Annotated in this window: 51 protein-coding genes and 1 pseudogene (2 of these 52 only partly in view); 37 read left to right on the top strand and 15 right to left on the bottom strand. The window is 65.3% G+C overall.

Features of this window, described 5'->3' with window-relative positions:
* Positions 1 to 221: the beginning of a lipocalin family protein gene (locus AC2CGW_RS09675; RefSeq protein WP_186711615.1), read on the bottom strand. The gene continues 328 nt to the left of window position 1, outside the view; 221 of the gene's 549 nt are visible here — the first part of the coding sequence; its start codon is at positions 219 to 221; the stop codon falls past the left edge of the window.
* 343 nt (positions 222 to 564) lie between these two features.
* Entirely contained in the window at positions 565 to 1305 is a 741-nt protein-coding gene (locus AC2CGW_RS09670; RefSeq protein ID WP_186665266.1) for an enoyl-CoA hydratase-related protein, read from the bottom strand.
* A 97-nt stretch (positions 1306 to 1402) separates the two neighbouring features.
* Between AC2CGW_RS09670 and AC2CGW_RS09665 the strand changes: the two genes are divergently transcribed.
* The 10 genes from AC2CGW_RS09665 (at position 1403) to AC2CGW_RS09620 (ending at position 14593) form a co-directional block, all read left to right on the top strand.
* Positions 1403 to 2047 carry a TetR family transcriptional regulator C-terminal domain-containing protein gene (locus AC2CGW_RS09665; protein WP_484573945.1) on the top strand — a complete coding sequence of 215 codons (645 nt, stop codon included), beginning with the start codon at positions 1403 to 1405 and terminating at the stop codon, positions 2045 to 2047.
* Positions 2048 to 2117: 70 nt separating this feature from the next.
* On the top strand, positions 2118 to 2834 hold the full coding sequence (locus tag AC2CGW_RS09660; RefSeq protein ID WP_288376836.1) for a response regulator: 717 nt from the start codon (positions 2118 to 2120) through the stop codon (positions 2832 to 2834).
* Positions 2835 to 2838: 4 nt separating this feature from the next.
* On the top strand, positions 2839 to 3612 hold the full coding sequence (locus tag AC2CGW_RS09655; RefSeq protein ID WP_186665260.1) for a substrate-binding periplasmic protein: 774 nt from the start codon (positions 2839 to 2841) through the stop codon (positions 3610 to 3612).
* A complete protein-coding gene (locus AC2CGW_RS09650) occupies positions 3609 to 5867 on the top strand; it encodes an ATP-binding protein (protein WP_484573944.1) in 2259 nt (752 codons plus the stop codon). Before AC2CGW_RS09655 ends, AC2CGW_RS09650 begins: the two co-directional genes overlap by 4 nt.
* A 166-nt stretch (positions 5868 to 6033) precedes the next feature.
* Positions 6034 to 7446 (top strand): amino acid permease, encoded by a 1413-nt coding sequence (locus tag AC2CGW_RS09645; RefSeq protein ID WP_186665258.1) that lies wholly within the window; start codon positions 6034 to 6036, stop codon positions 7444 to 7446.
* A 219-nt stretch (positions 7447 to 7665) separates the two neighbouring features.
* Positions 7666 to 8448 (top strand): enoyl-CoA hydratase/isomerase family protein, encoded by a 783-nt coding sequence (locus tag AC2CGW_RS09640; RefSeq protein ID WP_186665257.1) that lies wholly within the window; start codon positions 7666 to 7668, stop codon positions 8446 to 8448.
* Positions 8449 to 8490: 42 nt separating this feature from the next.
* Positions 8491 to 9651, top strand: coding sequence for an acyl-CoA dehydrogenase family protein (locus tag AC2CGW_RS09635; protein ID WP_065863505.1), 1161 nt, complete (start codon positions 8491 to 8493; stop codon positions 9649 to 9651).
* A gap of 18 nt (positions 9652 to 9669) precedes the next feature.
* On the top strand, positions 9670 to 11787 hold the full coding sequence (locus AC2CGW_RS09630) for an acetate--CoA ligase family protein (RefSeq protein ID WP_484573943.1): 2118 nt from the start codon (positions 9670 to 9672) through the stop codon (positions 11785 to 11787).
* A complete protein-coding gene (locus tag AC2CGW_RS09625) occupies positions 11780 to 13387 on the top strand; it encodes a 5-guanidino-2-oxopentanoate decarboxylase (RefSeq protein ID WP_484573942.1) in 1608 nt (535 codons plus the stop codon). The genes AC2CGW_RS09630 and AC2CGW_RS09625 overlap by 8 nt, the downstream gene beginning before the upstream one ends.
* A 12-nt stretch (positions 13388 to 13399) precedes the next feature.
* Entirely contained in the window at positions 13400 to 14593 is a 1194-nt protein-coding gene (locus AC2CGW_RS09620) for a pyridoxal phosphate-dependent aminotransferase (protein ID WP_484573941.1), read from the top strand.
* A gap of 112 nt (positions 14594 to 14705) precedes the next feature.
* Here the strand turns inward: AC2CGW_RS09620 and AC2CGW_RS09615 are convergent, their stop codons facing one another.
* Complete coding sequence (locus AC2CGW_RS09615; protein WP_063544552.1) at positions 14706 to 15146, bottom strand: RrF2 family transcriptional regulator; 441 nt, start codon at positions 15144 to 15146, stop codon at positions 14706 to 14708.
* 163 nt (positions 15147 to 15309) lie between these two features.
* On the opposite strand from AC2CGW_RS09615, the gene AC2CGW_RS09610 reads away from it, so the two are divergent.
* The 5 genes from AC2CGW_RS09610 to AC2CGW_RS09590 are packed head-to-tail and all read left to right on the top strand — an operon-like array spanning position 15310 to position 21073.
* Positions 15310 to 16911, top strand: a complete 1602-nt coding sequence (locus AC2CGW_RS09610) for an ABC transporter substrate-binding protein (protein ID WP_186665252.1) — start codon at positions 15310 to 15312, stop codon at positions 16909 to 16911.
* Positions 16912 to 16938: 27 nt separating this feature from the next.
* Complete coding sequence (locus tag AC2CGW_RS09605; protein ID WP_186719112.1) at positions 16939 to 17898, top strand: ABC transporter permease; 960 nt, start codon at positions 16939 to 16941, stop codon at positions 17896 to 17898.
* A 3-nt stretch (positions 17899 to 17901) separates the two neighbouring features.
* Positions 17902 to 18729 carry an ABC transporter permease gene (locus AC2CGW_RS09600; RefSeq protein WP_054894145.1) on the top strand — a complete coding sequence of 276 codons (828 nt, stop codon included), beginning with the start codon at positions 17902 to 17904 and terminating at the stop codon, positions 18727 to 18729.
* Positions 18730 to 18731: 2 nt separating this feature from the next.
* Complete coding sequence (locus AC2CGW_RS09595; RefSeq protein ID WP_484573940.1) at positions 18732 to 20375, top strand: ABC transporter ATP-binding protein; 1644 nt, start codon at positions 18732 to 18734, stop codon at positions 20373 to 20375.
* The gene (locus AC2CGW_RS09590; RefSeq protein WP_186665248.1) at positions 20372 to 21073 is read left to right on the top strand and encodes an NAD(P)H-dependent oxidoreductase; all 702 of its coding nucleotides are present in this window, start codon (positions 20372 to 20374) and stop codon (positions 21071 to 21073) included. Before AC2CGW_RS09595 ends, AC2CGW_RS09590 begins: the two co-directional genes overlap by 4 nt.
* 48 nt (positions 21074 to 21121) lie before the next feature.
* On the opposite strand, the gene mrdA is transcribed toward AC2CGW_RS09590, so the two are convergent.
* Positions 21122 to 23017, bottom strand: coding sequence for a penicillin-binding protein 2 (gene mrdA, locus AC2CGW_RS09585; protein ID WP_186665246.1), 1896 nt, complete (start codon positions 23015 to 23017; stop codon positions 21122 to 21124).
* A 298-nt stretch (positions 23018 to 23315) separates the two neighbouring features.
* Between mrdA and AC2CGW_RS09580 the strand changes: the two genes are divergently transcribed.
* The 11 genes from AC2CGW_RS09580 (at position 23316) to AC2CGW_RS09530 (ending at position 32956) form a co-directional block, all read left to right on the top strand.
* Entirely contained in the window at positions 23316 to 25169 is a 1854-nt protein-coding gene (locus tag AC2CGW_RS09580; protein ID WP_426352424.1) for an ABC transporter ATP-binding protein, read from the top strand.
* Between the two features lie 119 nt (positions 25170 to 25288).
* Complete coding sequence (locus tag AC2CGW_RS09575; RefSeq protein WP_186708586.1) at positions 25289 to 25810, top strand: DUF3455 domain-containing protein; 522 nt, start codon at positions 25289 to 25291, stop codon at positions 25808 to 25810.
* Positions 25811 to 25910: 100 nt separating this feature from the next.
* Positions 25911 to 26450: a sigma-70 family RNA polymerase sigma factor gene (locus AC2CGW_RS09570; RefSeq protein ID WP_186708588.1), complete on the top strand. Its 540-nt coding sequence runs from the start codon at positions 25911 to 25913 to the stop codon at positions 26448 to 26450.
* On the top strand, positions 26447 to 27154 hold the full coding sequence (locus tag AC2CGW_RS09565; RefSeq protein WP_186665238.1) for an anti-sigma factor: 708 nt from the start codon (positions 26447 to 26449) through the stop codon (positions 27152 to 27154). Before AC2CGW_RS09570 ends, AC2CGW_RS09565 begins: the two co-directional genes overlap by 4 nt.
* Before the next feature lie 179 nt (positions 27155 to 27333).
* A complete protein-coding gene (gene pstS, locus AC2CGW_RS09560) occupies positions 27334 to 28362 on the top strand; it encodes a phosphate ABC transporter substrate-binding protein PstS (RefSeq protein WP_186665237.1) in 1029 nt (342 codons plus the stop codon).
* A gap of 73 nt (positions 28363 to 28435) precedes the next feature.
* Positions 28436 to 29401, top strand: coding sequence for a phosphate ABC transporter permease subunit PstC (pstC, locus tag AC2CGW_RS09555; RefSeq protein ID WP_288376817.1), 966 nt, complete (start codon positions 28436 to 28438; stop codon positions 29399 to 29401).
* On the top strand, positions 29401 to 30294 hold the full coding sequence (gene pstA, locus AC2CGW_RS09550) for a phosphate ABC transporter permease PstA (protein WP_186665233.1): 894 nt from the start codon (positions 29401 to 29403) through the stop codon (positions 30292 to 30294). The genes pstC and pstA overlap by 1 nt, the downstream gene beginning before the upstream one ends.
* Before the next feature lie 74 nt (positions 30295 to 30368).
* Positions 30369 to 31130 (top strand): phosphate ABC transporter ATP-binding protein PstB, encoded by a 762-nt coding sequence (pstB, locus tag AC2CGW_RS09545; protein WP_238343281.1) that lies wholly within the window; start codon positions 30369 to 30371, stop codon positions 31128 to 31130.
* Between the two features lie 97 nt (positions 31131 to 31227).
* Complete coding sequence (locus AC2CGW_RS09540) at positions 31228 to 31926, top strand: hypothetical protein (protein ID WP_186665229.1); 699 nt, start codon at positions 31228 to 31230, stop codon at positions 31924 to 31926.
* A complete protein-coding gene (locus AC2CGW_RS09535; protein ID WP_186665227.1) occupies positions 31926 to 32507 on the top strand; it encodes a hypothetical protein in 582 nt (193 codons plus the stop codon). The genes AC2CGW_RS09540 and AC2CGW_RS09535 overlap by 1 nt, the downstream gene beginning before the upstream one ends.
* A 161-nt stretch (positions 32508 to 32668) precedes the next feature.
* Complete coding sequence (locus AC2CGW_RS09530) at positions 32669 to 32956, top strand: hypothetical protein (protein WP_484573939.1); 288 nt, start codon at positions 32669 to 32671, stop codon at positions 32954 to 32956.
* Here AC2CGW_RS09530 and AC2CGW_RS09525 read toward each other — a convergent pair.
* Positions 32945 to 33412, bottom strand: a complete 468-nt coding sequence (locus AC2CGW_RS09525) for a GNAT family N-acetyltransferase (RefSeq protein WP_484573938.1) — start codon at positions 33410 to 33412, stop codon at positions 32945 to 32947. The genes AC2CGW_RS09530 and AC2CGW_RS09525 overlap by 12 nt on opposite strands.
* A gap of 190 nt (positions 33413 to 33602) precedes the next feature.
* Here AC2CGW_RS09525 and AC2CGW_RS09520 point away from each other — a divergent pair, with 190 nt between their 5' ends.
* Positions 33603 to 34406: a helix-turn-helix domain-containing protein gene (locus AC2CGW_RS09520; RefSeq protein ID WP_186719546.1), complete on the top strand. Its 804-nt coding sequence runs from the start codon at positions 33603 to 33605 to the stop codon at positions 34404 to 34406.
* A 47-nt stretch (positions 34407 to 34453) separates the two neighbouring features.
* Here AC2CGW_RS09520 and AC2CGW_RS09515 read toward each other — a convergent pair whose 3' ends face one another.
* Entirely contained in the window at positions 34454 to 35821 is a 1368-nt protein-coding gene (locus AC2CGW_RS09515) for an APC family permease (protein ID WP_186665221.1), read from the bottom strand.
* 373 nt (positions 35822 to 36194) lie between these two features.
* Between AC2CGW_RS09515 and AC2CGW_RS09510 the strand changes: the two genes are divergently transcribed.
* A complete protein-coding gene (locus tag AC2CGW_RS09510; RefSeq protein ID WP_186708597.1) occupies positions 36195 to 37577 on the top strand; it encodes an aspartate aminotransferase family protein in 1383 nt (460 codons plus the stop codon).
* A 105-nt stretch (positions 37578 to 37682) separates the two neighbouring features.
* Positions 37683 to 39113 carry an aldehyde dehydrogenase gene (locus tag AC2CGW_RS09505; protein WP_484574018.1) on the top strand — a complete coding sequence of 477 codons (1431 nt, stop codon included), beginning with the start codon at positions 37683 to 37685 and terminating at the stop codon, positions 39111 to 39113.
* Positions 39114 to 39129: 16 nt separating this feature from the next.
* Here AC2CGW_RS09505 and AC2CGW_RS09500 read toward each other — a convergent pair whose 3' ends face one another.
* Entirely contained in the window at positions 39130 to 40266 is a 1137-nt protein-coding gene (locus tag AC2CGW_RS09500; RefSeq protein ID WP_186665215.1) for an MFS transporter, read from the bottom strand.
* 192 nt (positions 40267 to 40458) lie between these two features.
* Between AC2CGW_RS09500 and AC2CGW_RS09495 the strand changes: the two genes are divergently transcribed.
* The 7 genes and pseudogenes from AC2CGW_RS09495 to ku all read left to right on the top strand — a co-directional run bounded on the left by AC2CGW_RS09495 (position 40459) and on the right by ku (position 46125).
* Positions 40459 to 40644, top strand: a complete 186-nt coding sequence (locus tag AC2CGW_RS09495) for a hypothetical protein (protein WP_426352421.1) — start codon at positions 40459 to 40461, stop codon at positions 40642 to 40644.
* A 14-nt stretch (positions 40645 to 40658) separates the two neighbouring features.
* Positions 40659 to 41984 (top strand): iron-containing redox enzyme family protein, encoded by a 1326-nt coding sequence (locus AC2CGW_RS09490; protein WP_484574017.1) that lies wholly within the window; start codon positions 40659 to 40661, stop codon positions 41982 to 41984.
* A complete protein-coding gene (locus AC2CGW_RS09485) occupies positions 41984 to 42937 on the top strand; it encodes a methyltransferase (RefSeq protein ID WP_484573937.1) in 954 nt (317 codons plus the stop codon). Before AC2CGW_RS09490 ends, AC2CGW_RS09485 begins: the two co-directional genes overlap by 1 nt.
* Positions 42938 to 42944: 7 nt before the next feature.
* Positions 42945 to 44069, top strand: a pseudogene (locus AC2CGW_RS09480) (carboxylate-amine ligase).
* Between the two features lie 85 nt (positions 44070 to 44154).
* Entirely contained in the window at positions 44155 to 45060 is a 906-nt protein-coding gene (locus AC2CGW_RS09475) for an SDR family oxidoreductase (protein ID WP_484573936.1), read from the top strand.
* An 81-nt stretch (positions 45061 to 45141) separates the two neighbouring features.
* Entirely contained in the window at positions 45142 to 45279 is a 138-nt protein-coding gene (locus AC2CGW_RS09470) for a PSPA7_2676 family Cys-rich small protein (protein WP_186665207.1), read from the top strand.
* A 9-nt stretch (positions 45280 to 45288) separates the two neighbouring features.
* Complete coding sequence (gene ku / locus AC2CGW_RS09465; protein WP_484573935.1) at positions 45289 to 46125, top strand: non-homologous end joining protein Ku; 837 nt, start codon at positions 45289 to 45291, stop codon at positions 46123 to 46125.
* 14 nt (positions 46126 to 46139) lie between these two features.
* On the opposite strand, the gene AC2CGW_RS09460 is transcribed toward ku, so the two are convergent.
* From AC2CGW_RS09460 to ligD, 4 genes are all read right to left on the bottom strand, one after another.
* Positions 46140 to 46802: a glycosyltransferase family 2 protein gene (locus tag AC2CGW_RS09460; protein ID WP_484573934.1), complete on the bottom strand. Its 663-nt coding sequence runs from the start codon at positions 46800 to 46802 to the stop codon at positions 46140 to 46142.
* Positions 46799 to 47398, bottom strand: a complete 600-nt coding sequence (locus AC2CGW_RS09455; protein WP_186708610.1) for a class I SAM-dependent methyltransferase — start codon at positions 47396 to 47398, stop codon at positions 46799 to 46801. The genes AC2CGW_RS09460 and AC2CGW_RS09455 overlap by 4 nt, the downstream gene beginning before the upstream one ends.
* Before the next feature lie 69 nt (positions 47399 to 47467).
* A complete protein-coding gene (locus AC2CGW_RS09450; RefSeq protein WP_484573933.1) occupies positions 47468 to 48508 on the bottom strand; it encodes an acyl-CoA dehydrogenase family protein in 1041 nt (346 codons plus the stop codon).
* A 15-nt stretch (positions 48509 to 48523) separates the two neighbouring features.
* Positions 48524 to 50995 carry a DNA ligase D gene (gene ligD / locus AC2CGW_RS09445; RefSeq protein WP_484573932.1) on the bottom strand — a complete coding sequence of 824 codons (2472 nt, stop codon included), beginning with the start codon at positions 50993 to 50995 and terminating at the stop codon, positions 48524 to 48526.
* Between the two features lie 154 nt (positions 50996 to 51149).
* On the opposite strand from ligD, the gene AC2CGW_RS09440 reads away from it, so the two are divergent.
* Positions 51150 to 51611: a phosphotransferase system, HPr-related protein gene (locus AC2CGW_RS09440; RefSeq protein WP_484573931.1), complete on the top strand. Its 462-nt coding sequence runs from the start codon at positions 51150 to 51152 to the stop codon at positions 51609 to 51611.
* A 124-nt stretch (positions 51612 to 51735) separates the two neighbouring features.
* On the opposite strand, the gene AC2CGW_RS09435 is transcribed toward AC2CGW_RS09440, so the two are convergent.
* The 4 genes from AC2CGW_RS09435 to fae all read right to left on the bottom strand — a co-directional run.
* A complete protein-coding gene (locus tag AC2CGW_RS09435; RefSeq protein ID WP_186665192.1) occupies positions 51736 to 53085 on the bottom strand; it encodes an MFS transporter in 1350 nt (449 codons plus the stop codon).
* A gap of 189 nt (positions 53086 to 53274) precedes the next feature.
* A complete protein-coding gene (locus tag AC2CGW_RS09430) occupies positions 53275 to 54714 on the bottom strand; it encodes an NAD-dependent succinate-semialdehyde dehydrogenase (RefSeq protein WP_484573930.1) in 1440 nt (479 codons plus the stop codon).
* Positions 54711 to 55745 carry an aldo/keto reductase gene (locus tag AC2CGW_RS09425; RefSeq protein WP_153773847.1) on the bottom strand — a complete coding sequence of 345 codons (1035 nt, stop codon included), beginning with the start codon at positions 55743 to 55745 and terminating at the stop codon, positions 54711 to 54713. The genes AC2CGW_RS09430 and AC2CGW_RS09425 overlap by 4 nt, the downstream gene beginning before the upstream one ends.
* A 9-nt stretch (positions 55746 to 55754) precedes the next feature.
* Positions 55755 to 55929, bottom strand: the final stretch of a protein-coding gene (gene fae, locus AC2CGW_RS09420) for a formaldehyde-activating enzyme (RefSeq protein ID WP_484573929.1). It continues 338 nt past the right edge of the window; 175 of the gene's 513 nt are visible here — the last part of the coding sequence; the start codon falls outside the window, past its right edge; it ends in the stop codon at positions 55755 to 55757.

Below are 55929 nucleotides of genomic sequence, written 5' to 3'. Positions count from 1 at the left end.
ACATCGACCTGGCCATCTTCGCGCAGTTGGTAATTGGCCTCGGACTGCACGCAGTCACGCTGGAAGAACATCGGCAGGCGTGCCAGTTCGTACCATTTGCCCTGGTACTGCTCGAGATTGACGGGCATGGTCTTGGGTGGCGGTTTATCTGGCGAAGCGCCGACACAGGCGCCCAGGGTCAAGGCCAGGCAGGGAATCAGCAAGGTGGCGCGAATCGCCATGAATAACCTCCGAAATGACTGTGTTGTCACTGCTTGGACACCGGACGTTGGTGAAAGTTGAATCTTTCAGCGTGGCTCCAGTGCCGCGTTCATCATTCGCTCTAGCCCGGCGTACTCGGCGTGGCTGGCCAGGTAGGCGTCGGCGCGCGCTGGCGACGAAGGCGGCATCGACGCGCCCGTCCTGCAAGGCCTGCAACGCCATGTGATGGGTGCCGACGTACACCAGCGCGCCGAAGTAGCGTTGCAAGGGCGTGGTCACCTGGGCGGCGAACTCGACGCTCGGCACCCGGCTGCCGGAGGTGCTGACTGGTGGTGAAATGCTTCTATCGGGTGCAGCCTGCTCCTACACCAACGCCTGCAACGCCGCGCGGGCTTGCTCGCTGGCCAGGCGCTCGATGAACAATGCCGCCTCCCGTTTTACGGTCTCCTCCAGTTCCCGGCGCTGTCCATCCTTGAGCAGGCGTTTGCTGATCCGCAGGGCCTGCTGGGGCATGGCTTGCAAGCGCCTGGCGAGCGCTACCGCGGCCGCCAGGCACTGTTCGCCGTCGTCATGCAGCTCGTTGGCCAGGCCCCAGGCCAGTGCCTGTTCGCCGCTGAGCAACTCGTTGGCCAGCAGCAGCCGCGCCGCCCTTTGATGCCCGAGCAGACGTGGCAGCAGCAGGCTCGAGCCGAATTCCGGGCATACACCCAGGGGGGCGAAGGGCATGCGCAGTTTCGCCGAGCGGCTGACCAGCACCTGGTCGCAGTGCAGCAGCAGGGTGCAGCCGATGCCGATGGCGGGCCCGTTGACGGCGGCGAGCAGCGGCTTGTCCAGTGCCAGCACGGTGCGCATCATGCGAAACACCGGGCTGTCCAGATCACGTGGAGGGTTGTCGAGAAAGTCGCGCAGGTCATTGCCGGCGCTGAAGCAGGTCGCACCGCCGGTCAGCAGGATCACCTCGACGGCCGGGTCTTCGCTGGCCGCCTGCAGATGGCGGTCCAGTTCGCTGTACATCGCGTTGTTGAGCGCGTTGAGCTTGTCGAGGCGGTTGAAGGTCAGGGTCAGCAAACCCTGGTCGAGGGCGCAGGTGATCAGGTCGGACATGGCAGGCATTCTTGTTATTGGCCGGAGCACAGGGTTTATCACGCGCTGCGCCTTGTTGTACAGTCGTTCAGTCCAACCCGCCGCGACGAGAATCCGCATGACCCAGGAAGCCCGCTACAACCGCATGGCGCCCGAAGAACGCAAGGCCATCCTGGTCCAGGCGACCCTGGCCTGCCTCAAGCGCGATGGCTTCCAGGGCGCGTCGATCCGCAAGATTTCCGCCGAGGCGGGCGTGTCGGTGGGGCTGATCAGCCATCACTACTCGGGCAAGGACGAACTGGTCGCCGAGGCCTACCGGGCCGTGACCGGGCGGGTCATGGGCCTGCTGCGCGAGGCCATGGCCCAGGCCGCACCCAATGCCCGCGAGCGCCTGTCGGCGTTCTTTCGCGGATCGTTCTGCGCCGAGTTGCTCGACCCGCAGTTGCTCGACGCCTGGCTGGCCTTCTGGGGGGCGGTGAAGACCGCCGAAGCGATCAACCAGGCGCACGACCATTCCTATTCCGAATACCGCAACGAACTGGCCACGCTGCTGGCGGCGCTGGCAGCGGAGGAGGGCTGGCAGGCCTTCGACGCGGACCTCGCCGCGATCAGCCTGAGCGCCTTGCTCGATGGCCTGTGGCTTGAGTCGGGGCTCAACCCCAACACCTTCACCCCGGAGCAGGGCGTGCAGATCTGCGAGGCCTGGGTCGATGGCCTGCAGGCGGGTGGGCGTCGACGCTTCAGCCTGCCGGGAGGCTGTTGATCGGTCGTTCAGTACCGGGTAGGCTGCTGGCGCGGGTTTCAGAACAACATCAAAGAAGAGACCACACGCAATGACACCTCGGGTACTGGTCGTCGACGACGATCCGCTCATTCGTGACCTGTTGCAGGCCTATCTCTCGCGGGAAGGCTACGACGTACGCTGCGCCGACACTGCCGAAGAGGCCGAGCGCTGCCTGGCCAGCCAGCCGGTGGATCTGGTCATGCTCGACATCCGCCTGCCGGGCAAGGACGGCCTGACCCTGACCCGCGAGCTGCGGGTGCGCTCGGAAGTCGGCATCATCCTGATCACCGGACGCAACGATGATATCGACCGGATCGTCGGCCTTGAATGCGGCGCCGACGACTACGTGATCAAGCCGCTCAACCCGCGCGAACTGGTGTCGCGGGCCAAGAACCTGATCCGCCGTGTGCGCCACGCCCAGGCAAGCCGTTCTGGCGCCATCGCCAGCCCTTGCCTCAAGCAGTTCGCCGACTGGGCGCTGGACAGCGACCGGCGCCGGTTGATCGACCCGCAGGGCGGTGAAACCCTGCTGACCCATGGCGAGTTCCAACTCCTCAGCGTGTTCCTGCGCAACAGCGGCCATACCCTCAGCCGCGACCAGTTGATGGACCAGATCCGCAACCGCGAATGGGTGCCCAACGACCGTTCCATCGACGTGCTGGTCGGCCGTCTGCGGCGCAAGTTGCACGACGACCCGGCCGAACCGCAACTGATCATCACCATCCACGGCACCGGCTATCTGTTCACCGCCAGCGTGGCGGCCTGAGATCATGCGCGGCCTGTGCTGCCTGGGCCTGTGGCTGTTGAGCCTGCCGGCGTTCGCCGGGCAGCCGGTGCGCTATTGCGACTACCCGGTGTACCCGCCGGTGTCCTGGAGTGATGGCAAGCAGGTGCGGGGGCTGGCGCCGACCGTGGTGCGCGAGTTGTTCGCACGCCTGGGGCTGGAGGTGCAGATCGTGGTGCTGGGCAACTGGAAGCGCTGCCTGCTGGACGCGGCCGAAGGGCGGGTGGATGTGGTGCTGGCCTACAGCAGCGAGCAACGTGACCAAGGCATGCGCTTCTCCCGTGTGCCGGTGCTGCGCGAGGAGGTCGCGGTGTTCGTCAACCGCAAGCGGCCGGTACGTTTCGAGCGGCTCGACGATCTTGCCCGCTATCGCGGCGGGCTGCTGTTCGGCGAAAGCTACGGCCCGGCCTTCGACCGTTTCGTTGCCCGTCACCAGAACATCGAATGGGTGTCGTCCAGCCAGCAGAATTTTGGCAAGTTGATTCGCGGGCGCATCGATTTCGTGATCCAGGAGCGGCGCACGGGCGAGCTGTTCGTCGAGCACCTGCCCGGTGCGGGCGATATCCAGGCCCTGCCTGCGGCGCTGAGTGTCGACTACCTGCGTGTCGCAGTCTCGCGCCATAGCCCCTTGAGCCTGCGCATGGACGAGATCGACGCGCAGTTGCAGCAAATGACCGAGCGCGGCGAGATCGACAACTGGCTGCATCAGAGCGAAGTGACCTACCGCGACATGATCGCGCAACCGGCAGCTGCACGATGATCCGCCTGCGTGCCGATGGCCTGCTGCGCCGCCTGCTGCTGTTCATCCTGCTGTTCAGCCTGTGCTTCACCGTGCTGGCCAGCGCCGTGCAGCTGTATTTCGAGTACCGCCGCGAGATGCGCGATATCGACGCGCGCATGGAACTGATCCGCGCCGGTTACCTGGCGAGCCTGGAGCGCAGCCTGTGGGACCTGGACCAGGAGCAGCTCAACGTGCAGTTGCGCGGGTTGGTGGACTTCTCCGATGTGGCACGGGTGCGGCTGGACAGCAGCGACTTCCAGCTGCTGCAAGGCCAGGCAGAACCTGCGGGGCCGCTGCGCATCGAGCGCTTCGCCCTGGATTTCCAGCCGCCCACCGGGCCGACGAGGCACCTTGGCACGCTGGAGGTGAGCATCGACCTGGGCGCGGTGCACCAGCGCCTGTTCGCCACCGGGCTGACCAGCCTGCTGTGGATGAGCGTGTTTCTCTGCGGTTTGGCCGTGGCGCTGTCGGGGTTGTTCTATCGCCTGGTCACGCGCCATCTGCAGGTGATGGCCGAGTTCGCCCGGCGTGTCGCTGCAGGCCACTGGCAGGAGCCGCTGCGCCTGGACAAGCGCCGCTCGGCCCGGGTGGACGAGATCGATACCGTGGCCCATGCCCTGGACGACATGCGCCGGTCGATCCTGAGCGATATCGAGCGTCGCGAGCAGGACCGCCTGGCCTTGCAGGGCAAACGTGACGAGTTGCAAGCCATGGTCGAGCGGCGCACCGAAAGCCTGGCGCGTGCCAAGGATGAGGCGGAGGCGGCGAACCTGGCCAAGTCGCGCTTCCTGGCGACCATGAGCCATGAGTTGCGCACCCCGCTCAACGGTATTCTCGGCATGGCCGAGTTGCTGCGTGGCAGCAGCCTCGACCCCCAGGCAAGCAGGCGTCTGGAGGCGCTGTACAAGGCGGGCGAGGGCTTGTCGGCGATCCTCAACGAGGTGTTGTTCTTTGCCCGCCTTGAAGAGGGTGAAAGCCACCCGGAGCCCGTGGACTTCTCCTTGCGCCGGCTCTGCGACGAGGTGCTGACGCTGCTCGAACCCCGCGCCACGGCCAATGGCACCGAGCTGGACTGCCATGTCGATACCCGGCTGGCTGCGCATCAGTTCGGTGCCGAGCAGTACTTGCGCCAGGTGCTGAGCAACCTGCTGGCCAACGCGATCAAGTTCACCGAAGGCGGGCGGGTCAGCCTTGAGGTGCAAGTGCTGCAGGCGCAGCGCCAGTGGGTGCGGGTGCAGGTCAGCGATGACGGTATCGGCATCGCCCCGGCGATGCAGGCGCGGATCTTCGAGCGTTTTACCCAGGCCAGCGAAACCGTGGCTAGGCGTTACGGCGGCACAGGATTGGGGCTTGCAATCTGCAAGCACCTGATCGGACGCCTGGGCGGTCGGATCGGCGTGGACAGCCGCGAAGGTCAGGGCAGTTGCTTCTGGTTCGAGGTGGAGCTGCCCGCGGGCCGCGACGTTGCCGCCGAGTCCGCCAGCCAGGGGCTTTCGCCTGCCCTCGAGATCCTGGTGGTCGAGGATGTGGCGCTCAACCGCGAGGTGGCGGGCAGCTTGCTCGAGCGTGACGGGCACCGTGTCAGCTTCGCCGAGGATGCGACGCAGGCGCTGGCGGTCTGCGCGCAACGACCCTTCGACCTGCTGCTGCTGGATGTGCACCTGCCGGGCATGAGCGGTGTCGATTTGTGCCGGCGACTGCGCGCTGGCGCCGGGCCGAATCGGCAGACGCGAATCCTGGCCCTGACGGCGGGCGTGCAACCGGCCGTGGTACGCGGCTACCTGGAAGCCGGGATGCAGGGGGTGCTGGCCAAGCCGTTGCGCCTGGACAGCCTGCGTCGTGCACTGGCGCAGGTCGAGCCGCTGCCGACAGTGACCGCCCCGGACACCGTCCTCGACCTGGCCCTGCTGCAGACCCATCGCCAGTTGCTGGGGGAGCAGAAGGTCCAGGGGCTGTTGGCTGTGCTGCGCCAAGGGCTCGACGAGCAACGCGGGGCATTGCTCGATGCACTGCGGCTCGGCGATTGCACTCAGGCTGCGGACCTGGCCCATCGCCTGGCCGGCAGCAGCGATTCGCTGGGGTTGTGCGGGTTGGCCACGACGTTGCGGCGTGTCGAGGCCGTGGCGGTGGCGCTGGACGCCCCGGCGCTTCAAGGGTTGGAGCAGCCCCTGCAGAGGGCATTGGACGAGGCACGCAGGTTGCTGGAACGGCTGATGCAGAGCGGTCGTACATAATTCTTACGACTTTTTACATCTTCGATCTTCAGCTTCAACGTCCGCTTACATCGCTTTCCAATAATCCAGGGCAACCGTGTGGTTCGCGGTCCGTCAGGCTTATTGGAGATAAGAATAATGAAAGGTCCCAAAGCTCAGCCCAACGCCATTATTGTGGAGGTGCGTCATGTCTGAGCCCTCCGAACGCAAAGGCATCCACCTAACTCGCGCGCTCAAGAGCCGGCATATCTTCATGTTGTCGTTGGGCGGCGTGATCGGCACCGGCCTGTTCATGGGCTCCGGGGTGACCATCAACCAGGGTGGCCCGATGGGCGCAATCCTGGCTTACCTGGTGGCAGGCTTGCTGATGTACCTGGTGATGGTCTGCCTGGGTGAGCTCTCGGTGCAGATGCCGGTATCGGGCTCGTTCCAGGCCCACGCGACGAAATACATCGGCCCGGCCACGGGCTTCATGATCGGCTGGGTGTACTGGATGAGCTGGGCCACCACCGTGGGCCTTGAGTTCACCGCCGCCGGCATGCTGATGACCCGTTGGTTCCCCGAGGTGCCGATCTGGTACTGGTCGGCGCTGTTCGTTGCCGTGCTGTTCGGTCTCAACGCCCTGGCCACCCGGGCGTTCGGTGAGGCCGAATATTGGTTCTCGGGGGTGAAGGTGGCGGCGATCCTGGGCTTTATCATCGTCGGCATCCTGGTCATCTTCGGCGCCATCCCGCTGACCAGCGGCGCACCGGCGCCGATGCTCGACAACCTGGTTGGCGACTCGCTGTTCCCCAACGGGCTGCCAGCGGTATTCGCGGTGATGATGACCGTGGTCTACGCCTTCCAGGGCTGCGAGATCATGGGGGTGGCGGCAGGTGAGACCGACCAGCCGGAAAAGAGCATCCCAAGGGCGGTGCGCAACGTGGTGTTCCGCGTACTGATCTTCTACGTGCTGGCCATCGCGGTACTGTCGGCCATCGTGCCGTGGCAGCAGGCCGGGCTGATGGAAAGCCCGTTCGTGCAGGTGTTCGACATGGTCGGCATCCCGTACGCGGCCGACCTGATGAACTTCGTCATCCTTACCGCCATTCTTTCGGTGGGCAACTCCGGACTGTACGCCTCCACGCGCATCCTCTGGGCCATGTCCAAGAGCGGCATGGCGCCGAAAAGCCTGTCGCCACTGAGCTCGCGCGGTGTACCGCTGCGGGCGCTGAGCATCACCCTGTGCTTTGCCCTGGTGTCGCTGATGACCAGTTTCATTGCCGCCGACACCTTGTTCATGGTGCTGATGGCGGTGAGCGGGATGTCCGGGACCGTGACCTGGATCGTCATCGCCCTGGCGCAATACCGCTTCCGCCGTACGTTCCTGCGCGAGGGCGGCAAGCTCGAGGACATCAAGTACCGCGCGCCTCTGTACCCGCTGATCCCGCTGCTGTGCATCACCCTGTGCAGCTCGCTGTTCGTGTTCCTGGCACTGGATGAAACGCAGAGGCCGTCGCTGTACTGGGGCTTTGGCTTCATTGCCCTGTGCTACCTGGCGTACTTCGTGATGAACCGCAAGCGTTCGCAGACCTTGGTGCCGACGGCGCCTGGGGTTTGAATCTTCGCTGAGGCCACTGGCCTTTTCGCGGGCAAGCCCGCTCCTACAGATGTGATCTCTGTAGGAGCGGGCTTGCCCGCGAAAAGGCCCTGCGCAACACCCCAAAACCCCGATTGTTCGAAGTTGTAACAGCCCCATATCCGCCGATTGCCGCCTTGTTGAACGCTCGTTTAGTATCTCGCCCAAGCCCACCCCAACCACAACAACTCGAGGCTTCCCATGACCAGCCTGTTGACCACCCTCGAAGCCGGTGTCGCCTGGATCACGCTCAACCGCCCCGACCAGCGCAATGCCCTGGACATCCCCACCCTCAAGCACCTGCACAGCCTGCTCGAAGACTTCAACGCCGACCCCGCCGTGCGCGTGGTGGTGCTGACCGGCAGCGGGCGCAGCTTCTGCGCCGGGGCTGACCTTGCCGAATGGGCCGAGGCCGAAGCCCGCGGCGCCCTGGAAAGCTACGGCTGGACCGAAACCGCCCATGCCCTGATGCAGCGCCTGCACACCCTCGACAAACCCACCGTCGCCGCGATCAACGGCACCGCTGTCGGCGCCGGCATGGACCTGACCCTGTGCTGCGACCTGCGCATCGCCGCCGCTTCGGCGCGCTTCAAGGCCGGCTACACCAGCATGGCCTACAGCCCCGATGCGGGCGCCAGTTGGCACCTGCCGCGGCTGATCGGCAGCGAGCAGGCCAAGCGCCTGCTGTTCCTCGACGAGTTGTGGGGCGCCGAACGGGCGCTCGCCGCAGGCCTGGTGGGCGAAGTCTGCGCCGACGACCAACTGCTGACCGTCACCGCCGAACTCGCCTCACGCCTGGCCCAGGGCCCGACCTTCGCCTTCGCCCAGACCAAGCGCCTGATCCGCGACGGTGCCCAGCGCACCCTGGCCGAGCAATTGGCGGCGGAGCTGGCCGCCGGGCTGCTGTGCGGGCGCAGCGAGGACGGTGCCGAGGCACTGCGCGCCTCCGTCGAGCGCAGGCCCGCGCGCTTCGTCGGTAAATGACCTTCCAGCACCTCCCCAGTACCTTCTTCAGGACCATGCCAGATGAATTTCCAACTGACCCAAGAACAAGAAATGTTGGTGGAAGCGGTACGCAGTTTCGTCGCCAAGGAGCTGCTGCCCCACGAGGAAGAGGTCGACCGCGCCGACGCGGTGTCGCCCGAGCTTGCCGCGCAGATCCGCGGCAAGGCCATCGCCGCAGGCTTCTATGCCTTCAACATGCCCGAGGAAGTCGGCGGTGGCGGGTTGGACTACCTGTCCCAGGCGCTGATCGAGCGTGAGTTGTCCAAGGTTTCCTGGGCCGTGCACGTGTTCGTCGCACGCCCTTCGAAGATTCTCATGGCCTGCAAGGATGAGCAGATCAACGACTACCTGCTGCCCAGCGTGCAGGGCGAGAAGATCGATTGCTTCGCCCTCACCGAACCTGGCGCCGGCTCCGATGCCAACGCCATCAAGACTCGCGCCGTGCGCCAGGGCGACGACTTCGTGATCAACGGCAGCAAGCACTTCATCAGCCATGCCGGGCATGCCGACTTCGCCATCGTCTTCGCCGTCACCGACACCTACGAGCACAATGGCCGCAAGCGCAATGCCGTGACCGCTTTCCTGGTCGATCGCGGCACCCCCGGCATGACCATCCGCCGTGGGCCCAAGTGCGTGAGCAACCGTGGCTATCACACCTACGAGCTGTTCTTCGACGACTGCAAGGTGCCCGCCAGCAAGGTGCTGGGCGAGGTCGGCAAGGGCTGGGAAGTGGCCAACGCCTGGCTGACCGCCGGGCGGGTGATGGTCGCCGCCAACTGCGTCGGCCAGGCCCAGCGTGCACTGGACCTGTCGCTGCAGTGGTCGGCGGATCGCAAGCAGTTCGGCCAACCGATCGGCAGCTATCAAGGCGTGTCGTTCAAGCTCGCCGACATGGCCACGCAGATCCGCGCTGCGGAGCTGCTGACCCTGCACACCGCCTGGAAGATGGACCAGGGCAGCATGACCGATGGCGAGGCCGGCATGGCCAAGCTGTTCGCCAGCGAAGTGTTGGGCAAGGTCGCCGACGAAGCGGTACAGATCTTCGGTGGCATGGGCCTGATGGACGAAGGGCCGGTGGAGCGGATCTGGCGCAACGCGCGAATCGAACGGATCTGGGAGGGGACATCGGAGATCCAGCGGCACATCATTTCCCGCGAACTGCTGCGCCCTCTGTTGCGCTGATCGGGCTGGAGAATACTCATGTCGCAGTCGATTCGTGACAACCTCAAGCGTCTGCTGGCGCCGCGGCACCTGGCCTTCGTCGGTGGCCGCAGCATGGCCCGCGCCCTCAAGCGCTGCGCCGAAGGCGGGTTCCAGGGCCCGATGTGGCTGGTCAACCCGCAGCACACCAGCATCGATGGCATCCCGTGCGTGGCCAGCGTCGCCGAGCTGCCGTGCGGCCCGGATGCCGTGTTTATCGCCACCAACCGCGAGCTGACCCTGGCCTGCGTCGAGCAGCTCGCCGCGCTCGGTGCCGGCGGCGCGATCTGCTATGCCTCGGGCTTCGCCGAAAGTGGCGCCGAGGGCGAGGCCTTGCAGCAGCGCCTGCTGCAGGCGGCCGGTAGCATGGCCCTGCTGGGCCCCAACTGCTATGGCCTGCTCGACTACCTGCACAGCGCCGCGCTGTGGCCGGTCGCCCATGGCGGCAAGACGGTCGAGAAGGGCGTGGCGATCCTCACCCAGAGCGGCAACTTCGCCTACAACCTGTCGATGAGCGACCGTTCGCTGCCGGTGGCCTACATGGCCTCGGTCGGCAACCAGGCGCAGCTGGGCGTGGCCGAGTTGATGGATGTGCTGCTGGACGATCCGCGCGTCACCGCCATCGGCCTGCATCTGGAAGGGTTGAAAAATGTACCCGGCTTTGCCCGCGCCGCGCACAAGGCGCTGGAGCGCGGTACGCCGATCATCGCGCTGAAGACCGGCGTGTCGCAGATCGGTGCCGAACTTGCGCTCAGCCACACCAGCTCGCTGTCTGGCTCCGACGCGCTGTACGACGCCTTGTTCAAGCGCCTGGGCGTGATTCGCGTGAGCGGCCCGGTAAGCTTCGTCGAAACCCTCAAGGCCGCCGCTTGCGGGCAGTTGCCCCAGGGCGACCGGCTGATTGCCCTGGCCTGCTCGGGCGGTGACGCCGGGCTGATCGCCGATTATGCCGAGCGCAACCATCTGAGCCTGCCCAAGCTCGAGCAGACCCAGGTCGATGAACTGGCCCAGGTGCTGCCCAGCTACGCCAACCTGGTCAACCCGCTGGACTTCACCACGGCCATCTGGGGCGACGACGAGGCACTGCAGCGCATGCTCGACAGCGCCCTGCGCAGCGACGCCGATGCGGCGATGCTGGTGCTCGACTATCCGGCGGAGTTCACCGGCGAGCGCAAGGAGTGCGACCTGCTGCTGGCGCTGTACTGCCAGGCCCTGGCGCGTCACGGCAAGATCGGCTTCGTCACCTCGGCCTTCCCCGAGCTGCTGCCGGCCAGCGCCCGTGAGCGTCTGCATGCCCATGGCATCGCGGCGTTGCAGGGCGTGGAAGATGGCCTGGCGGCCTGGGGGCGGATCGTTGAGTACCAGGCCAATCGACAGCGCCTGCTGGCGTTGGGCGAGTCCGCGCTGGTGCCGTTGTGCCCGCAGGCACTGACTGGCAAGACCCGCTTGCTGGACGAGTGGCAGTCCAAGCAGGCCCTGCGCCCCTTTGGCTTGCCGGTCCCGGACGGTCGGCTGAGCACCCCCGGTTCGGCGCTGGCCGATTCGGCCATTGTCGGCTTTCCGTTGGTGCTCAAGGCGGTCAGCGCACAGTTGCCGCACAAGACCGAAGCTGGCGCGGTGGCGCTGAACCTGCGTGATGGCCGGGCGCTCGAGGCGGCGCTGCACCAGATGCGCGAGCGTATCCATGCCCACGCGCCACAGGTGCCGTTCGATCGAGTACTGCTCGAACCGATGGCCGAGCCAGCGTTGGCCGAGCTGATCGTCGGCATCAAGCGCGAGAACGGCTTTGCCCTGGCACTGGTCATCGGGGCGGGCGGGGTGCTGGTCGAATTGCTCAAGGACAGCACCAGCCTGCTGCTGCCCACCACCGATGGCGCCATCCGCGCGGCCTTGCTCGGGCTGCGCAGCGCCGGGTTGCTGCAGGGTTTCCGCGGGCGTCCGGCGGCCGACCTGGATGTTCTGGTGGCGGCGATCCGCGCGGTGGCCGACTACGCCTGCGAAAACGCCAGCCAGCTGCTGGAGCTGGACGTCAATCCATTGATGGTCGGCGCCAATGCCACCACGGCGGTCGATGCACTGATCCGCCTGGGCCAGGCCCGAGGAGATGAACATGCATGACAAACCCTTGACCGGCGGCCAGGCCCTGGTCCGATTGCTGGCCAACTATGGCGTCGACACCGTGTTCGGCATTCCCGGCGTGCACACTTTGGAGCTGTATCGCGGCCTGCCTGGCAGTGGTATCCGCCATGTGCTGACCCGCCACGAGCAGGGCGCAGGCTTCATGGCCGACGGCTATGCGCGCATCAGCGGCAAGCCGGGCGTGTGTTTCGTGATCACCGGCCCCGGTGTGACCAATGCCGCCACTGCCATCGGCCAGGCCCACGCCGACTCGATTCCGTTGCTGGTGATCTCCAGCGTCAACCACAGCGCCAGCCTGGGCAAAGGCTGGGGCTGCCTGCACGAGACTCAGGACCAACGCGCGATGACCGCGCCGATCACCGCCTTCTCGGCGCTGGCCCTGAGCCCGGAAGACCTGCCTGAGCTGATCGCCCGCGCCTGGGCGGTGTTCGACAGCGAGCGGCCCCGGCCGGTGCATATCTCGGTGCCGCTGGATGTGCTGTCGGCAGCGGTGGCGCGTGACTGGAGCGCCGAAGTGGTACGCCGCCCTGGCCGCAGCGTGCCGGACCGCACTGTGCTGGATCAGGCGGCGGCCAGGCTGGCCGCTGCCAGGCGCCCGATGATCATCGCGGGCGGTGGAGCACTGCAGGCGGGGTCCGAGCTGTCTGTACTGAGCGAGCGCCTGGCTGCACCGGTGTTCACCAGCGTGGCAGGCAAGGGGCTGCTGCCGCCTGAGGCGCCGCTCAGTGCCGGTGCGAGCCTGTGTGTGGAGCCGGGCTGGCAGATGATCGCCGAGGCGGACGTGGTGCTGGCGGTGGGGACCGAGATGGCCGACACCGATTTCTGGCGCGAGCGCCTGCCGATCAACGGCGAATTGATTCGTATCGATATCGACCCGCGCAAGTTCAACGATTTCTACCCGTGCGCGCTGGCATTGCAGGGTGATGCGCGCCTGACCCTGGCCGGGGTGCTGGAGCATCTGCCGGATATTCGCCGCGATGCCACGGCGGCTATCCATGCGGTTGCCGGTCTGCGCGAGGCGGTGAGGGCAGGGCATGGGCCGTTGCAGCGATTGCACCAGGGCATTCTCGATCGTGTGGCCCGGGCGTTGCCGGACAATGCCTTCATCAGTACCGACATGACGCAGTTGGCCTACACCGGCAACTACGCCTTCCCCAGCAAGACACCGCGCAGCTGGCTGCATCCCACGGGGTACGGAACCCTGGGCTATGGTCTACCGGCGGGGATCGGCGGCATGTTCGCCGGGGGCGAGCGTCCAGGCCTGGTGCTGGTGGGGGACGGCGGGTTCCTGTACACCGCGCAGGAGCTGGCCACGGCGGTCGAGGAACTGGACCGGCCGCTGGTGGTATTGCTGTGGAACAACGATGCGCTCGGGCAGATCCGCGACGATATGCTGGGCCTGGATATCGAACCCATCGGCGTGCTGCCGCGCAACCCCGACTTCATCGGCCTGGGCCGTGCCTTCGGCTGCGCCGTGGCGCAGCCCGGCAGCCTCGATGAGCTGGAGCAGGACCTCAGGAACGGATTCGCGCGCAACGGCGTCACCCTGATCGAACTCAGGCACGCCAGCGCCCATTGATGGAGGCTTTTCATGCGTTTTTCCAAGCTGACCCAGCGCATCGCCGGTGACGGCGCTGCGGCCTGGGAGATCCACTACCGCGCCCTCGAGCTGCAGGCTCAGGGCCGCGACATCCTGCTGCTGTCGGTGGGCGACCCGGACTTCGACACCCCGGCGCCGATCGTCCAGGCCGCCATCGACAGCCTGCAGGACGGCCACACCCATTACTCCGATGTGCGCGGCAAGCATGCCCTGCGCCAGGCCATCGCCCGGCGCCACCAGCAGCGCAGCGGCCAGGCCGTCGATGCCGATCAGGTGACGGTGCTGGCCGGTGCCCAGTGCGCGTTGTTCTGCGTGGCCCAGTGCGTGCTCGATCCGGGTGACGAGGTGATCGTCGCCGAGCCGATGTACGTCACCTACGAGGCCGTGTTCGGCGCCTGTGGCGCCACGGTGGTGCCGGTGCCGGTCAAGCCCGAGCATGGTTTTCGCGTGCAGGCCGAGGATGTTGCCGCGCGCATCACCCCGCGTACCCGTGCGCTGGCCCTGAACAGCCCGCACAACCCCTCCGGTGCCAGCCTGCCGCGCAGCACCTGGGAGGCGCTGGCCGAGTTGTGCGTGGCCCATGACCTGTGGTTGATCAGCGACGAGGTGTACAGCGAGCTGTTGTACGAAGGCGAGCACATCAGCCCTGGCAGCCTGCCGGGCATGGCCGACAGGACGGCGACGCTGAACAGTCTGTCCAAGTCCCACGCCATGACGGGCTGGCGAATCGGCTGGGTGGTCGGCTCGCCAGCGTTGGCCTGCCATCTGGAGAACCTGGCGCTGTGCATGCTGTATGGCTCGCCGGACTTCATCCAGGATGCCGCCGTGGTGGCGCTGGAGCAGCGCCTGCCGGAGCTCGAAGCGATGCGCGAGGCCTATCGACAGCGGCGCGACCTGGTCTGCGAACGCTTGGCCGATTGCCCGGGGGTGAAGGTGCTCAAGCCTGATGGCGGGATGTTCGTGATGGTCGATATCCGCCAGACCGGCCTCAGCGCCCAGGCGTTTTCCAGCCTGCTGCTGGAGGAGCATGGCGTGTCGGTACTGGCGGGGGAGGCGTTCGGGCCGAGTGCGGCGGGGCATATCCGCCTGGGGCTGGTGCTGGGTGCCGAGGCCCTTACCGAGGCTTGCCGGCGGATTGCCCGGTGTGCGGCGCAGGTGCTGGAGGGCAGGGTGGTCACGGGGTGAGGCGCAGGGCCCTTTCGCGGGCAAGCCCGCTCCCACAGGTACACCGCCAGTTTCGAGAGCGGCGCTTTACCTGTGGGAGCGGGCTTGCCCGCGAAAGGGCCGGCCCTGCCTATCAACCTTCCACAGCCCCCTCAACCGGACGATCAAACGCAACGAACAACTGGTCCGCCGTGATCGCCCCCAGGTCCAGGCGCATGTTCGCCTCGAGCATCGCAAACAGCCGGGTGAACACCTCGAACACCTTGCAGTGATCCTCCATCCCCGAAAACGGGTTGTCGATCTTCTCGGCGATCAGCGAGCTCTCCTGCACCGCGTCGTACACCTCGCGCAGGGTGATCTCGCTGGCCGGGCGGGCGAGGGTGAGGCCGCCCTGGGCACCGCGCCAGGACTTGAGAATGTTGGCCTTGACCATCTGCGAAGCCAGGCTGCGCACCCGTGTCGGGTGCACCTTGACCCACTTGGCGATGGTCTCGGTGCGCAGTTTCTGCGGCGCGTTGGCGGCCACGAACGAGAGGATGTACGAGGCGGTGATCAGACGGGTCGATTGGCTCATCGGTAAAAATCCCTGGTGAATCGCAAAGTCGGTGTCCCTGTGAAAATCCATCTTGGCAGGGGCATGCCAATGAGTCTAATGTATTTGTCACGATGACAATTACAAATATTCGGTCATCGATGCCTGCGATCCTTCTTTCCAGCGGTTCAACAGGGGCAATGCCATGAGCGATAAGAACAACAAGATCACTCAAGCGATGCCCGACGGCGGCCTGCCACGTCGGGAGTTCCTCAAGTACAGCGCGGCGGCGGCGACCTTCGCCGGTGCCTTCTCCCTGGGCCTGCCCATGCCGGGCTGGGCCGAGCAGGCCACACCCAAGGCTGGCGGCACCCTGCGCATGGGGCTGGCCGGGGGCAGCACCACCGACTCGCGTGACCCCGGCACCTGGGCCGACACCTTCACCTTCGTCGGCTTCTCGGCGGTCTACAACACCCTCAGCGAAATCAGCGTCGACGGCACCGCCATCCCGGAGCTGGCCGAACGCTGGGAGTCCACCCCCGATGCCAAGGTCTGGACCTTCTTCCTGCGCCAGGGCGTGACCTTCCACGACGGCAAGAGCCTCGATGCCGGCGATGTGGTCGCTTCGATCCAGCACCACCTGGGCGAGAAATCCACCTCGGCGGCCAAGACCGTCCTCGGCGATGTTGCCGTGGTGCGTGCCCAGGACGCCGCCACCGTGGTGTTCGAACTGCACTCGGGCAACGCCGATTTCCCCTATGTGGTCGCCGACTATCACCTGGTGATCATGCCCGCCAAGGACGGCGCCGCCGACTGGCAGGCCGGCACTGGCACGGGCGGCTATCGCCTCAAGCACTTCGAGCCGGGCGTGCGCATGGACCTGGTACGCAGCCCCGATTACTGGAAGCCGGGCCGGGCGCACTTTGCCAGCGCCGAGCTGCTGTCCATCGCCGATGGCGCGGCGCGGGTCAATGCGCTGGTCACAGGCCAGGTGGATGTGATCAACAAGGTCGATCTCAAGACCGTGGCGCTGCTCAAGCGCAACCCGCAACTGGTGATCGAGGAAACCAAAGGCGCCCAGCACTACACCTTCCCCATGCTCTGCGACGCCGCGCAGTTCCAGGACAATAACGTGCGTCTGGCGCTCAAGCACGCCATCGACCGCCAGGCCTTGCTGACCTCGGTGCTGTACGGCTACGGCCAGATCGGCAACGACCACCCGATCCAGCCCGGCAGCCGCTTCATCAACACGGCCCTGGAGCAGCGCGTATACGACGCCGACAAGGCGCGCTTCTACCTCAAGCAGGCCGGCATGGACAGCCTCAAGGTACGCCTGCAGGCCTCCGACGCCGCCTACACCGGCGCGGTCGACGCCTCGGTGCTGTTCAAGGAGCAGGCGCGCAAGGCCGGTATCGACATCGACGTGGTGCGCGAGCCGGCCGACGGCTTTTTCACCAACGTGTGGATGAAGCAGCCGTTCACCACCTCGTTCTGGTACTCGAGCCTGACCGCCGACCGCATGTTCAGCATCGGCTACGCCAAGGGCGCGGCATGGAACGAGACGCACTGGGACAACCCGCGCTTCAACCAGTTGCTCAATGCCGCCCGTGGCGAGATGAACGCGCCGCTGCGCCAGGAGATGTACAACGAAATGCAGGCGCTGTGCCGCGACGATGGCGGCGCCATCGTGCCGCTGTTCGCAAGCTCCGTTGCGGCGCGCTCCAGGCGGGTGATGCACGGCGGCGTCACCGCACCTTACGGTGAGCTGGACGGCCTGCGCCTGATCGAGCGCTGGTGGCAGGCCTGAACCCCATTTCGTCGCGAGGACCGTACGGTGAATAGTCTCTGCAAACTGCTCGCCCAGCGGTTGGCCCTGGGCCTGCTGTCGCTGCTGGCGGTGTCGGTGATCATCTTCCTGGCGGTGGGCATGCTTCCGGGCGACGTGGCCCAGGCCATGCTCGGCCAGGCCGCAACGCCGGAAACCGTGGCTGCGCTGCGCCTGCAGTTGGGCCTGGACCAGCCAGCGCTGACGCGCTTCTTCCACTGGGGCTGGCAACTGCTGCAAGGCGACCTCGGTGTGTCGCTGGCCAACCAGCGGCCAATCGCCGAGCTGATCGGCGCTCGCCTGGGCAACACCTTCAGCCTGGCGCTGCTGGCGGCGCTGGTGTCGGTGCCGCTGGCGCTGCTGCTGGGCATGTTGGCCGCTCTGTATCGCAACAGTTGGTTCGACCGGCTGCTCAACACCAGCGCCCTGAGCGCGGTGTCGTTCCCGGAGTTCTTCGTCGCCTACATCCTGATCCTGGTGTTCGCGGTGAAGCTGGCCTGGCTGCCAAGCATCTCCAACCTCTCCCCGGATGCCTCCCTCGGCGAGATTCTGGAGCGCTCGCTGCTGCCGGTGCTGACCCTGAGCCTGGTGGTGGTGGCGCAAATGATGCGCATGACTCGCGCCTCGCTGATCAACCTGCTCGCCAGCCCCTATATCGAGATGGCCCGGCTCAAGGGCATCGGCCAGGCGCGGATCATCTTCCGCCACGCCTTGCCCAACGCCCTGGCGCCGATCGTCAACGTGGTAGCGCTGAACCTGGCGTACCTGGTGGTGGGCGTGGTGGTGGTCGAGGTGGTGTTCGTCTACCCAGGCCTGGGCCAGTTGCTGGTCGACTCGGTGGCCAAGCGCGACATCCCGGTGGTGCAGGCCTGCAGCCTGATCTTCGCCGCCACCTACATCCTGCTCAACACCAGTGCCGACGTGCTGTCGATCGCCAGCAACCCGCGCCTGATGCATCCGAAGGGGTAGCCCATGAGCCTGTACACGCAATTGCGCCGTGCGCCGCTGAGTGCCAAGTTCGGCCTGCTGGTGATCCTGCTGTATGTACTGGTTGCGCTGTTCGCGCCGCTGGTGGCGCCGTTCGGCGAGACCGAAGTGGTCGGCGAGGGCTTCGCGCCCTGGGGCGGGCAGTTCCTGCTCGGCACCGACAACCTGGGCCGCGACATGTTCAGCCGCCTGGTCTACGGCGCGCGCAATACCCTCGGCATCGCTTTCCTGACCACCGTGCTGGCCTTCGCCCTGGGCGGGTTCTGCGGGCTGGTGGCGGCGATCCGCGGTGGCTGGATCGACCAGGGCATGTCGCGGGTCGTGGACATCCTCATGGCCATCCCGCAACTGATCTTCGCCCTGTTGATCCTCAGCGTGGTCGGCACCACCACCACCTCGCTGGTGCTGGTGATCGCGCTGCTCGATGCCACCCGGGTGTTCCGCCTGTCGCGGGCGGTGGCAATGAGCGTGGTGGTGCAGGACTTCGTCGAGGCCGCGCGGCTGCGCGGGGAGGGGCTGTGGTGGCTGGTCACCCGCGAGGTGCTGCCCAATGCCGCCGCGCCCTTGATCGCCGAGTTCGGCCTGCGCTTCTGCTTTGTCTTCCTGTTCATCAGTGCACTGTCGTTCCTCGGCCTGGGCATCCAGCCGCCCACCGCCGATTGGGGCAGCATGGTGCGCGACAACGCCGTGCTGATCACTTTCGGCGATGTCAGCCCGCTGCTGCCGGCGCTGGCGGTGGCGTTGATCACCGTGAGCGTGAATTTCGTCGTCGACTGGGTGCTGCACAAGTCCAGCGGTCTGAAGGAGTGCTGAGCATGAAACCGCTACTGGAAATCCGCGACCTGCACATCGAAGGTCACTCCGACGACGCCTGGCATCCGTTGGTCAAGGGCATCGACCTGACCCTGCAGCGTGGCGAGGTGCTGGGTTTGATCGGCGAATCGGGGGCCGGCAAGTCGACCCTTGGCCTGGCCGCGATGGGTTACGTGCGCGACGGCTGCCGCATCGCCCGTGGCTCGGTGTGCTTCGACGGCCAGGAACTGGTCGGCGCGGCGCCTGAGGTGTTGCGCAAGCTGCGCGGCCTGCGCGTAGCCTACGTGGCGCAGAGCGCCGCTGCGTCGTTCAACCCGGCGCATCGCTTGATCGACCAGCATGTGGAAACCGCCGTGGTCAACGGCGGTATCGACCGCGCCACCGCCGAGGCCGAGGCGGTCGAGCTGTACCGCGTGCTGCGCCTGCCGGATCCGGAGAACATTGGCCGGCGTTACCCGCACCAGGTCTCTGGCGGCCAACTGCAGCGCGTGATGACGGCCATGGCCATGGCCTGCCACCCGGACCTGATCGTGTTCGACGAGCCGACCACCGCGCTCGACGTGACCACCCAGATCGAAGTGATCGCCGCCATTCGCGATGCGATCAAGCGCTTCGGCAGCGCAGCCCTTTACATCAGCCACGACCTGGCCCTGGTGGCACAGATTGCCGACCGCATCATGGTGCTGCGCCACGGCAGCCTGGTCGAAGAAGCCGCCACCCGCACCATGCTCGGTGCCCCAAGTCAGGACTACACCCGCTCGCTGTGGGCGGTGCGCAGCTTTCACACCGAACCCAAGGCCAGCCAGGCGCAGGCCCGGCCACTGCTCGAGGTGCGCAACGCCTCGGCCAGCTATGGTGCCCAGCCGGTGCTGCACGATGTGTCGCTCAAGCTGCAACGCGGCCAGACGCTGGCGGTGATCGGCGAGTCCGGCAGCGGCAAGAGCACCACTGCGCGGCTGATTACCGGGCTCCTGCAACCGAGCAGCGGCCAGGTGCTGTACGACGGTGAAGCCTTGCCGACCGACTACCGCCGGCGCAGCAAGGAACAGTTGCGGCGCATCCAGATGATCTACCAGATCCCCGACACCGCGCTCAATCCACGCCAGCGCATCGTCGACATCATCGGTCGCCCACTGGCGTTCTACCTGGGGCTCAAGGGCAGGGCGCTGCGCGAGCGGGTCGCCGAGCTGCTGGAGATGATCGAGCTGGACCCGGCCAGGTTCATGGAGCGTCAGCCACGCGAACTGTCCGGCGGGCAGAAGCAGCGGGTGTGCATCGCCCGCGCGCTGGCCGCCGAGCCGCAACTGATCATCTGCGACGAGGTGACTTCGGCCCTCGATCAGTTGGTGGCCGAAGGTGTGCTCAAGCTGCTCGACCGCATCCAGCGCCAGTTGGGCGTGGCCTACCTGTTCATCACCCACGATGTGGCCACCGTGCGCGCCATCGCCGACGAGGTGATGGTGATGCAGCGGGGCAGGGTGGTGGATCAGGGGCGGCGCGAGTCGATCTTTACCCCGCCTTATCAGGATTACACCGGGCTGCTGTTCTCTTGCGAACCGCAGATGGACCCGGACTGGCTCGACCGCCTGTTGGCCGGTCGCGCCGCTGCCACTAACCAGCCAATTGCCGAAGGACAGCTTCCATGAACGTACTGATCGTCCACGCCCACCCCGAACCGCATTCGTTCACCGCCGCGCTGCGCGACCAGGCGGTGGAGACTTTCAAGGCCCAGGGACACCAGGTGCAGGTCAGCGACCTGTACGCCATGGGCTGGAACCCGGTGGCCAGCGCCGAGGATTTCAGCACCCGTGAGAACCCCGAATATCTGGTCTATGCGCTGGAACAGCGCCTGGGCGTCAAGAGCGGCTCCATCGCCGCGGATATCCAGCAGGAGCTGGACAAGCTGCTGTGGGCTGATCTGCTGGTGCTGAACTTCCCGATCTTCTGGTTCTCCGCCCCGGCCATGCTCAAGGGCTGGATCGACCGGGTGCTGGTGTCGGGGGTGTGCTACGGCGGCAAGCGCTTCTACGACCAGGGTGGCCTGGCGGGCAAGAAGGCGCTGGTGACCGTGACCCTCGGCGGGCGTGAGCACATGTTCGGCGAAGGGGCGATCCACGGGCCGCTGGAGGACATGCTGCGGCCGATCCTGCGCGGCACCCTGGCCTATGTCGGTTTTGATGTACTGGCGCCTTTCGTGGCCTGGCACGTGCCCTACATCAGCGACGAGGCGCGGGGTGAGTTCCTGGTGCAGTATCGCCAGCGGTTGGAACAGCTTTCGGATGACCAGCCACTGGTGTTCCCGCGTCTGGAGCAGTTCGACGAGGCGCTGTATCCGTTGCGATGATGGGGCAAATGGCGCTGCCCGCCTGCGCATAGGGCGGGCGGCCTGGGCTCAGCCGTGCGGCACCGCGCTCTTGCCCGCGCTCCCGGCGTACTGCTCCTTCAGGTGCCCCTGGTCATCCAGCAACCAGGCATCCATGATCTCGCGCACCACGGGCCCGGCCACCCGGCCGCCAGCCTCGCCGTTCTCGATCATCACCGCCACCACGATGGAGGGATGCTCGGCGGGGGCGAAGCCCACGAACAGGGCGTTGTCGCGGTGCCGCTCCAGGGTCTTGTCGCGGTTATAGCGCTCGCCCTGGCGGATCGCCACGACCTGCGCCGTGCCGCTCTTGCCGGCAATCCGGTACTGCGCGCCAGCGGCGGCCGCACGGGCGATGCCGCGCGGATCATGCATGACCATCTGCATGCCCTGGCTGACCTGGTCCCAGGCGCGTTTGTCATGCAGCACGATGTCGGGCATCGGGTTCGGGTCGACCGGGTGCTCGCCACCCACGGTCATGGCCAGGTGCGGACGGTGCCACACCCCCTTGCTGGCCAGCAGGCTGGTGGCCTGCGCCAGTTGCAGCGGGGTGACCTGCATGTAGCCCTGGCCGATGCCAAGGATCAGGGTTTCGCCGGGGAACCAGGCCTGGCGGCGGGTGGCGCGTTTCCATTGTGCGGACGGCATCAGGCCGGGCGCTTCCTCGAACATGTCCAGCGAGACCTTCTGGCCCAGGCCGAACTCGGCCATGTAGTCGTGCAGGCGATCGATGCCCAGCTTGTGCGCCAGGTCGTAGAAGTAGGTGTCGTTGGAACGCATGATGGCGGTGTACATGTCCACCCAGCCATCGCCGCTGCGGTTCCAGTTGCGGTACTTGTGGTCGTAGTTGGGCAGCTCGTAGTAACCGGGGTCGAACACGCGGCTACCCGGGTTGATCACGCCGCTGTCCAGGCCGGCGATGGCCACTTCCGGCTTGACCGTCGAACCGGGCGCGTACAACCCGCGCAGCACGCGGTTGAACAGCGGACGGTCGATCGAGTCGCGCAGCGCGGCGTATTGCTTGAAACTGATGCCCTTGACGAACAGGTTGGGGTCGAAGCTGGGGTTGCTGACCATCGCCAGCACGTCGCCGGTGGCCGGGTCCAGCGCCACCACCGCACCACGGCGATCGCCCAGGGCCTTTTCGGCGGCCTGCTGCAGTTTGGCGTCCAGGCTCAGGACGATATCCTTGCCCGGCACCGGATCGTGATGGCGCAGCACGCGCATGACCCGCCCCTGGGCATTGGTCTCGACTTCCTCGTAGCCCACATGGCCGTGCAGCTCGTTCTCGTAGAAGCGCTCGACGCCGGTCTTGCCGATCGACTGGGTGCCGCGGTACTCGGTGCTGTCGAGGGTCTTGGCTTCCTTTTCGTTGATCCGCCCGACGTAGCCGACCGAATGGGCGAAATGCTCGGCCAGCGGGTATTCGCGGATGAACTGCGGCTCGACGTCCAGGCCGGGCAGACGGAACTGATTGACCGCGATCAGCGCGATCTGCTCTTCGCTCAGGCCGAACATCAGGGTGACCGGTTCGAAGGGCTTGCGGCCGCGGCGCAGGTCTTTGTCGAACTGGGCGCGGTCGTCGTCGGAGAGGTTCAGGACCTTGGCCAGGGCGTCGAGCACGGCGGAGGTCTGGCCGTTGGTGCGCTCGCGGGTCATGGTGAGGTTGAAGCTGGGCTTGTTGTCGGCCAGCACCACGCCGTTACGGTCGTAGATCAACCCGCGTTCGGGGGCGATGGGCAGCACGTGCACGCGGTTGTTTTCCGAGACCGCCGATTGCTGGTCGTGCTGCAGCACCTGCAAGACATACAGCCTGCCGATCAGCACCGCGACCAGGCCCAGGGTCAGCGCGGCGCAGACCAGCAGCCGGCGGTTGACCAGGTGCTTTTCCTTTTCGTGGTCCTTGAGGGGAATCGGCTGTGGCATGGGGGCTCGGTGACGTGATGACGAGTGAAGGCGAGGGCTGGCCCGCCGTGGGCCGTCTGCGGCCCCAAGGGCCGGGGATGCTACGCAAGCTCGGCGGTCGGCTCAAGGTCGGTCACGGCCAGCCAATAGCGTGACGTGCCGCCCACCCCGGTAACAGCGCGCTGGCGTGGAAGATGAAAATTCCTTCATCTGACCGCTGGCGCCCGGTCGCCGGCTGCGCACCACTGTCGATGTCAATTTCCGCCACCTATCGTCATGAACTGGCACAATCCCTTGTTTGCCTTATCCGGAGACTTCCATGCTGCGCATATTAGAGCGTTGGCTTGACCCTTTCCCACCCGACGAAGCCCCACCACCGCCCATGGGCCTGGCGCGGTTCATGTGGGCCTGCACGCGCGGTGCCCGCGGCTATATCGTGGCGCTGGCGCTGCTCAGCGCTGCAGTGTCGATCTACGAGGCCTGGCTGTTCGCCTTTCTCGGCCAGGTAGTGGACCTGCTCGCGACCTGGAAAGTGGGCGACGCGGTGACCGCAGAGGAGGCGAGGGTGCTGTGGGGCGCGGGTGCCGTGCTGCTGGTCAGTATCGGCCTGGTGGCGGGGCGCACGCTGGTGCAGCATCAGGTGCTGGCGATCAACCTGCCGCTGCGCCTGCGTTGGGATTTCCATCGCCTGATGCTGCGCCAGAGCTTGTCGTTCTTCTCCGACGAGTTCTCAGGCCGGGTCACTACCAAGGTGATGCAGACGGCGCTGGCGGTGCGTGAGGTGCTGTTCACCCTGATCGAGATCCTGCCGGGTATCGGCGTGTACTTCGTGGCGATCATTGCCCTGGCTGGCGGCTTCGCGCTCAAGCTCATGCTGCCGTTCATTGCCTGGGTGGCGCTGTTCGGCCTGACCATGGTGTATTTCGTCCCGCGCCTGGGGCAGGTCGGCCAGGAACAGGCCCATGCCCGCTCGTCGATGACTGGGCGGGTTTCGGATGCCTACACCAACATCACCACGGTGAAACTGTTTTCCCACTCCCGGCGTGAGGCGCACTTCGCACGTGCGGCGATGGAGGATTTCAAGCAGACCGGCTTTCGCCAGATGCGCCTGGTCAGCCAGTTCGAGATCGCCAACCAGGCGCTGGTGGTCGGCCTGATCATGGGCGCGGGCGGTTACGCCCTGTGGCTGTGGCACCAGGGCGAAGTGGGCGCTGGCGCGGTGGCGGCGATCACCGCCATGGCATTGCGCGTCAATGGCATGTCGCACTGGATCATGTGGCAGATGACTTCGCTGTTCGAGAACATCGGCACCGTGCAGGACGGGATGGTGACCCTGACCACCGGCCCCAAGGTCCAGGATGTGCCGAACGCGGGGGAGCTGGTGACCCACGGCGGGGCGGTGAGCTTCGATAATGTGCGTTTCAACTATAACGGCGAGCGCCAGGTGCTCGATGGCCTGAGCCTTGAGATTCGCCCCGGCGAGAAGATCGGCCTGGTCGGCCGCTCCGGTGCGGGCAAGTCGACGCTGATCAACTTGCTGCTGCGTTTCTATGACGTGGACAGTGGCGAGATCCGCATCGATGGGCAGAACATCGCCCAGGTCACCCAGGATAGCCTGCGCAGCGCCATTGGCATGGTCACCCAGGACACCTCGCTGCTGCACCGTTCGATTCGCGACAACATCGCCTACGGCCGCCCAGAGGCGAGCGAGGCGCAGATCCGCCGTGCTGCCGCCAGTGCCCAGGCCGATGGCTTCATCAGCCAGTTGAGCGACCGCCAAGGGAACACCGGCTACGACACCTTGGTCGGCGAGCGTGGCATCAAGCTGTCCGGTGGCCAGCGCCAACGCATCGCGATTGCCCGGGTGATGCTCAAGAATGCCCCGATCCTGTTGCTCGACGAAGCCACCAGTGCGCTGGACTCGGAGGTCGAGGTTGCCATCCAGGAAAGCCTCGATGACATGATGCAGGGCAAGACGGTGATCGCCATCGCTCACCGGTTGTCCACCATCGCGGCGATGGACAGGCTCATCGTGATGGATGAAGGGCGCATCATCGAACAGGGCACCCACGCTGAACTACTGGCCAGAAACGGCACCTATGCGCGGTTGTGGCAGCATCAGAGCGGTGGGTTCCTGGGAGAGGATCAGGGCGTGGTGGAGTCCACCGAATAGTTGTCCTGCGACCGTTCGTCGCCAGGATTGCCTAGTCTGCATCCACAACGGCTGCTGGCGGGTACAGGAAGGTAGCAGTCATCGACTGCCCAACCGCGTACCCATCAGGAGTCCATCCCATGAAAATCCCGTTTGCCTCGATCCTGCTCGTATCGAGCTTCATGCTCGCGCAACAGGCTGCCCATGCTGCGGTGCCCGATGCCGTCAAGGTGCCCGCAGGCCACACGGTCATGCTCGAAACCGTCGGCGTCGGTGAAATCACCTACGAGTGCCGGGACAAGGCCAATGCGCCGGGCGAGACCGAGTGGTTCTTCGTCGGTCCCAAGGCGACCCTCAGCGACCGCAGTGGCAAGGCTGTCGGCGACTACTTTGGCCCGCCCGCCACCTGGCAGGCCAAGGACGGCTCGAAAGTCACCGGCACCCAGCTTGCCGTGGCACCTGCAGGCAAAGGCGATCTGCCGTATCAACTGGTCAAGGCGAATCCGGCCGAGGGTAAGGGGGCAATGCACGGGGTCAGCTACATCCAGCGCCTCGCCACCCAAGGCGGGGTGGCCCCGGCAATGGCCTGTACAGCGCAGAACAAGGGGGCGCAGCAGATCGTCAAGTACCAGGCCGACTACATCTTCTGGTCTGCCAAATGACGCGTGGTTGAACTGACGCTTGGCAATGGATCATCTACGCTGCTCTACAAGCCCCGGCCGCAAGGCCGGGTGTCAGCGCCGACACAGGACCGTGCCGAGAGTGAATTCATCCGTTACGCCTTTCGATTTCCAGGGTTGCCTTGCCGCTTGCGCGCGGGGTGACCGCAGCGCCTTGCAGGCGCTCTACGACCATGAAGGTTCGCGTTTGCTCGGGGTGGTGCGGCGCATCGTGCGCGATGACGCCATGGCCGAGGATATCGTTCACGACGCGTTCATTCGTATCTGGACACGGGCGACCAGCTTCGATGCGACGCGAGGTTCGGCCCGGGGCTGGATCTACAGCATCAACCGCCACCTGGCCTTGAACGCCGTACGCGACAGCCGACAGGAGACGGCGTTGGACGACGCGGACATCGTGACCTTGGTTGGGGAATTCGACGAGGGCGCCATCTGGTCAGGCTCTGCGAAGATCTATCGCTGCCTTGAGCAACTGCAGCCTGCACCGCAGCGGTGTGTCCTGCATGCCTATGTGGACGGCTGCAGCCACGCGGAAATCGCCAGCCTGATGGGGGCGCCGCTGGGTACGGTCAAGGCGTGGATCAAGCGAAGCCTCGAGGCGCTGCGGGAGTGCATGACATGACGCCGGGTTCAACCGATGACCCTTCGCAACTGCTCGACGTGCTGGCGGGGGAGTATGTGTTGGGGACGCTGTCTGCCGAACAGCGCGCTGCGGTGCTTGCGCGACTGGACCGCGAGCCGGACTTGCGGGCGGCTGTCGACCGTTGGGAGGCGCGCCTGCTCGAGTTGACTACGCTGGCTGAGCCGCAACGACCCAGCACGCGTCTGTGGCGACGGATCGACCGCAGTATTTCGGAGCAGGCGCGGCAGGTGCATCCGACAAGCCGATGGTGGAAGCGCCTGGGCCTGTGGCAAGGCGTGAGCGCCGCCGGCCTGGCGGCCACTGTGTTGCTGAGTCTGGCGCTGCTGACCACCCGGCCTGCGACGACCCACTACCTGGTCGTGCTGGTAGCGCCGACCGACCAGGTGCCCGGCTGGGTGGTGCAGGCCAGCGATGCGCGGACCATCGCGTTGATCCCGCTGGGTCGGGATCAGGTGCCAGAAGGGATGACCCTGCAGTTCTGGACCAAGGGCGAGCAATGGCAGGCGCCAGTCTCCCTGGGCCTGGTCAAGCCTGGCGAACAGTATCGCGTGCCGCTGCGCGACCTGCCGCCTCTGGAGCCCAATCAGCTGTTCGAGCTGACGCTGGAAAAGGCTGGCGGATCGCCCACGGGCCGACCGACCGGCCCGGTGAAGTTCATCGGGCGTTCGGTGAAGGTCATTTGAAATTTAGTGACGGGCATCTGCTTGGCGGTACTAGTCACATTTAGTTACTACGAAATGGCATCAAATTGCCTTGTTGGCCCGATTCATGGGGGCTGAGCAGGTGGTTTGCCACCCAATGGTCACAAAGTTGTAATACAGCTGCTGCAAAGTGTTCCGGCCATCACACGGAGCGCTTTTCCATGATACGCCTGATGAAGTCTGCTGCACTCGCCGTTGCCGTTTCGCTTAGCGCCACTTCGGCCTTCGCCGCAGAAAACGTCCGCCTGACCGGTTCCGGTGCGAGCTTCCCTGCACCGATCTACCTGACCTGGTTCAAGGATTTCAGCAAGAAGACCGAAGGGGTCACCGTCGATTACCAGTCCAAGGGCAGTGGCGCCGGTGTCCAGGACTTCCTGAACAAGACCGTCGATTTCGCCGCCAGCGACTCGGCCATGAAAGACGAAGAAATTGCCAAGGTCGGCGAGGGCGTTCAGTTGCTGCCGATGACTGCGGGCGAGATCGTCCTGGCCTACAACCTGCCAGGCAACCCCAAGGGCCTGAAGCTGCCGCGTGACGTCTACTCCGACATCTTCCTGGGCAAGATCACCCAGTGGAACGATCCGAAGATCGCCGCTGCCAACCCTGAGCTGAAGCTGCCTGCCACCCCGATCACCGTGGTCGTGCGTGCAGACTCCAGCGGTACCACCGCCGTCTTCACCAAGCACCTGTCGGCCATCAACCCGGCCTTCAAGGAAGCGCTGGGCGAGGGCAACACCGTCAACTGGCCAGCGACCGACAAGTTCATCAAGTCGCCGAAGAACGATGGCGTGACCGCCACCGTGCGCCAGACCCCGGGTGCGATCGGTTACATCGAGTACGGCTTCGCCAAGCTGGCCAAGGTCGACTTCGCTGCCCTGCAGAACAAGGCCGGCCAGTATGTCGTACCGAACGCCGAAAGCGGTGCCGAAGCACTGGCTGCAGTGAAGATGCCGGAAAACCTGGTGGCCTGGCTGCCTGATCCGGACGGTGCCAAGTCCTACCCGATCACCTCCTACACCTGGATGATCTTCCGCAAGGATAACGGTAACCCTGCCAAGGCCAAGGCCATGCGCGACATGATCGAGTACAGCCTGACCGAAGGTCAGAAGATCGCTGACTCGATGGGCTACATCCCGCTGCCGCAGTCGGTTGTCGACCAGGTGCGCAAAGCGGCTCAGAACATCCAGTAAGGCTTGTCAGGTTGCGCCCGTCATGACCCACCAGGCATGCCGGGCGCCTCTGCCCCTGTCCCGGAAATAATCCATGAACACACCTTTTGCCATTCCGGATAACCCCGACTCTGCATGCCAGCCGCCCTCAACCAGGGATTTCCTGGTCGACCGTACGTTCCGTGCACTTGCACGTATCGGCGTGGTGCTGGTGCTGGCGCTGGTCTTCGCGCTGGTCTACGAAGTAGGACGCAAGGCGCTGCCGGGTATGGAAAAGCACGGATTCGATGTGCTCTTCGGCAGCGTGTGGGACGTTAACCAAGGCAAATACGGCATTCTGCCGGCGATCTGGGGCACGCTCTACAGCGCCCTGATTGCATTGCTGATCGCCGGTTTCTTCGGTATCAGCATGGCGATTTTCCTCACCCAGGATTTCCTGCCCGCAAAACTCGCTGCGGTGTTTCGCACCATCGTCGAGCTGCTCGCCGCCATCCCCAGTGTCGTCTATGGCCTGTGGGGCATTTATGTGGTGATCCCGGCGATCCGTCCGCTGACCGCATGGTTGAACAGCGAGCTGGGCTGGATTCCGTTCTTCGGTTCCTCCTTGAGTGGGCCTGGGCTGCTGCCAGCGGCACTGGTGCTCGCCATCATGATTCTGCCCACCGTGGCCGCGGTGTCCCAGGACGCGCTGACCAGCGTGCCGATGAAGACCAAGCAGGCAGCCTACGGCATGGGCACCACCCACTGGGAAGCCATCCTCAAGGTGATGGTGCCGTCCGCCGCCACCGGCATCTTCGGCTCCCTGGTGCTTGGCCTTGGCCGTGCCCTGGGCGAGACCATGGCGCTGGCCATGCTGGTGGGTAACGCCAACACCATCACGCTTTCCCTGTTCGCCCCGGCCAACACGCTGGCGGCCTTGCTGGCCCTGAACTTCCCTGAAGCCGGGCCGAACGAGGTCGAGGTGCTGATGTACGCGGCGCTGGTACTGATGTTCATCACCCTGCTGGTGAACGTCGTTGGATCGCTGATCATGCTCTACGCCCAGCGGGGTAATAAATAATGACCGACCTCACGACCCCTGCAACTGCCTTGCCCAGCCTGCAGCGCCGGTTCGAAGGCCGCGCCCTGCGCAGCCTGACCCTGACCACGATGGTGTGGTGCGTGGCCCTGCTGGCCAGTGTGCCGCTGATTTCCGTGCTCTATATGCTGATCACCCGCGGCGGTGCACGCCTGAGCCTTGAGGTGTTCACCGAGCTGCCACCCACCGGCTTCGAGATGGGCGGTGGTTTCGGCAACGCGATGGCCGGTACCTTCGTCATGGTCGGCATTGCCGCTGCCATCGCGGTGCCGGTCGGCATCCTGGCGGCGATCTTCCTGGCCGAACTCGGTCCGGACAGCAAGCTTGCCAACGCATCGCGCTTTGCCGCCAAGATGCTGACCGGCCTGCCGTCGATCCTGGCTGGCGTGTTCGCCTATGCCCTGGTGGTCATGACCACCGGCACATACTCCGCACCGGCCGGTGGCGTGGCGCTGGCGGTTCTGATGCTGCCGATCGTCGTGCTGACCGCCGAAGAGGCGATGAAGATGGTGCCCAAGATCATGAAGGACGCCGCCTACGGCATGGGCTGTACCCGCGCCCAGGTGATCTGGAAGATCGTCTTGCCGACCGGCATGCCGGCCATCCTCACCGGTGTCATGCTCGCCGTGGCCCGCGCCGCTGGCGAAACCGCGCCGCTGCTGTTCACCGCGTTGTTCAGCAACTACTGGATCTACCACGACGGCAGCCTGGCGGTGATGAACCCCACGGCCTCGCTGGCGGTACTGATCTACAACTTCTCCGGCATGCCTTTCGACAACCAGCTGGAGCTCGCCTGGGCGGCCTCGCTGGTACTGGTGATGATCGTGCTGGTCGTGAATATTCTCAGCCGTATTTTCGGCAAGCCTAAGTATTGAGAACGGGAGCATCTAACTTGAACGTATCGACTGCGCAAAGAGCCGCTCCGTTGGTCAACCAGGCACCAGTGGTCATGGACTGCAAGCTGGACAAGATTTTCTACGGCAACTTCATGGCGGTCCGCGACAGCCATGTACCGATCGAAAAGAACAAGATCACCGGTTTCATCGGCCCGTCCGGCTGCGGCAAGAGTACCGTGCTGCGTAGCCTCAACCGCATGAACGACCTGGTGAAGGGCTTCCGCTTCGAAGGCCACGTGCACTTCCTCGGCCAGGATGTCTATGGCAAGGGTGTGGACCCTGTGGTCGTGCGCCGTTACATCGGCATGGTGTTCCAGCAACCGAACCCGTTCTCGATGAGCATCTTCGACAACGTCGCGTTCGGCCTGCGCCTGAACCGCTACAAGGGCGACCTCGGCGACCGCGTCAAGCACGCCTTGCAAGGTGCAGCCCTGTGGGATGAGGTGAAGGACAAGCTCAAGGTCAGTGGCCTGTCGCTGTCCGGCGGCCAGCAGCAGCGCCTGTGCATCGCCCGTGCCATTGCCACCGAGCCGGAAGTCCTGCTGCTCGATGAACCCTGCTCGGCACTCGACCCGATCGCAACCCGGCGCGTTGAAGAGCTGATGGTGGAACTGAAGAAGGACTACACCATCGCCCTGGTGACCCACAACATGCAGCAGGCGATCCGTGTTGCCGACACCACGGCATTCTTCTCGGTCGATATTTCCCAGGGCACGCGCACGGGCTACCTGGTCGAGATGGGCCCGACCACCCAGATCTTCCAGAACCCGCGCGAACAGCTGACCAGTGACTACATCAGCGGCAAGTTCAGCTGATGTAGTCACTCGACCGAAGCGGTTGGATGTCGCAGGCCAGGATGGCCGCTGCGACAGTCCGACCGCTTTTACTTTTTAGTGTTTCCAGAGATTACTTATGCGTGCGACGCGTCGTCTTGACCTGTCAGCGGTAGAACGCGCACTGCGGGATGTGCAGCGGCGTTTCACCGAGCTCAGCAAGCACTTTACCGAACCGCGTGATCCGTTCACCGATGAGGTGCTGCAAAATGTGCTTGAAGGCTATGCCCTGATTGACGACTATGTCGCGCGGGGTATCGACCTGTTCGACCTTCAGCAGCTGAACCTGATGCTGGAGATCAACGCCACGGTGCTGTGTGGCAGCGATCCTGAACGTCGAGTGGAGTTCGCCCAGCACCTGATCGCCACCGAAGAGCACTTCTTCAACAACGTCGAAGGCGGCATCAAGGATCTGTACAACTGGTATTGCTCGTATGGCAGCGATTCGGTGTGGAAACGCGCAGCAGGCGTGTATGTTCGCATCCTGAGCAAGCCGCAGCTGTTCATTGAAGGCAACAATCGCACGGGGTCGCTCATCGTCAGTTATCTGCTGATGCGCGCAGGGCTACCGCCGTTCGTGCTGACGCTGGACAACGCCGAGGGCTATTTCAACCCGTCCTCGGTCATACGCAACTCTGCCAAGCATGGTGTAAAGGCCTTGTACGAATTGCCCAAGATCAAGAAGAAGTATGCGGCGTTCCTGGAGGCGCAGGCGCCCGATCCCGAGACGTTTTTCCTGAGCGACGCGTCGGCACGCATCTGTCAGGAGGGCCGTTGATGGGCAGGTATCCGAAGCTCAAGCAATGGCAGGTCGGCAGTCGCCAGGCCTGGCACGGCGTCACGCGGGCGTTCAGGCAGCCGCGGGTGCGTATTTCCTTTGATATCGATGACACGCTCGCCTGCCTGCCGCACCATAGCCCGGCCGAGCACAGCAAACTGCCGGAGTTCGTTCATCGCTGGCTGGGTGAGCCCCTGCGCATCGGCACCCGCGCGCTGATTCGCGATCTGCGCCGCCAGGGCTACAGCATCTGGATCTATACATCGTCCGGACGCACGCCGTCGTACATCAGGCGTTGGCTGCTGCTCTACGGCATCCGTGTCGATGGTGTGGTCAACAGCGACCGGCACCAGCAGGTCCTGTCTGCGAACGGCCTTGCCAAGGCACCTTCGAAGTTCCCGCCGGCGTTCGATATCGACCTGCATGTCGATGACTCCGAAGGCGTGCGGATCGAAGGTGACGACCATGGCTTCCGTGTGGTCGTCGTCTGTCCGAAGGATGGGAACTGGACACAGAAAGTCATGGACGCAGCGGTCGAGGTCCAGGCACGACTGGCCTGGCAGCAAACCGCCCAGGCTTGAAGCGAGCAGGCTCCGGGCGGGGCCAGCGTTTCGCGTTACGAAACAGTCAATTCAGCTGCGCGGCGTATTTGCGCAGGTGTCGCTTGGTTAGAGTTTTCGGCGTGACGCCACGAACTCCCTGGAACGACCCATGACCGACGTATCCCAGCAGAACCAGCCCCTTGCATGTGCTGGACACCCATCTGGCACGCCACGAGTTCCTGGCCGGGGATATCTACACCATTGCCAACATGGCCGTGTGGCCCTGGTATCCCGGCAGCCTGCTGGGCGTGTACGGTGCGGGCGAGTTCCTCGAAATCGAGCAGTACACCCATCTGCTGCGTTGGTACCACGCCATCGCCGCGCGTCCTGCGGTGGCGCGGGGCAGGGTGGTCAACCGCACATCCGCGGCCCCGGGCGAGTTCTTGCGCGAACGGCATGATGCGGCTGATTTCCAGTCATTGACCTGAGCCTGCAGGCGGGGCGGTGCGGCGTTTCTCATAGCGCACATCGCGTTCATCGACCGCTGCGCGCGAAACCCAACCGGCACGCTGGTAGAAGCCGTTCGCACGGATCGCCTGATCGCCATCGGTGGTCAGGTGAATCACTTCATGACGCTGGAACAGCGCGCGTTCGGCCTGCTCCAGCAGCAATCGACCGATGCCCTTGCCTTCATGCTGCGGGCGCACGAACAGGGCGAACAGCTCAGCTTCGTCCAGATCGACCATGGCAAAGCCGACCGCCTCCTGCCGGTATTCGGCGATCCAGGTGCAGGGCGCCTCGCGAATGGCTTCGGTGAGGGTGGTCGCGGTAATGCCCAGATCGAGCATCTGCTCGCGCGAAAGGTGGTTCTGCTTCACGCTGGTCCGAATGTCGAACAGCAATTCGATATCCTCGGGCAGAGCCAGGCGCAGGGTCGGGGTCATGAGGGAACGTCCTTGTCGATGCGTGCGAGCCTGGCAGCATAGCGCAGTGCGTCCGACAATCCTCCCTACCTGCTCACCCCAACGGGTGATTCCCTGGCGCACAGGCCCATGGCACCATCCGATCAGCGGAATTCCAGGGGGCACAGACGTGCAAATCGATCAGCTTTCATCAGTCCAGTGGTTCGAGGCGATGGCGAAAGTCACCGCCGCCATCGGCGCCCAGGGTTTCGCCACGGCGCTGTTCGACGCGCTGGCCTTGGTCGGCCCGGTCAAGGCCAGCACGGTGTACCTGTATCCCCGCGAGGGGCTGCCGTCGGCCTGGTCGGAATGCGATGGGCCTGGCCCCTGGCGGCCGGAAGGCAACGTTCGACGCTACCTGTCGGGCTTCTACCTGCTGGACCCGTTCTATGAAGTCTGCATCGAAAGCGTTCACTCAGGCTGCTATGCGCTGGGTGACGTGGCGCCCGATCACTTCAAGCTCAGTGAGTATTACCTGGCGTTCTACCGCCATTCCCACCTCGAGGACGAGATCAACTACATCCTGCAACTGGATGAAGGCCTGAGCCTGGCAGTGTCGTTGGCGTTCACCGATGAACTCGACGACGCAGCGAAGTCACGCTTCAAGGCCATCAGCCCCTGGGTGCTGGCGGTGCTGGCCAAGCATTTCGACGGCTATCAGGGCCGCGGCGGACGCGTGGAGAAGGTCTGGGAGCAGCGCGTGCATGCCGCCCTGAGCAATTTCGGATCGTCCTTGCTGACCGAGCGCGAGTGCCGGATCGCCCAGCTCATCCTGCGCGGGCACTCGACCCGCTCCCTGGCCGAGCGTCTGAAGGTGTCGGAGGACACCATCAAGTCCCATCGCAAACACGTCTACGCCAAGCTCGACATCGGCACCCAGTCCGAGCTGTTCTCCCTGTTCATCGATGCCCTGGCCAATGCCCATGGAGTGTTGGAGCGCGACCCGCTGGAAAGCTACATGGGCAAGCCGCGCTGATATGAAAACGCCGACGCATCATCGTCGGCGTTTTTAGGCCGGTGTTGTCAGTCTGCCATCTGCAAGTCAGGCAGTTTCACCCGAAACGCGCGCGTCAGGCCGATCAGGAACACCACGCCCAGGCCCATCCAGCACAGGCCGATGGTGAACGACAGGCTCGACAGGCTGGTCCACAGCCACAGGGTGCTGAGGAACCCCAGGCCCGGAATCAGGCCATAGCGCAGGCAGTTTGCCGTGCCGCGCAGCTTCTGGTCGGCCAGGTAGTGCTTGACCACCGCCAGGTTGACTGCCGAGAAGGCAAACAGGGCGCCGAAGCTGATCATGTTGGCGACGGTATCCAGGCTGATGAACAGCGCACTCAACGACACCATCCCGACCACGATGATCGCGAAGGCGGGCACACGCTTTTTCGTCACCAGTTGACCGAAGGCACGGGGCAGGGCGCCGTCGCGGCCCATGGCGAACAGGACCCGCGACACGCTGGCCTGAGAAGCCATGGCCGACGCGAAGCAGCCTGCCACGTAGGTGGCGGTAAAGGCGCTGGCCAAGAGATGGCCACCAGCGCTGTTCATCACCTCCACCGGTGCCGAGTCAGGGTTGGCGAAGCTGCTCCAGTCCGGGTGGACCAATTGCGCGAAATAGGACACCACGAGAAACAACAGGCCGCCGATCAACGACACCGCCATGATCGCCCGCGGAATCCGCCGGGTGGGGTCGGCAGTCTCCTCGGCCATGGTCGAGACGGCATCGAAGCCTACGAACGACAGGCACAGCACCGCCGCGCCCGCCATGATGGCCGAAGTGCTGAAACCCTCGTGGTAGAAGGGTGCGGTCAGCGAGATCGGTTGTGTCTGAGCGGACAGGCTGTTGATCGACAACGCCACGAACACCACGATGAATACCAGTTGTGCGACCACCAGGATGCCGTTGACCCGGGTCACCGACTCGATGCCGATCAGGTTGAGGAAGGTCACTGCGCTGATCGACCCGAGCACCCATACCCAGGCATGCACAGTCGGGAAGTATTCCGACATGTAGATGCCGATGAGCAGGTAGCTGAGCAGCGGAAGGAAAATGTAGTCGAGCAACAGTGTCCAGCCGGCCATGAACCCGGCGTGGGCGCCGAACGCTTTGCGGGTATAGGTGTAGACCGAGCCGGAGTAGGGGTGTGCCTGGACCATGCGCCCGTAGCTGTAGGCGGTGAACAGCATGGCGCCGAGGGTCAGCAGGTAGGCGGTCGGCAGGTGGCCCTTGGTGGTCTGGGCTACCAGCCCGTAGGCGGAGAACACTGCCAACGGCACCATGTAGGCGAGGCCGAAGAGTATCAGCGCGGTCATGCCCATGGAGGTGCGAAAGCGCGTGCTGGACGGTGAGTGAGGCGTGGAATGCGCTGCGGTTGTCGTTGTTGTATGCATTGCTGACTCCTGATGTGGGGATGCAGGACGCCGCGGTAGGCGATCATGCTCGCTACCGGTGAAGGAGAGGTGGTGGGCTGGATGCGGGGGCGTGGCCCCTCGCTCAAGCGCTGCGCAGGCGTAGGCGGGAGCGGATTCGGCGCAAGGGACTGAAGCGTGCGTTCATGGCGTTGTTCTCTTTATTGATTGGGCACGAAGGGGGGCCGCGTTTCGGGGCCTTGGCGCATGCTCCCATAGCCGATTCGCCTCCGAAATCACCCGTTGGGGTGAGCCGGTTACGAGGCTGGGGACCTCACCCCAACGGGTGATTTCGCACGGTTGCTGGCTGCTGCAAGCTTCAGGGGCGTCTCCATACCAACAAGGAAAACCGCCCATGAACGCGCCTTTCGCACCCCAACGCCAGACCCGTGACTACCAGGCCGCCGATGCTGCACACCATATCCATGCCTTCCTCGACCAGAAGGCGCTCAACGCCGAAGGCCCGCGGGTAATCGTCGGCGGTGAGCGGCTGCATCTGTGGGACAGCGAAGGCAAGCGCTACCTGGACGGCATGTCGGGCCTGTGGTGCACCCAGCTCGGCTACGGGCGCAAGGACCTGACGGCCGCCGCTGCGGCGCAGATGGACCAGCTCGCCTACTACAACATGTTCTTCCACACCACCCACCCGGCCGTGATCGAGTTGTCCGAGCTGCTGTTCAGCCTGCTGCCGGGGCACTACAGCCACGCGATCTACACCAACTCCGGCTCCGAGGCCAACGAGGTGCTGATCCGTACCGTACGCCGTTACTGGCAGGTGCTTGGCCAGCCGAACAAGAAGGTCATGATCGGCCGCTGGAACGGCTACCACGGCTCGACCCTGGCGGCCACGGCGCTGGGCGGTATGAAGTTCATGCACGAGATGGGCGGGCTGATTCCGGATGTGGCGCACATCGATGAACCCTACTGGTATGCCGCCGGTGGCGAGCTGAGTCCGGCGGAGTTCGGTCGGCGCTGCGCCTTGCAGCTGGAAGAAAAAATCCTCGAGCTCGGTGCCGAGAACGTCGCCGGTTTCATCGCCGAGCCATTCCAGGGCGCCGGCGGCATGATCTTCCCGCCGGAAAGCTACTGGCCGGAAATCCAGCGCATCTGCCGCCAATACGACGTGCTGCTGTGTGCCGACGAGGTGATTGGCGGGTTCGGGCGTACCGGCGAATGGTTCGCCCACGAGTACTTCGGTTTCGAGCCCGACACCCTGTCGATCGCCAAGGGCCTCACCTCGGGCTACGTGCCGATGGGCGGGCTGGTGCTGAGCAAGCGTATCGCCGAAGCACTGGTGGAGCGCGGCGGCGTATTCGCTCACGGCCTGACCTATTCCGGGCACCCGGTGGCCGCTGCGGTGGCGATTGCCAACCTCAAGGCGCTGCGCGACGAAGGCATCGTGCGTCAGGTGAAAGACGATACCGGGCCCTACCTGCAGCGCATCCTGCGCGAGGTGTTCGCCAACCATCCCTTGATCGGCCAGGTGCAGGGCGCCGGGCTGGTGGCTGCCCTGCAGTTCGCCGAGGACAAGGCCAGCCGCAAGCGCTACGCCAACGAAAACGAGCTGGCCTGGCAGTGCCGGACCTTCGGCTTCGAAGAGGGCGTGATCATTCGTTCGACCTTGGGACGGATGATCATGGCACCCGCGCTGGTGGCCAACCACAGTGAGCTGGACGAACTGGTGGAGAAGACCCGCAAAGCGGTCGATCGCACCGCGCAGGCGCTGGGCAAGCTCTGAAGCGGCTGCGCTACCTTTTCCAATCAACGGTTCCTGGAGCACAACGTGCACGATTCAACCTACTGGCAGCAGCAAGCCGCCAAGCTGACTTTTCGCGATCAAGCCATGATCGGCGGCCGTTTCGTGGCCGCCGCAGGTGGCGCGACGTTCGATGCGATCAACCCTGCCACCAATCAACTGCTGGCGCGGGTCGCCGCCTGTACCTCTGAGGACGTCGACCGTGCCGTGGCCAGTGCGCGGCAGGCGTTCGAGCAAGGCCCGTGGGCACGCATGGCGCCGACCGAGCGCAAGCGCGTGATGCTGCGCCTGGCCGAGCTGATGCTGGCCCACCGCGAGGAGCTGGCGCTGCTCGAATCGCTGAACATGGGCAAGCCGGTGCTCGATGCCTACAACATCGATGTGCCGGGCGCCGCCCAGGTCTTCGCCTGGTATGGCGAGTCGCTCGACAAACTCTACGACCAGGTTGCGCCCACTGCGGCCAATGCCGTGGCCACCATCACCCGGGAACCGATCGGTGTGGTCGCAGCCGTGGTGCCGTGGAACTTTCCGCTGGACATGGCGGCCTGGAAGCTGGCCCCGGCGTTAGCGGCCGGCAACAGCGTCGTGCTCAAGCCTGCCGAACAGTCGCCGCTTTCGGCGCTGCGCCTGGCCGAGCTTGCGCTGGAGGCCGGCATTCCCGAAGGGGTGCTGAACGTCGTGCCGGGGCTGGGCGAGATCGCCGGCAAGGCACTGGGCCTGCACCCTGAGGTCGACTGCCTGGTATTCACCGGCTCCACCCAGGTGGGCAAGTACTTCATGCAGTACTCGGCGCAGTCGAACCTGAAACAGGTGTGGTTGGAGTGCGGTGGGAAAAGCCCGAACCTGGTGTTCGATGACTGCAAGGACCTGGACCTGGCCGCAGAGAAAGCCGCATTCGGCATCTTCTTCAACCAGGGTGAGGTCTGCTCGGCCAACTCACGACTTTACGTGCAGCGCTCGATCCATGACGCGTTCATCGAGCGCCTGATCGCCAAGGCGCGCGACTGGCTCCCCGGTAATCCGCTGGATCCGGCCAGCCGCGCCGGCGCCATCGTCGATGCGCAGCAGACTACGCAGATCATGGCCGCGATCGGCCGCGCACAGGAGGAGGGCGCGCTTCTGGTGGCCGGTGGGCGTCAGCTCAGCTTCAACGGCTCCAGTAACTTCATCGAGCCGACGATTTTCACCCATGTCGACCCGCAGTCGTCGCTTTCGCGTGAAGAGGTCTTCGGCCCGGTACTCGCAGTGACGGCCTTCGACACTGAAGAGGAAGCTATCCGCCTGGCCAACGACAGCGTCTATGGGTTGGCCGCCTCGGTGTGGAGCGACGACCTGAACCGCGTGCACCGGGTTGCCAGGCAGCTCAGGGTCGGCAGCGTTTCGGTCAATACCGTCGATGCGCTCGATGTGGTCGCCCCGTTCGGCGGCTACAAGCAGTCGGGCTTTGGGCGCGACCTGTCATTGCATGCGTTCGACAAGTACACCCAGTTGAAGACCACCTGGATCCAGCTGCGCTGACCCCTGGGCGTCGTGCTCAATGCCGTGGCGGCCTGGCACAGTTCAGCGCCGCCACGGCGACTGCCAACGCCGCCCCGGCATAAGCCCAGATCGCTGGCACCTGCGGCAGCAGCACACCGGCCAGCATCGGCCCGAGCCCGGCGCCGATGTCGCGCCACACGGCATTGCTGGCCAGCGCCTGAATGCGCGCGTGCGGATTGCGCAGCGCGACGAGGGTCATCACAAGAGGTAGTTGCAAGGCGCGCAGCACCAACACGAAGAAGGCGCCGATGAACAGCCAATGGCTGGCGAACACCAGCAGCGCCAGTGAGGTGGCCAGCGACAGCACCACCAACATGCGCAGTGCGCCGAAGCGATCTGCCAGGCGTCCGCCGAAGGGGCTGAAGAGCATCTCGCTCAAATAGCGCACCGCCATCAGCACACCGGCCACCAGTACCCCCGACTCGCCCATGTGGACTTGCGCATACAGCGAGAGGCCGAAAATGAACAGACCGTCCAGCGTCACCCCTTCGATGAAAGACCAGGTGGCGATGCTGTCCGGCAGGCGCAGGCGCCGACCGCTGCGCACGGGAATGTCATGGCCTCTGGAAGGCAAGGCGCGGGCCCGCCACAGGCCGCACAGGGCGCTGATGCACAGTACGAAGAACACCGTACGCGGGCCATAGGCCTGGGCCATCAGCGCCCCCAGCGGCAAGGCCAGCATGGGGCCGATGGCCAGGGTCGCCCGCGAACGCCCGGCGCGGCGGGCTGCACCCTGTGCCTCGGCAGTGGCGAGGGTCTGGGTACTCAAGTTGAAGGTGGCGAAGCACAACCCCCAGACCAGGCGCAGTACCAGCAGTGCGGCGAATCCGGAAAGGGTGGCGTTGCCCAGCGCACACACCGCTGCAGCGAAAGCCGCCAGGCTGCACGCTGCGCGATCGCCGTGGCGTGCATAGAACCGCACCACCCAGCCATAGCCGATGATCCGCACCAGGCGATTGGCTGCCAGCAATACCCCGGCCTCGACCAGCGTCACACCGAAGTCCGCTGCGTACATGGGCAGCAGCAGGTAGAGCAGCACGTCACTGGGCAGGCACAGGCCGAGCACCTGGGCGGCATTGCGCGAATCTCGGTCGGCGCGCAGGGTTTGCGCCGGTACGGCAGCGGACGACATGACAGCCTCGTGGCAGGGGCGGGGTGCGCAGCATAACCTGCTTGGGCATGTCGGTAACCCCCGTGTCATGTCGGCGGGGAAGGCTGGCCGCCGTCAGGGCACCGCTCATCCGCTGCGCCGGAATTAAAACGAATCCTTCAGGGGGCGTCGGACTCGCTTGTGTAGGCCCTCACCAAAAAGCGAGCACCCTCCATGAACACGAATCTATTGGCTACAGCGCTGCTGGCCGTCTGCTTTACGTTGCTCGGTGGCTGTTTCGACCGTGATAACGACCATCCGGCCAAGGACGCCGATCCAAGCAAGCCGTCGCTGCAGATGCAGCAGCCCGATACACCCGCGACCAACCCGTCCCCCGAGACCAAACCGCAAAATCAATGAGCGAGGTAGCGGGCATGGTGGCGATGACGCAAGGCTGGGCGGCAACCGCCAAGGCGAGCGATGGACTTGAACATCGCTACCGTGCCCTGCTCGAGGGCCGTGACCCGACGGCCGAGGCTTGGCTGGGCGAGCAACTGGGCCATGTCCGCACGCTGGCGGACGACTTGCCGGATGATCCTGGGCAACTGCCGGATTGGGCCGCTGCCCATGCGCAGCGGGTCGCCGGGGAACACGCGGCCTATCTTGAACAACGCCGTCAGGGTGCTCCACGCCGTTACTTCGACAACCGGGCGCAGGCCTTGTGGTTCTTGCAGCAGGTCGCGCCAACCAAGGCGGTCGATGGCGCATGGCTGCACGGCACCCTCTGGCACTGGCGCGACCCTCGTTTTCACGGGCTGATCCGCACCTTCCTCGAAGAGCTGGGTGACGGCGACCTGCGCCGCAACCACGTGCTGATCTACCAGCGCCTGCTCAGTCGTCTCGGCTGCCTGCAGAGCGCACCGCTAGCCGCTGAACGTTACCTGCAGGGCGCGCTGCAACTGGCCCTTGGGCAGCGCTGCGAGCGCTTCCTGCCGGAGGTGATCGGTTACAACCTGGGGTACGAGCAGCCCCCTTTGCACCTGCTGATCACCACTCATGAGCTGGCCGAGCTGGGCATCGACGCTCATTACTTCCAGTTGCATGTGACCATCGACAATGCCGCCAGCGGTCATGCACGGCGCGCCCTGGAGAGCTTCGCCGAACTGTCTGTGGATCAGGGGCCGGCGTTCTACGAGCGGGTCAGGCAGGGCTATCGGCTCAATGACCTGGGTATCGACACTCCGTCCCTGATCGCTTCGTTCGACCTGCAGGCCGAGTTGCTCGGCGCGTTGGAGCGCAAGCGTCCATACGGGCAGTGCATGCATTCGGACAGATGTCGCCTGCAAGGGCGCACCATCAACCAGTGGCTTGCCGAGCCCGGTGCGATGCCTGGTTTCCTGGATGCATTGCAAGCCCAGGGTTGGATCAAGCGCGACAGCGATCCCAGGGAAAGCCGCTTCTGGGCGCTGATCGACGGTCCGGTGGCGGCCATGTTCGGTGTGTTCGATGCCTATGAAAAGCAGCTCTGGCACGACTGGATCGCCGGCACCTGGCAGGGCGCCGGGATGCGTCGAGTGCCGCCCGGGCAATGGGAGCAGGCGTTGCAGCTGGAGGAAGAGGCGCCTTGCGAAGCGCAGGCAGCGGACATGGCTGCAGTGATCGAAGCGATGGCCGGCAATCGCCATTCCACGCCCCAGGGCCTGCGCGCCACCCGCGCGTTCATCCAGGCCACCGGCTTGATGCAGGGAGGACCGAACTGATGCTGCTCGACCAGGACCAGAGGCATGCCGACGAGGCTTTGCTACAGCTGGGACGTCGGCTGCGCGCCGACGGCTATCGTTTCACCTGCGTGACCCCGGCGACCCAGGGCAGGGTCAATGCCCGCAGTGAAGCGCACCGGGCTCGAACGCTGCGCGATGTGTTCGGCTGGAGCCGACCGTTCGAAGCGTCGCTGCTCAGCGCCGACGAACTGGAACAGCTGCGTATCGCCGGTGTGCTGGAGCCACAGGGTGCGCTGTGGCGCAGCAGGGTGCGCTGGTCGAGCCTGGATGACCTGCTGCTGGTGCACTCCGCCTGGCCGACCGACGGCCGCGACGCGGTGTTCTTCGGCCCGGACAGCTACCGGTTCGCCCAGGTGATCCAGGATCATCTGCAGCACAGCCCACAGCGCGTGCAGCATGCCGTCGACATTGGTTGCGGCAGTGGCGTCGGCGCGTTGCTGATCGCCCGGGCCGCGCAGCATGCGCAGGTCACTGCGGTGGACATCAACCCTGTGGCCTTGCGTCATACCGCAGTCAATGCCGCACTGGCCGGCGTGGCCAATGTCTCGGTAGCGCTCAGCGACGTGCTCGACAGCATCGCCGGGACGTTCGACCTGATCGTCGCCAACCCTCCCTACATGCTCGACGCGGGCGAGCGCGCCTACCGCCACGGAGGTGGCGCGCTGGGCGCCGAACTGTCGCTGCGCATTGTCGAGCAGGCCCGTGAGCGGCTGTCGATCGGCGGCACGTTGCTGCTGTACACCGGTGTCGCCATCGTCGAGGGGCGCGACGCGCTGCTCGAAGCCGCCCGCCTGCGCCTGGCCGGGCCTGCGTTTGGTTGGTCCTACCGGGAACTGGACCCGGACGTGTTCGGCGAGCAGTTGCTCGAGCCTGGATACGAGCAGGTCGAGCGTATCGCCGCCGTTGCCCTGACCGTCACGCGTCGGGGCTGATGCCAGCATGGCGCGGCGTTGCACGTTCGGCATCGAGGAAGAATACCTGTTGGTGGACTTGGCCACGGGCCGGGTCATGGCCGCGCCGTCCTCGGCCGTGGTCCGCTGTTGCCGCGATGTGTTGGGGCCCTGGTTCGCCGAGGAAATGTTCCGCAGCCAAGTGGAAGTCGCCTCGCCGGTATTCGACACGCTGCACCAGTCCTGTGGCTTTTTCACCGAGCAGCGCCAGCGCCTGAGCCAGGCATTGGCGGGCGAGGGGGCCGGCCTTTACGGCGCGGGGAGCCATCCGAGTGCCCAATGGCTGCGCCAACACCCACGGGAGGCCCCGCACTACCGTCAGTTGTTCGACGATTACCGGCTGGTGGCCCGGCGCAGCCTGTTGAACGGCCTGCACGTGCATGTCGGCGTGCCGCAGGGCGTCGATCGCATGCAGGTGATCAATCGGGTGTTGTACTGGTTACCGCTGCTGCTGACACTCAGCACCTCCTCTGCGTACTGGGGCGGACAGGACACCGGCTACATGAGCTACCGCCGCGTGGTGTGCGGGGAGTGGCCGCACATGGGCCTGCCCGAGCCGCTGCCGGACTGGCGCGCCTACGAACGTTACCGGGCGCTGCTGCAACGCACTGGCAGCCTGGCCAAGGATGGCGACTTCTGGTGGGCGATCAGGCCCTCGCGACGGTTTCCGACCGTCGAACTGCGGATCTGCGATGGTTGCCCCCGGTTGGACGATGCCTTGGCCATCGCCGCGCTGTTTCGCCATCTCGTCGAGCATGCACTGGGGCGCGATGGCGCTGTCGCCAGCCGCGAGATGCGCTGGATCACCCACGAAAACTATTGGCGTGCCCTGCGTCAGGGCCGCCTGGGCACTTTCATCGGTGTGCACGACTAACAGCCGGTGAACGCCGAAGCCTGGCTGGCGCAACTGCAGGCGCGATGTCCAGCCGACACCGTCGACGCTGATCGCGCCTTCGTGCACGCCCGGCGCATCCTGCGCGACGGCACCAGTGCCGACCACCAGCGCGCGACCTATGCGCTGGCCCGCGACCAAGGCCTGGACGACCGACAGGCGCTGCGCAACGTGGTGAAACAGGTGATGGAGCACCAGTTGTCGGTGCCCGGGACTAATTGAGTAAACCATCCGCAGATCCTTTGCCTCGAACGCTGTGTGATTCGCGATCAGGCAACACCTAGCCAAACCAGAAGGAGTCCAACCCATGCCAAGCAAGCCCCAGGACCAATTCACCCTGCAAAATCCCCTGACCCAGTACCCCCATCCGCCGTTTCCGGCCCAGGGCCAACCCGCCCCGGGGCTGGATGCCCATATGCAGCCCAAGCCCGACCACGGTGAAACCACCTACAAGGGTTTCGGGCGCCTGGCCGGACGTCGCGCCCTGATCACCGGCGCCGACTCGGGTATCGGACGTGCCGTGGCCATCGCCTTCGCCCGCGAGGGCGCCGACATCGCCCTCAACTATCTGCCCACGGAGGAGCGCGATGCCCGGGAGGTGGTCCAGTTGATCGAGCGTGAAGACCGCAAGGCCGTGGCGCTTCCCGGCGACCTCAAGGACCCGCGCTTCTGCAGCCAGTTGGTAGACCAGGCCCACGAACAGCTCGGCGGCCTGGATATCCTGGTCAACGTTGCCGGCAAGCAAGTGGCGCGCGAGGACATTGGCCAGATCAGCCATGAGCAGTTCGACCACACCCTCAAGACCAACGTCTACGCGCTGTTCTGGCTTTGCCAGGCCGCCGTGCCGCTGATGCCTGCCGGGGCGACCATCATCAACACCGCCTCGATCCAGTCCTACCAGCCATCGGCGACGCTGCTCGACTACGCCACCACCAAGGCGGCCATCGTGGCCTTCACCAAGGCGCTGGCCAAGCAGGTGATCGAGCGCGGCATTCGCGTCAACGCGGTGGCTCCAGGCCCGATCTGGACCGTGCTGCAGCCCAGTGGCGGCCAACCACCGGAAAAGATCCCCGACTTCGGTGGGCATACTCCGATGAAACGCCCGGGCCAGCCCGCCGAGTGCGCCCCGTTGTACGTGCTGCTGGCCAGCCAGGAGTCGAGCTATATCACCGGGGAGGTGTTCGGCGTCACCGGGGGCAATCCACTGCCATAGGGCAAAGTCGAATAAACCTTGGCCGCGCCGCGCAGTCAGTCGTTGTAAGAGGCCCCTGCATGCGGGCCTGGGAGGTGGCTGATGAAACTCGTCTGTCTGCTGCGTGGCTGTCAGTGGCGCAGCCTGTTGATCCGTGAAATCGCCGGGCTTGACTGTCAGTGCTGCGAACGCTGCGGCGCGCTGCGCTACAGCCAGCCCGGCCAACCATTCGCTGCGTAGGAGCCGACCATGGCCCGGGCAATCTGGAAAGGCGCGATCAGCTTCGGCCTCGTGCATATCCCTGTCTCTCTCAATACCGCCGTGCGCACCGAGCGGGTGGATTTCGACTGGCTCGACAAGCGCAGCATGGAGCCGGTGGGCTACAAGCGGGTGAACAAGGTGACTGGCAAGGAGATCGACAAGGAACACATCGTCAAGGGTGTCGAGTACGAGAAGGGCCGCTATGTGGTGATCAGCGAGGAGGAGATTCGCAAGGCGCGGCCCGAGGCGACCCAGACCATCGATATTTTTTCCTTCGTCGACGCCGCAGAGATCCCGCTGCAACAGTTCGACACGCCGTACTACCTGAGCCCCGACCGTCGTGGCGGCAAGGTCTATGCCTTGTTGCGCGAGACCTTGCACAGCACCGGCAAGGTAGCCTTGGCCACCGTGGTGCTGCACACCCGCCAGCACTTGGCGCTGCTGCGCCCGCTGGAGGATGCGCTGGTGATGATTACCCTGCGCTGGCCCGAGGAAGTCCGTGGCCTGGAGTCGCTGGAGCTGGACAAGAGCGTGACCGACACCAAGGTCGACAAGCGCGAACTGGACATGGCCAAGCGACTGGTGGAGGACATGAGTGGGCCATGGAAGCCAGACGAGTACCACGATGCCTTTCGCCAGACCATCCTTGACCTGGTGGAAGAGAAGGCGAGCAAGGGCAAGATCGCGACGGTGGACAAAGGTGAGGGGGCGACGGCAGAGAAGAGCGCCGACATCATCGACCTCACCGAGTTGCTCAAGCGCAGCCTTGGCGGCAAGACCAAAGCGAAGAAACCAGCGAGCAAGCGACCGCGCAAGGCGTCCTAGGGCGGGAGCGCACCCTACCGCATCAGGCCCTCCAGAGCGCTCAGGTAATCGCCGAAGCCTTGGCGAGCCCGGCTGTCCCGCCGACTGCTGGTGGCCACGCTGTGCGCTGCGGTCCAGACGATCTGCGCGCCACTGGCTTCCAAGGCCAGCACCAGTTGCACATCTTCATCGGCTGGCAATGGTTGGAATCCGCCAACGCGCTCATAGGCCTTGGCGCACACGCCCAGGTTGGCACCATGGATGTGCCGGTGCCCGTCCCGGGCTTGGTAACGGCTGCGGTATAGCTGGCGCAGGGCGGCGTTCTGCCAGGGCTGCCAGCGCTCGATGTGCACCGTGCCGCAGACAGCGTCAGCGTGCCATTGCAACTGCGATACCAGCCAGTGCTCGGGCACGCGACTGTCGGCGTCGGTAAAGGCCAGCCACCGCGCGCCGCGCTCGATCATCCACGCAGCGCCCTGGCGTCGGGCAATGCCGACGTTGCCGGCCTGCAGCTCCAGAGTGTGCACGCCATGACGGCGAGCGATGCGTGCGCTGGCGTCGGTGCAGCGATCGAGCACCACCAGGACCTCGGCCACCAGGCCCGCCGCATTGGCCCGTGCCACCGCCTGCGTGACGGCGCGCAGGCAGTGCCCGAGGCGGCGGGCTTCGTTGTGGGCGGGAATGATGACGGCGATCATGGGCAAGTCTCGTCCAGGTCTACGACGCTGGGTTGGCACGACCAGTATTCGAGCAGGAAATCCGCCTCTTCGTGGCGCAACAGCGGATACAGCGGCAAATGCCGGGCAAGCAGAGCGTGGACCTCACGCCCATCCTGAGGGCAACCGGCGATGGGATGGCGCCAGTGGCACACCAGCAGGCCGCCGTCATAGGTCAGGCTGGCCACCGATTGCTCGATCACCTGCAGCCAGTCGGTGGGGTCCAGGTAGTAGCCGATTTCGCTCAGCACGATCAGGTCGAATTGTCCGCCGGGCCAGTCGCCCGGCAGGTGCCCTTGCTCGACGCAGGCATGGTTCACTCCCGCCAAGCGCTGGCGGGCCAGTGCCACGGCGGTGGCGTCGATGTCCTGGCACAGCAGGTCGGCGCAGCGCTCGGCCAGCAGCACGCTGAGCTCGCCGTTGGCGCACGCCGGCTCGAACACACGCTCGTAGCACTGGCGGGGCAGGCTGGCCAGGGTCAGGTCGCGCTTGCGCCGTTCGTACCAGCGGGTACGAAAGGCCCATGGGTCATCGTTGTCGGCATACAGGTTGGCGAAATACTGCGCATCGAGGCTCATGGTGACTCCATTGCGGGCAGGAACGGTTGCAAGGGATGCAGCCGGTGGCTGCCTGAATCAGGTGCTGGCTCATAGTTGCCATGCGCCTGCCGGCATGCCGGTCAGCTGCTGGCCCAGCTCGGCGAGGTCGCGCTCAGCGTGACTTTGACGCAGGTATACCGGCAGGTCGGCGCTGAGCCGGGCGAAATGGCTGTTGCGACAGAACGGCGTGGCGCCCAGCGCTCGGCCGACATGCCAGATGACCTGCTCGACCGCATGCTCGACCTGAGCGCGGGTGCGGCGCACCTGGAAACTGGCATCGTCATGGGGGTGTCGATCGATCCAGGCAGCGCATTCGCGCAGGGCGGCGCGGGCACCGAACAAGACGGCGTCGACCGCGCCCAAGTGGGCATCGGCGTGTGGGTCGGGTCGGGGTTTGACGCAGTGTTCGCGCAGGTAGTCCGCCAAGGCTTCGGCTGCGCCATACCAGCAGGCGGCAATGCCCGCGCCGCCTTGCCAGAATCCTGGGCGGGACAGGTATTGGCCGGGCGCGCCGATGGCCAGCCCCGGCGAATCATCGAACTCGAGGGTGACGCTGGTGGTGGTGGCCATGCCAACGGCCTGCCAGTGCTCGGCCTGAATGCGCTGGCTGGTATGGGAGAGCTCGATGGCCACCAACTGTGGCTGCTCGTCGTCCCAGGCGGTCACCAGCGCGCGATCGATCTGCAATGCCCCCGAACACCAGGCTTTGCGGCCTTGCAGGCGAACCTGGTCGCCGTCCCGGGCGACGATGCGGGTGCGAGCATCCGGTGGTTCGGCAGCCCACACGCCCCAGATCCCGTCGTCGGCGTGGTGCTCGGCGGCGCATTCACTGAGGATCGCCAGGGCGTCCGTATGGCCCTCGTAGAGCTTGGCCAGGGCCAGGTCGCAGCCGGCGACCCGCGCCAGGATCCTCCAGCGTTCCAGGGTACAGCCCTGGCCCGGCAGCGGCAGGCGGTCGAGGTGATCGGCCTGCAGCATGTGCAGCAGCTCTGGTAGCTGGGTGTCGAGATCGATCGCCTGCCGTCGCGCGCTGAAAGGGCGCAACAGGTGATCGAGGCGGACCCGGTCGAAGTCATGGGCGGTGCTCATCGGCTTGGCGCTCCTTCACTCGATTCCCAGTTGCTTGCGCATGCGCGCGGTGATGGATTGGCGGGTCCTGGCCATTTCGGACCAAGGGTCGTCGACCTGTGCAAGACGCTCGTGCAGGTTGCCGATATTCCATTGGTCAGCGCCTTTGAGCTGGCTCAGCTCTTCGCGCCAGATCGGCACCGAAACCGGCAGGCCTTCGCGAGCGCGCAGCGAATAAGCCGCTACGGTGGTGGCGCCCTTGCCGTTGCGCAGGTAGTCGATGAAGATCCGCCCGACCCGATTCTTCGGGCCGGAAACGGCACTGAGGCGATCAGGGAACAGCGCGGCCATGTGCTCGACCAAGGCATGGCTGAAATCCTTTACCTCGTCCCAGCCCGCACGCCGGGTCAGCGGCACGACCAGGTGTATCCCCTTGCCGCCGCTGGTCTTGAGAAACACCTTCAGGCCCAGCTCATCGAGCAGGGTCAGGGTCAGTTGCGTGGCTTCGAGCATGGCTTTCCAGGGCAGCGCGGGGTCTGGGTCGAGGTCGAGCACGAAGCGGTCGGGCTTGTCGAAGTCCTTGTTGGTGGCGTTCCAGGTGTGCAGTTCGAGGGTATTCATCTGCACCGCGCCGAGCAGGCTGTCGGCGCGGTTGAGCACCATGGCCGCCTGGCCGGCCTGGGCCTTGCTGTAGCTGAGCACCTTGGGAATGTGCAGCTGGCCGGCATTCTTCTGGAAGAACAACTCGCCAGCCAGGCCATCCGGTGCCCGGACCAGGGCGACGGGCCGATCCTTGAGCTGAGGCAGCAGCCAGTCGGCGACCTGGGCGTAGTACTCGGCGACCTGGCGCTTGGTTGCACCGATGGTTGCGTCAACCACGCGGTCGGGGTGGGTCAGGCGCAGGCTGCCCGGCGCCTTCGGTTGTGGCTGTGCTGCGCGCTTGGCGGGCATCGCTTTCTCCAGGTCGATGGCGGTGGCGGGCTTGTCGTCGCGCAGGCCATGGAACACCGCGTGGCGCACGATGCCTTCGCGGGTCATCTGGGCATAGGCCACTTCGGCCAGCAGATGAGGCTTGAGCCAGTGCACGCCGCGAGCTTCGGCGCCGGTGAGTGGGCTGGGCAACGGCGCTTTGGCGGTCCGCAGCGGCTTGAGGCGAGCGAGGATGCTGTCCAGGGTGGCGGCGCTGAAGCCGGTGCCGACCTTGCCGACGTAGCGCAACTGGCCGCTATCGTGGTCATGCAGGGCCAGCAGCAGGGCGCCGAAGCCGTGGCGGCTGCCCTTGGGGTCGGTGTAGCCGACGATCACGAATTCCTGGCGCTGCTTGCACTTGAGCTTGACCCAGTCGCTGCTGCGTCGGCCCACGTAGGGGCTGTCGGCGCGTTTGCCGATCAGGCCCTCCAGTTGCAGGCGGCAGGCGCTGTCGAGCAGCGAGTCGACCGGCTCCTCGAAGTCTGCGGAGTACCTGAGCACCGGCGATGCGTTGTCTTCCAGCAGCCGGGCCAAGGTGTCGCGACGCGCCTTTAGCGGTAGTTCGCGCAGGTCCTCTCGCCCCAGCCAGGGCAGGTCGAACAGGTAATAGGTGATGCGTTCGTCGTGCTCGGTGTCGAAGGCATTCTGCAACGCCTGGAAATCGGCGACGCCATTGTCATCGACCACCACCATTTCGCCATCCAGCCACGCGGCGTCGAGCCCGAGCGCCTTTAGCGCCTCGACCTGACGGGGCATCTTCGCACTCCAGTCGTGGCCATTGCGGGTGAACAGGCGTACGTCGTCACCGTCGATGCGCGCGAGGATGCGGTAGCCATCAAACTTGACTTCATAGCGCCAGTCGCCGCTGGGGGGGGAATCGACCAAGGTGGCCAGTTGCGGCTGGAGCTTGTCGGGCAGGGCTTTGGCGCGGGCCTTGTGCTTGCGCGGGCTGGCGGAGGTTGTCTTGGCCGGACGCCTTGGCGGCAGACTGCGCTCGCTGAGGACGCTGTCCGGCAGGGCTTCGACGATGCTGTATTCGGCTTCGCTGCGTGCCCGCCCGTCACCGGACTTGACCAGCATCCATTGCTCCTTCTTGCCGGCCAGCTGGGTGCGGAACAGGTTCCAGACCCCCGACAGTTTCTCGCCCTGCAGGCGAAAGCGCAGCTTGCCCTTGGCATAGGCTTGACGCGGGTCGCCTTTGGGTTCCCAGATGCCCCGGTCCCAGACGATCACATCGCCAGCGCCGTAGTGACCCTCCGGGATGTGCCCTTCGAAGTTGGCGTAGTCCAGCGGGTGATCCTCGACATGCACCGCCAGGCGCCGGACCTTGGGGTCCAGGGAGGGCCCCTTGGGGATTGCCCAGCTTTTCAAGGTGCCGTCGAGTTCCAGGCGCAAGTCGTAGTGCAGGTGGCTGGCGTCGTGTTTCTGGATGCAGTACTGCAGCGCGTGCGCCGAACGTGGCTTGGCGTGTTTGCCTAGCGGTTCGGAGGTGGCGTTGAAGTCGCGCTTGCGATGGTACTCCTGCAGGGGCTTGGCCATGGCGGGCTCCGGGAGGGTTCGCGGGTCTCTAGATTGGGAGGCGGCGATACTGCGCGGAGTTCAATAAAAGCGCGGAGCAGGGCGTAGCAAGAAACTATGAATCATTTCCCTGTGTGGGAGTCGACCGAGTGAAGCCCCCAATCGGAGAACACTCATGCCTACACCTGATGACCCAAGACCGCAGGTCGACATCGATGACACCGAGGACCGCATGGGAAGCGTCCACGAGCTGGATTTCAGTGAGCGCCGCGATGAACGCCAGGGGCGTGTCGGCGACGAGCGTCCGGCGCGTGAGATCGCCGAGGACTATCCGCCCCGACGTGTTGCCGAAAGCGGCATGACCGGTGGCGAGGCCTTGAGCGATAGCCTGCACGAGGACAATGTCACCCTGGACGACCTGAGCCCGGACACGCTGTTCGATGAAACCGGTGCTCGTGATCCGCATGAGCCAGGCAGCGGTAGCAGACCTGCCGACCAGACTCTGCGTCAGGTAGACGCTCACGAGATCGGTGGCGGCATTGGCCTGGACGAGGCTGAGCTGGCTCGCTCGGCACCGTTGGACGGCGAGCCGTGGACCGACGATGTCAGCTCTGAAGATGACAGGCGCGAGCCGTGATAAACGAGCATGCTGTTCCTGCAACAGCCGATCATCCGGCCCTGCGCTTCGCTGCGGATTCCCTCACGCCGGCCTTGCTCCCGGGAGGGCTGTGACTTGCCCGCGAAACAGCGACACTGCCCGATCAGGCCGCCGCCACCTTGCCCGCCGGCGCAGGGTTCTCCTCCCCACGACAGGCCTCGGCCAACGACAGGCTCTTGGTTTCCGGCGCCCAGGCCATCGACACCAGTGCCCCGAACAGCAGGATGCCGGCGAGGATCGCCATGGTCGGATTCAGGCCGATCCCGGCCACGCTCACCGGTAGCAGGAAGGTACTGATCGCCGATCCCAGCCGGCTTGCTGCGGTGGCCAAGCCGATACCGCTGGCGCGCACTTCGGTGGGGAAGCTCTCGGCCGGATACACACCGACCAGGTTGCTCACCGCTGACAGCACCAGGGTGAACAGCCCGAACAGCGCCACCATCGCCCAGGCCATGCTGCTGGGCATCAGCACCATCAGGAACAGCGCCGCCGCCAGGATCAGGAAGCTGTTGATCAGAAAGCCGCGGCGGCTGAATTTGATGGTGCACCAGATCCCCAGCAGTGCGCCGACGATCAGCAGGGCATTGAGCATCATCTCGGTGCCGAAGCCTTCGGCCAGCCCCATCTTCTGCAGGATCGCTGGCAGGAAGGTGTAGATGGCGAAGTAAGGCATGACGATGCAGATGAAGAACAGGCAGTTGAACGCCGTGCGCTTGCGGTATTCACGGCTGAACAGGGCGGCGAAACCGCTGTGGCTGGGCCGGGCGACTTCGTCGTCGAGTACCACGTTGGCGCCCAGGTGCTTGCGTACGATGGCGCGGGCTTCCTCGGCGCGGCCCTGGTGCATCAGCCAGCGTGGCGATTCCGGCGTGCCGATACGGGCGATGAGGATCATTGCTGCCGGAATGGCCGAGGACGCCAGCATCCAGCGCCAGGCATCGTCGCCCAGCGGCAGCAGGGCCGTGCCGACGAAGGTCGCGGCGACATAACCGAAGGTCCAGATCACGCTGAACGAGCCCAGCAGCACGCCACGGTGCTTGCGCGGCGAGAACTCGGCAAGCATGGCGTGGCCGACGCTGAAGTCGCCGCCAAGCCCAATGCCGATCAGTACCCGGCAAAGGAACAGTTGCGTTGCCGTCTCGACGAAGAACTGCATCACCGAGGCGAGGGTAATGAGCACGAAACTGATCAGGAAAATCTTCTGGCGCCCCAGTCGGTCGGAGATCCAGCCGAAGAACAGGCTGCCCAGGAAAAGCCCGAGCAACGCCGAGGCGCCGATCAGCCCCTGCCATAACGGGCTCAACTGCATCTGCGGATTGATCAGGGTGAAGGCGATACCGATCAGGCCGAGGATATAGCCGTCGGTGAAATGCGCGCCGAAGGTCAGGCCGGCGATCTTGATATGAAAACGTCCGATCGGCAGGTCGTCGATCTTGACTGTCTGTCCCGTCATGTTGACACCTCGTTGTTATTGTTTGGGTCAGGGGCGTTGCGGTCCTCGTAGGAGCGGGCTGGCCCGCGAATGCGTCGGTGCCGTCACTATCGCATTCGCGGGCAAGTCGCAGCGGCGAACCGCCGCTCCCACAGGGATTGGGCTGGCCTTTAGATTTTGAGCAAGACAGTTGCTCCTACAAAGGCAGGGTCAGCTGTTCAGTCCACCCATCAGCACGTACTTGATCTCCAGGTAGTCCTCCAGGCCGTACTTGGAGCCTTCACGGCCCATGCCCGACTCCTTGATGCCACCAAAGGGCGCCACCTCGGTGGAGATGATCCCTTCGTTGACCCCGACGATCCCGGCCTCCAGGCCCTCGGCCATGCGCCAGACGCGGCCGATGTCGCGGCTGTAGAAGTACGCCGACAGGCCATAGGGCGTGTCGTTGGCCAGGCGCAGGACCTGGGCCTCGTCCTGGAAGCGCAGGCATGCCGCCACGGGGCCGAAGGTCTCCTCGCTGGCGATCTGCATGTCCGCCGTGGCTTCGGCCAGCACTGTCGGCTCGTAGAAAGTGCCGCCCAACGCATGCCGACGGCCACCACAGAGCAGGCGCGCGCCGTGCTCGAGCGCGTCGCCCACGTGCTGCTCGACCTTGGCCAGCGCCGCAGCGTTGATCAGCGGGCCTTGCTCTGTCTCGCCCTGCAGCGCATCACCGACGCGCAAGGCTTGCACGGCTACGGCAAGCTTGCGGGTGAAGGCTTCGTACACACCGTCCTGGATATAGAAGCGGTTGACACACACGCAGGTCTGCCCGGTATTGCGGAACTTCGAGGCCATGGCCCCGCGCACGGCGGCGTCGAGGTCGGCGTCGTCGAAGACAATGAACGGGGCATTGCCGCCCAGCTCCAGCGAGACCTTTTTCAAGGTGTCGGCGGCTTGGCGCATCAGCAGCTTGCCAGTGCGGGTGGAGCCGGTGAACGACAGCTTGCGCACCACGGTCGAGGCCTGCAGCGCGCCGCCGATGGCCGGGGCGTCGCCGGAAACGATGTTGAACACACCTGCCGGTACGCCGGCCTGCTCGGCCAGCAGCGCCAGGGCGAAGGCTGACAGCGGCGTCTCTTCGGAGGGCTTGAGGATCAGCGTGCAGCCGGCCGCCAGGGCTGGGCCGACCTTGCGGGTGACCATCGCCAGGGGGAAGTTCCATGGCGTGATCGCCGCTACCACGCCGATCGGCTCCTTGGTCACCAGCACCCGCGCGTCGGCCTTGGGCGTGGGAATGATATCGCCGTACACACGCCGGCCTTCCTCGGCGAACCATTCGAGAAAGCTCGCTGCATAGGCCACTTCGCCCTTGGCTTCGGCCAGCGGCTTGCCTTGCTCACGGCTGAGCAGGGCGGCGAGAGCGTCGCGTTGCTCGAGCATCAGTTCGGACCAGCGGCGCAGGATCTGCGCACGTTCCTTGGCCAGCTTGCCGCGCCAGGCGGGCAGGGCACGTTCGGCGGCGGCGATGGCCGCCTGGGTTTCCTCGGCGCCGCCGCGCGGCACCTGGGCCAGGGTTTCGCCCGTGGCCGGGTTGATCACGGGATAGGTGGCGCCGCCACTGAGCCATTGCCCATCGATGTAGTGTCCGGTCTTGAGCAGCGTCCTCATGCCACTGCCTCCTGGATCGCGAAGTCGCCGCGTGGCGGGCGGCCGACACGCAGGATGCGCTTGCCGGCGGTGTAGTCGTTGATCAGGTCGCAGGGCGTGTAGTTGCGCTCCAGTTCGTACAGGTCCTCTTCGTCCAGGCGCATGTCCAGTGCTGCCAGGGCGCTGTCGAACTGCGCCGTGGAGTCCGCGCCGACCAGCATGCTGTCCACGCCAGGGTGCTGCAGGACCCAGGCCTGGGCTACCTGGGCGTTGGACACGCCGTGACGCTGAGCCACGCGCTGCACCGAGCGGGCGATGGCGAACGAGGCTTCGTCGCTGTACATCTGCTGGGTGAAGAAATCGGTCTGGTTGCGGGTCGACTGCACGTCGCCGGTCAGCAGGCCGCGGGCCAGCGGGCTGAACACCGAGACGCCCAGGCCCTGGTCGCGGCAGAACGGAATCATCTCGCGTTCTTCTTCACGGTAGGCGCAGTTGAGCTGCAACTGCATGTTGATCGGTTTGGCCCAGCCATGGCGCTCGCAGGCCAGGAGGATTTTCGCCAGTTGCCCGGTGAGCATGGTCGAGACCCCGATGTAGCGGGCCTTGCCGGCGCGGACGATGTCGTTGAGCGCCTCCATGGTTTCTTCGACGGGGGTGTTCACATCGAAGAAATGCAGCATGTAGACGTCGAAGTAGTCCATGCCGGCGCGCTGCAGCGAGGCGTCGATGCCGTCGAGGATGTGCTTGCGCGAGTGGCCGCTGGCGTTGATGCCGCTGCGGGTGCCGTAACCGACCTTGGTGGTCACCACCACGTCGTCACGACGCACCAGGCGCTTGAGGATACGCCCGACCACTTCCTCGCCGACGCCAGCGGAATAGAAGTCAGCCAGGTCGATGAAGTTCACCCCCTTGTCCAGCGCGTGGCGCACGATCGGCTCGCTGGCCGCTTCGTCGAAGATCCACGGCTTCCACTGCGGTGTGCCCATGTTCATGGTGCCCAGGCACAGCTTGGAGACTTGCAGGCCGGAGTGGCCCAGACGGATGTATTGCATGGTCGGACCTCAGGCTTTCGGGGTGTAGAAGGGGTTGGCGATCTGGTTGACCACATCGTCCAGCTGCGCGCGGGCCGGCAGGCCCTGGAGGGCGGCGCGGATCGCGGTGCGGCAGGCGCTGTAGTTGTTCAGGTAGACGGCATCGAGGTCGTCGCAGGCCGGGTTGACCCAGTTGGCGGTGACG

This window comes from Pseudomonas sp. SYWMCR5, assembly GCF_057197165.1.
Note: the sequence above shows the minus strand (reverse complement) of the source record. Positions and strands in the feature narration are given on the sequence as shown.

Bases quoted from the DNA above. Each gene is read 5' to 3' on its own strand.
- ligD (WP_484573932.1), bottom strand. From the start codon at position 50,995: ATGGCCAAGCCCCTGCAGGAGTACCATCGCAAGCGCGACTTCAACGCC.
- AC2CGW_RS09655 (WP_186665260.1), top strand. From the start codon at position 2,839: ATGCGCGGCCTGTGCTGCCTGGGCCTGTGGCTGTTGAGCCTGCCGGCG.
- AC2CGW_RS09470 (WP_186665207.1), top strand. From the start codon at position 45,142: ATGAAACTCGTCTGTCTGCTGCGTGGCTGTCAGTGGCGCAGCCTGTTG.
- AC2CGW_RS09615 (WP_063544552.1), bottom strand. From the start codon at position 15,146: ATGAGCCAATCGACCCGTCTGATCACCGCCTCGTACATCCTCTCGTTC.
- AC2CGW_RS09495 (WP_426352421.1), top strand. From the start codon at position 40,459: ATGAACACGAATCTATTGGCTACAGCGCTGCTGGCCGTCTGCTTTACG.
- AC2CGW_RS09610 (WP_186665252.1), top strand. From the start codon at position 15,310: ATGAGCGATAAGAACAACAAGATCACTCAAGCGATGCCCGACGGCGGC.
- AC2CGW_RS09665 (WP_484573945.1), top strand. From the start codon at position 1,403: ATGACCCAGGAAGCCCGCTACAACCGCATGGCGCCCGAAGAACGCAAG.
- AC2CGW_RS09580 (WP_426352424.1), top strand. From the start codon at position 23,316: ATGCTGCGCATATTAGAGCGTTGGCTTGACCCTTTCCCACCCGACGAA.
- AC2CGW_RS09455 (WP_186708610.1), bottom strand. From the start codon at position 47,398: ATGAGCCTCGATGCGCAGTATTTCGCCAACCTGTATGCCGACAACGAT.
- AC2CGW_RS09475 (WP_484573936.1), top strand. From the start codon at position 44,155: ATGCCAAGCAAGCCCCAGGACCAATTCACCCTGCAAAATCCCCTGACC.
- AC2CGW_RS09660 (WP_288376836.1), top strand. From the start codon at position 2,118: ATGACACCTCGGGTACTGGTCGTCGACGACGATCCGCTCATTCGTGAC.
- AC2CGW_RS09670 (WP_186665266.1), bottom strand. From the start codon at position 1,305: ATGTCCGACCTGATCACCTGCGCCCTCGACCAGGGTTTGCTGACCCTG.
- AC2CGW_RS09650 (WP_484573944.1), top strand. From the start codon at position 3,609: ATGATCCGCCTGCGTGCCGATGGCCTGCTGCGCCGCCTGCTGCTGTTC.
- AC2CGW_RS09435 (WP_186665192.1), bottom strand. From the start codon at position 53,085: ATGACGGGACAGACAGTCAAGATCGACGACCTGCCGATCGGACGTTTT.
- AC2CGW_RS09565 (WP_186665238.1), top strand. From the start codon at position 26,447: ATGACGCCGGGTTCAACCGATGACCCTTCGCAACTGCTCGACGTGCTG.
- AC2CGW_RS09425 (WP_153773847.1), bottom strand. From the start codon at position 55,745: ATGCAATACATCCGTCTGGGCCACTCCGGCCTGCAAGTCTCCAAGCTG.
- AC2CGW_RS09525 (WP_484573938.1), bottom strand. From the start codon at position 33,412: ATGACCCCGACCCTGCGCCTGGCTCTGCCCGAGGATATCGAATTGCTG.
- AC2CGW_RS09440 (WP_484573931.1), top strand. From the start codon at position 51,150: ATGCCTACACCTGATGACCCAAGACCGCAGGTCGACATCGATGACACC.
- AC2CGW_RS09575 (WP_186708586.1), top strand. From the start codon at position 25,289: ATGAAAATCCCGTTTGCCTCGATCCTGCTCGTATCGAGCTTCATGCTC.
- pstC (WP_288376817.1), top strand. From the start codon at position 28,436: ATGAACACACCTTTTGCCATTCCGGATAACCCCGACTCTGCATGCCAG.
- ku (WP_484573935.1), top strand. From the start codon at position 45,289: ATGGCCCGGGCAATCTGGAAAGGCGCGATCAGCTTCGGCCTCGTGCAT.
- AC2CGW_RS09490 (WP_484574017.1), top strand. From the start codon at position 40,659: ATGGTGGCGATGACGCAAGGCTGGGCGGCAACCGCCAAGGCGAGCGAT.
- AC2CGW_RS09595 (WP_484573940.1), top strand. From the start codon at position 18,732: ATGAAACCGCTACTGGAAATCCGCGACCTGCACATCGAAGGTCACTCC.
- AC2CGW_RS09620 (WP_484573941.1), top strand. From the start codon at position 13,400: ATGCGTTTTTCCAAGCTGACCCAGCGCATCGCCGGTGACGGCGCTGCG.
- AC2CGW_RS09645 (WP_186665258.1), top strand. From the start codon at position 6,034: ATGTCTGAGCCCTCCGAACGCAAAGGCATCCACCTAACTCGCGCGCTC.
- AC2CGW_RS09515 (WP_186665221.1), bottom strand. From the start codon at position 35,821: ATGCATACAACAACGACAACCGCAGCGCATTCCACGCCTCACTCACCG.
- AC2CGW_RS09535 (WP_186665227.1), top strand. From the start codon at position 31,926: ATGGGCAGGTATCCGAAGCTCAAGCAATGGCAGGTCGGCAGTCGCCAG.
- AC2CGW_RS09430 (WP_484573930.1), bottom strand. From the start codon at position 54,714: ATGAGGACGCTGCTCAAGACCGGACACTACATCGATGGGCAATGGCTC.
- AC2CGW_RS09500 (WP_186665215.1), bottom strand. From the start codon at position 40,266: ATGTCGTCCGCTGCCGTACCGGCGCAAACCCTGCGCGCCGACCGAGAT.
- AC2CGW_RS09510 (WP_186708597.1), top strand. From the start codon at position 36,195: ATGAACGCGCCTTTCGCACCCCAACGCCAGACCCGTGACTACCAGGCC.
- AC2CGW_RS09625 (WP_484573942.1), top strand. From the start codon at position 11,780: ATGCATGACAAACCCTTGACCGGCGGCCAGGCCCTGGTCCGATTGCTG.
- pstS (WP_186665237.1), top strand. From the start codon at position 27,334: ATGATACGCCTGATGAAGTCTGCTGCACTCGCCGTTGCCGTTTCGCTT.
- AC2CGW_RS09630 (WP_484573943.1), top strand. From the start codon at position 9,670: ATGTCGCAGTCGATTCGTGACAACCTCAAGCGTCTGCTGGCGCCGCGG.
- AC2CGW_RS09450 (WP_484573933.1), bottom strand. From the start codon at position 48,508: ATGAGCACCGCCCATGACTTCGACCGGGTCCGCCTCGATCACCTGTTG.
- mrdA (WP_186665246.1), bottom strand. From the start codon at position 23,017: ATGCCACAGCCGATTCCCCTCAAGGACCACGAAAAGGAAAAGCACCTG.
- AC2CGW_RS09635 (WP_065863505.1), top strand. From the start codon at position 8,491: ATGAATTTCCAACTGACCCAAGAACAAGAAATGTTGGTGGAAGCGGTA.
- AC2CGW_RS09640 (WP_186665257.1), top strand. From the start codon at position 7,666: ATGACCAGCCTGTTGACCACCCTCGAAGCCGGTGTCGCCTGGATCACG.
- AC2CGW_RS09520 (WP_186719546.1), top strand. From the start codon at position 33,603: ATGGCGAAAGTCACCGCCGCCATCGGCGCCCAGGGTTTCGCCACGGCG.
- pstB (WP_238343281.1), top strand. From the start codon at position 30,369: ATGGACTGCAAGCTGGACAAGATTTTCTACGGCAACTTCATGGCGGTC.
- AC2CGW_RS09600 (WP_054894145.1), top strand. From the start codon at position 17,902: ATGAGCCTGTACACGCAATTGCGCCGTGCGCCGCTGAGTGCCAAGTTC.
- pstA (WP_186665233.1), top strand. From the start codon at position 29,401: ATGACCGACCTCACGACCCCTGCAACTGCCTTGCCCAGCCTGCAGCGC.
- AC2CGW_RS09485 (WP_484573937.1), top strand. From the start codon at position 41,984: ATGCTGCTCGACCAGGACCAGAGGCATGCCGACGAGGCTTTGCTACAG.
- AC2CGW_RS09505 (WP_484574018.1), top strand. From the start codon at position 37,683: ATGATCGGCGGCCGTTTCGTGGCCGCCGCAGGTGGCGCGACGTTCGAT.
- AC2CGW_RS09540 (WP_186665229.1), top strand. From the start codon at position 31,228: ATGCGTGCGACGCGTCGTCTTGACCTGTCAGCGGTAGAACGCGCACTG.
- AC2CGW_RS09460 (WP_484573934.1), bottom strand. From the start codon at position 46,802: ATGATCGCCGTCATCATTCCCGCCCACAACGAAGCCCGCCGCCTCGGG.
- AC2CGW_RS09590 (WP_186665248.1), top strand. From the start codon at position 20,372: ATGAACGTACTGATCGTCCACGCCCACCCCGAACCGCATTCGTTCACC.